Annotated in this window: 56 protein-coding genes (2 of these 56 cut by a window edge); 19 read left to right on the plus strand and 37 right to left on the minus strand. The window is 61.8% G+C overall.

The genetic code is table 11. The annotated features are described in order from the left end of the window. Positions 1-1,129, minus strand: partial view of a DNA repair protein RadA gene (radA, locus tag FHT79_RS19945; RefSeq protein WP_028756957.1) — the 5' portion only. Its footprint begins 272 nt before the window's first position; 1,129 of the gene's 1,401 nt are visible here — the first part of the coding sequence; it begins with the start codon at positions 1,127-1,129; its stop codon lies beyond the left edge, outside the window. Positions 1,130-1,295: 166 nt separating this feature from the next. Here radA and FHT79_RS19950 point away from each other — a divergent pair, with 166 nt between their 5' ends. Continuing rightward, positions 1,296-1,931 (plus strand): LysE family translocator, encoded by a 636-nt coding sequence (locus FHT79_RS19950; RefSeq protein WP_018447409.1) that lies wholly within the window; start codon positions 1,296-1,298, stop codon positions 1,929-1,931. Between the two features lie 10 nt (positions 1,932-1,941). Here the strand turns inward: FHT79_RS19950 and alr are convergent, their stop codons facing one another. Then, a complete protein-coding gene (alr, locus tag FHT79_RS19955) occupies positions 1,942-3,105 on the minus strand; it encodes an alanine racemase (protein ID WP_018241436.1) in 1,164 nt (387 codons plus the stop codon). A 190-nt stretch (positions 3,106-3,295) separates the two neighbouring features. Between alr and FHT79_RS19960 the strand changes: the two genes are divergently transcribed. From FHT79_RS19960 to FHT79_RS19970, 3 genes are all read left to right on the plus strand, one after another. Continuing rightward, on the plus strand, positions 3,296-4,117 hold the full coding sequence (locus FHT79_RS19960) for an AraC family transcriptional regulator (RefSeq protein ID WP_097595052.1): 822 nt from the start codon (positions 3,296-3,298) through the stop codon (positions 4,115-4,117). 67 nt (positions 4,118-4,184) lie between these two features. Continuing rightward, positions 4,185-4,904, plus strand: coding sequence for an AzlC family ABC transporter permease (locus FHT79_RS19965; RefSeq protein WP_097595053.1), 720 nt, complete (start codon positions 4,185-4,187; stop codon positions 4,902-4,904). Continuing rightward, positions 4,901-5,203, plus strand: coding sequence for an AzlD domain-containing protein (locus FHT79_RS19970; RefSeq protein ID WP_028756953.1), 303 nt, complete (start codon positions 4,901-4,903; stop codon positions 5,201-5,203). Before FHT79_RS19965 ends, FHT79_RS19970 begins: the two co-directional genes overlap by 4 nt. Before the next feature lie 24 nt (positions 5,204-5,227). Here the strand turns inward: FHT79_RS19970 and FHT79_RS19975 are convergent, their stop codons facing one another. From FHT79_RS19975 to FHT79_RS20000, 6 genes are all read right to left on the minus strand, one after another. Next, positions 5,228-6,724 (minus strand): replicative DNA helicase, encoded by a 1,497-nt coding sequence (locus FHT79_RS19975; RefSeq protein WP_025393962.1) that lies wholly within the window; start codon positions 6,722-6,724, stop codon positions 5,228-5,230. Between the two features lie 398 nt (positions 6,725-7,122). After that, entirely contained in the window at positions 7,123-7,701 is a 579-nt protein-coding gene (gene rplI, locus FHT79_RS19980; protein WP_028756952.1) for a 50S ribosomal protein L9, read from the minus strand. A 22-nt stretch (positions 7,702-7,723) separates the two neighbouring features. Then, the gene (locus tag FHT79_RS19985; protein ID WP_183903990.1) at positions 7,724-8,710 is read right to left on the minus strand and encodes a DUF2232 domain-containing protein; all 987 of its coding nucleotides are present in this window, start codon (positions 8,708-8,710) and stop codon (positions 7,724-7,726) included. Between the two features lie 157 nt (positions 8,711-8,867). Continuing rightward, a complete protein-coding gene (gene rpsR, locus FHT79_RS19990) occupies positions 8,868-9,116 on the minus strand; it encodes a 30S ribosomal protein S18 (protein ID WP_003547038.1) in 249 nt (82 codons plus the stop codon). Positions 9,117-9,130: 14 nt separating this feature from the next. Beyond that, entirely contained in the window at positions 9,131-9,598 is a 468-nt protein-coding gene (gene rpsF, locus FHT79_RS19995; RefSeq protein ID WP_003547040.1) for a 30S ribosomal protein S6, read from the minus strand. 312 nt (positions 9,599-9,910) lie between these two features. Further along, positions 9,911-10,954 (minus strand): aldo/keto reductase, encoded by a 1,044-nt coding sequence (locus FHT79_RS20000; protein WP_097595054.1) that lies wholly within the window; start codon positions 10,952-10,954, stop codon positions 9,911-9,913. A 201-nt stretch (positions 10,955-11,155) separates the two neighbouring features. Here FHT79_RS20000 and fabD point away from each other — a divergent pair, with 201 nt between their 5' ends. The 7 genes from fabD (at position 11,156) to gmk (ending at position 17,740) form a co-directional block, all read left to right on the plus strand. Then, positions 11,156-12,100 carry an ACP S-malonyltransferase gene (gene fabD / locus FHT79_RS20005; RefSeq protein WP_097595056.1) on the plus strand — a complete coding sequence of 315 codons (945 nt, stop codon included), beginning with the start codon at positions 11,156-11,158 and terminating at the stop codon, positions 12,098-12,100. Between the two features lie 30 nt (positions 12,101-12,130). Further along, positions 12,131-12,868 carry a 3-oxoacyl-[acyl-carrier-protein] reductase gene (gene fabG, locus FHT79_RS20010; protein WP_028756972.1) on the plus strand — a complete coding sequence of 246 codons (738 nt, stop codon included), beginning with the start codon at positions 12,131-12,133 and terminating at the stop codon, positions 12,866-12,868. Positions 12,869-13,154: 286 nt separating this feature from the next. After that, positions 13,155-13,391, plus strand: coding sequence for an acyl carrier protein (locus tag FHT79_RS20015; protein ID WP_003547058.1), 237 nt, complete (start codon positions 13,155-13,157; stop codon positions 13,389-13,391). 93 nt (positions 13,392-13,484) lie between these two features. After that, positions 13,485-14,747, plus strand: coding sequence for a beta-ketoacyl-ACP synthase II (gene fabF / locus FHT79_RS20020; RefSeq protein ID WP_028756973.1), 1,263 nt, complete (start codon positions 13,485-13,487; stop codon positions 14,745-14,747). A 182-nt stretch (positions 14,748-14,929) separates the two neighbouring features. Beyond that, a complete protein-coding gene (mltG, locus tag FHT79_RS20025; protein ID WP_028756974.1) occupies positions 14,930-16,168 on the plus strand; it encodes an endolytic transglycosylase MltG in 1,239 nt (412 codons plus the stop codon). A gap of 18 nt (positions 16,169-16,186) precedes the next feature. Next, positions 16,187-17,074, plus strand: coding sequence for a YicC/YloC family endoribonuclease (locus tag FHT79_RS20030; protein WP_097595058.1), 888 nt, complete (start codon positions 16,187-16,189; stop codon positions 17,072-17,074). Positions 17,075-17,077: 3 nt separating this feature from the next. Then, positions 17,078-17,740 (plus strand): guanylate kinase, encoded by a 663-nt coding sequence (gmk, locus tag FHT79_RS20035; RefSeq protein WP_028756976.1) that lies wholly within the window; start codon positions 17,078-17,080, stop codon positions 17,738-17,740. Positions 17,741-17,866: 126 nt separating this feature from the next. On the opposite strand, the gene rsmA is transcribed toward gmk, so the two are convergent. The 7 genes from rsmA to FHT79_RS20070 all read right to left on the minus strand — a co-directional run bounded on the left by rsmA (position 17,867) and on the right by FHT79_RS20070 (position 26,326). Further along, positions 17,867-18,694, minus strand: coding sequence for a 16S rRNA (adenine(1518)-N(6)/adenine(1519)-N(6))-dimethyltransferase RsmA (gene rsmA, locus FHT79_RS20040; RefSeq protein WP_047616321.1), 828 nt, complete (start codon positions 18,692-18,694; stop codon positions 17,867-17,869). Beyond that, complete coding sequence (gene pdxA / locus FHT79_RS20045) at positions 18,694-19,722, minus strand: 4-hydroxythreonine-4-phosphate dehydrogenase PdxA (protein WP_097595059.1); 1,029 nt, start codon at positions 19,720-19,722, stop codon at positions 18,694-18,696. Before pdxA ends, rsmA begins: the two co-directional genes overlap by 1 nt. Positions 19,723-19,728: 6 nt before the next feature. Further along, entirely contained in the window at positions 19,729-20,676 is a 948-nt protein-coding gene (locus FHT79_RS20050; protein ID WP_097595060.1) for a peptidylprolyl isomerase, read from the minus strand. Between the two features lie 182 nt (positions 20,677-20,858). Next, entirely contained in the window at positions 20,859-23,186 is a 2,328-nt protein-coding gene (locus tag FHT79_RS20055; protein ID WP_028756980.1) for an LPS-assembly protein LptD, read from the minus strand. Then, a complete protein-coding gene (gene lptG, locus FHT79_RS20060) occupies positions 23,186-24,274 on the minus strand; it encodes an LPS export ABC transporter permease LptG (RefSeq protein ID WP_028756981.1) in 1,089 nt (362 codons plus the stop codon). The genes FHT79_RS20055 and lptG overlap by 1 nt, the downstream gene beginning before the upstream one ends. Next, the gene (gene lptF, locus FHT79_RS20065; protein ID WP_097595146.1) at positions 24,271-25,452 is read right to left on the minus strand and encodes an LPS export ABC transporter permease LptF; all 1,182 of its coding nucleotides are present in this window, start codon (positions 25,450-25,452) and stop codon (positions 24,271-24,273) included. The genes lptG and lptF overlap by 4 nt, the downstream gene beginning before the upstream one ends. A gap of 100 nt (positions 25,453-25,552) precedes the next feature. Further along, positions 25,553-26,326 carry a phosphatase PAP2 family protein gene (locus FHT79_RS20070; RefSeq protein WP_097595061.1) on the minus strand — a complete coding sequence of 258 codons (774 nt, stop codon included), beginning with the start codon at positions 26,324-26,326 and terminating at the stop codon, positions 25,553-25,555. Between the two features lie 144 nt (positions 26,327-26,470). On the opposite strand from FHT79_RS20070, the gene FHT79_RS20075 reads away from it, so the two are divergent. Both FHT79_RS20075 and FHT79_RS20080 read left to right on the plus strand, forming a co-directional pair. Further along, the gene (locus tag FHT79_RS20075; protein WP_097595062.1) at positions 26,471-27,961 is read left to right on the plus strand and encodes a leucyl aminopeptidase; all 1,491 of its coding nucleotides are present in this window, start codon (positions 26,471-26,473) and stop codon (positions 27,959-27,961) included. Further along, entirely contained in the window at positions 27,961-28,410 is a 450-nt protein-coding gene (locus tag FHT79_RS20080) for a DNA polymerase III subunit chi (protein ID WP_183903991.1), read from the plus strand. The genes FHT79_RS20075 and FHT79_RS20080 overlap by 1 nt, the downstream gene beginning before the upstream one ends. Positions 28,411-28,476: 66 nt before the next feature. On the opposite strand, the gene FHT79_RS20085 is transcribed toward FHT79_RS20080, so the two are convergent. The 9 genes from FHT79_RS20085 to FHT79_RS20125 form a co-directional block, all read right to left on the minus strand. Beyond that, positions 28,477-28,980: a hypothetical protein gene (locus FHT79_RS20085; protein ID WP_028758449.1), complete on the minus strand. Its 504-nt coding sequence runs from the start codon at positions 28,978-28,980 to the stop codon at positions 28,477-28,479. A gap of 73 nt (positions 28,981-29,053) precedes the next feature. Further along, a complete protein-coding gene (locus FHT79_RS20090) occupies positions 29,054-29,980 on the minus strand; it encodes a Gfo/Idh/MocA family oxidoreductase (RefSeq protein WP_028758450.1) in 927 nt (308 codons plus the stop codon). A gap of 165 nt (positions 29,981-30,145) precedes the next feature. Further along, positions 30,146-32,188, minus strand: a complete 2,043-nt coding sequence (locus tag FHT79_RS20095; protein ID WP_097595063.1) for a prolyl oligopeptidase family serine peptidase — start codon at positions 32,186-32,188, stop codon at positions 30,146-30,148. 54 nt (positions 32,189-32,242) lie between these two features. Continuing rightward, complete coding sequence (locus FHT79_RS20100; RefSeq protein WP_183903992.1) at positions 32,243-33,547, minus strand: LLM class flavin-dependent oxidoreductase; 1,305 nt, start codon at positions 33,545-33,547, stop codon at positions 32,243-32,245. A gap of 14 nt (positions 33,548-33,561) precedes the next feature. After that, a complete protein-coding gene (locus FHT79_RS20105) occupies positions 33,562-34,920 on the minus strand; it encodes an MmgE/PrpD family protein (RefSeq protein ID WP_097595064.1) in 1,359 nt (452 codons plus the stop codon). Positions 34,921-34,929: 9 nt separating this feature from the next. After that, positions 34,930-35,712: an amino acid ABC transporter ATP-binding protein gene (locus FHT79_RS20110; protein WP_047621640.1), complete on the minus strand. Its 783-nt coding sequence runs from the start codon at positions 35,710-35,712 to the stop codon at positions 34,930-34,932. An 11-nt stretch (positions 35,713-35,723) separates the two neighbouring features. Then, a complete protein-coding gene (locus FHT79_RS20115) occupies positions 35,724-36,506 on the minus strand; it encodes an amino acid ABC transporter permease (RefSeq protein WP_047616332.1) in 783 nt (260 codons plus the stop codon). Beyond that, positions 36,503-37,249: an amino acid ABC transporter permease gene (locus tag FHT79_RS20120; protein WP_048338668.1), complete on the minus strand. Its 747-nt coding sequence runs from the start codon at positions 37,247-37,249 to the stop codon at positions 36,503-36,505. Before FHT79_RS20120 ends, FHT79_RS20115 begins: the two co-directional genes overlap by 4 nt. A gap of 24 nt (positions 37,250-37,273) precedes the next feature. Continuing rightward, the gene (locus FHT79_RS20125) at positions 37,274-38,104 is read right to left on the minus strand and encodes a transporter substrate-binding domain-containing protein (RefSeq protein WP_047616335.1); all 831 of its coding nucleotides are present in this window, start codon (positions 38,102-38,104) and stop codon (positions 37,274-37,276) included. A 543-nt stretch (positions 38,105-38,647) separates the two neighbouring features. Between FHT79_RS20125 and FHT79_RS20130 the strand changes: the two genes are divergently transcribed. After that, positions 38,648-39,399, plus strand: a protein-coding gene (locus tag FHT79_RS20130) for an IS5 family transposase (protein WP_097595066.1) whose coding sequence is annotated in 2 segments (ribosomal slippage) — positions 38,648-38,978 and positions 38,978-39,399 — 753 coding nt in all. Because the reading frame shifts where the segments join, the coding sequence is not laid out codon by codon here. 13 nt (positions 39,400-39,412) lie between these two features. Here the strand turns inward: FHT79_RS20130 and FHT79_RS20135 are convergent. From FHT79_RS20135 to FHT79_RS20150, 4 genes are all read right to left on the minus strand, one after another. Further along, complete coding sequence (locus FHT79_RS20135; protein ID WP_048338667.1) at positions 39,413-40,258, minus strand: polysaccharide deacetylase family protein; 846 nt, start codon at positions 40,256-40,258, stop codon at positions 39,413-39,415. Between the two features lie 177 nt (positions 40,259-40,435). Next, the gene (locus FHT79_RS20140) at positions 40,436-42,319 is read right to left on the minus strand and encodes an ABC-F family ATP-binding cassette domain-containing protein (RefSeq protein WP_183903993.1); all 1,884 of its coding nucleotides are present in this window, start codon (positions 42,317-42,319) and stop codon (positions 40,436-40,438) included. Between the two features lie 106 nt (positions 42,320-42,425). Beyond that, positions 42,426-43,475, minus strand: coding sequence for a GGDEF domain-containing protein (locus tag FHT79_RS20145; protein ID WP_097595068.1), 1,050 nt, complete (start codon positions 43,473-43,475; stop codon positions 42,426-42,428). A 140-nt stretch (positions 43,476-43,615) separates the two neighbouring features. Then, positions 43,616-44,125 (minus strand): DinB family protein, encoded by a 510-nt coding sequence (locus tag FHT79_RS20150; RefSeq protein ID WP_097595069.1) that lies wholly within the window; start codon positions 44,123-44,125, stop codon positions 43,616-43,618. Positions 44,126-44,264: 139 nt separating this feature from the next. On the opposite strand from FHT79_RS20150, the gene FHT79_RS20155 reads away from it, so the two are divergent. Both FHT79_RS20155 and ndk read left to right on the plus strand, forming a co-directional pair. Then, positions 44,265-44,954 (plus strand): glutathione S-transferase family protein, encoded by a 690-nt coding sequence (locus tag FHT79_RS20155; protein ID WP_097595070.1) that lies wholly within the window; start codon positions 44,265-44,267, stop codon positions 44,952-44,954. Positions 44,955-45,035: 81 nt separating this feature from the next. Beyond that, positions 45,036-45,458 (plus strand): nucleoside-diphosphate kinase, encoded by a 423-nt coding sequence (ndk, locus tag FHT79_RS20160; RefSeq protein WP_004680549.1) that lies wholly within the window; start codon positions 45,036-45,038, stop codon positions 45,456-45,458. Between the two features lie 88 nt (positions 45,459-45,546). Here ndk and FHT79_RS20165 read toward each other — a convergent pair whose 3' ends face one another. Beyond that, positions 45,547-46,047 carry a hypothetical protein gene (locus FHT79_RS20165; RefSeq protein WP_183903994.1) on the minus strand — a complete coding sequence of 167 codons (501 nt, stop codon included), beginning with the start codon at positions 46,045-46,047 and terminating at the stop codon, positions 45,547-45,549. Continuing rightward, positions 46,044-46,589 carry a CGNR zinc finger domain-containing protein gene (locus FHT79_RS20170; protein ID WP_097595072.1) on the minus strand — a complete coding sequence of 182 codons (546 nt, stop codon included), beginning with the start codon at positions 46,587-46,589 and terminating at the stop codon, positions 46,044-46,046. The genes FHT79_RS20165 and FHT79_RS20170 overlap by 4 nt, the downstream gene beginning before the upstream one ends. A 65-nt stretch (positions 46,590-46,654) precedes the next feature. On the opposite strand from FHT79_RS20170, the gene FHT79_RS20175 reads away from it, so the two are divergent. Further along, positions 46,655-47,551, plus strand: a complete 897-nt coding sequence (locus FHT79_RS20175) for a branched-chain amino acid ABC transporter permease (protein WP_097595073.1) — start codon at positions 46,655-46,657, stop codon at positions 47,549-47,551. Here the strand turns inward: FHT79_RS20175 and FHT79_RS20180 are convergent, their stop codons facing one another. The 5 genes from FHT79_RS20180 to FHT79_RS20200 form a co-directional block, all read right to left on the minus strand. After that, positions 47,552-48,013, minus strand: a complete 462-nt coding sequence (locus FHT79_RS20180) for a molybdenum cofactor biosynthesis protein MoaE (protein ID WP_097595074.1) — start codon at positions 48,011-48,013, stop codon at positions 47,552-47,554. Between the two features lie 150 nt (positions 48,014-48,163). Continuing rightward, positions 48,164-48,418, minus strand: coding sequence for a molybdopterin converting factor subunit 1 (gene moaD / locus FHT79_RS20185; RefSeq protein WP_029872939.1), 255 nt, complete (start codon positions 48,416-48,418; stop codon positions 48,164-48,166). Further along, on the minus strand, positions 48,415-49,005 hold the full coding sequence (gene pgsA / locus FHT79_RS20190) for a CDP-diacylglycerol--glycerol-3-phosphate 3-phosphatidyltransferase (RefSeq protein WP_003574129.1): 591 nt from the start codon (positions 49,003-49,005) through the stop codon (positions 48,415-48,417). Before pgsA ends, moaD begins: the two co-directional genes overlap by 4 nt. Positions 49,006-49,220: 215 nt before the next feature. Then, positions 49,221-51,263, minus strand: coding sequence for an excinuclease ABC subunit UvrC (gene uvrC, locus FHT79_RS20195; protein WP_025570206.1), 2,043 nt, complete (start codon positions 51,261-51,263; stop codon positions 49,221-49,223). Then, the gene (locus tag FHT79_RS20200; protein WP_097595076.1) at positions 51,260-52,027 is read right to left on the minus strand and encodes an SDR family oxidoreductase; all 768 of its coding nucleotides are present in this window, start codon (positions 52,025-52,027) and stop codon (positions 51,260-51,262) included. Before FHT79_RS20200 ends, uvrC begins: the two co-directional genes overlap by 4 nt. Before the next feature lie 365 nt (positions 52,028-52,392). On the opposite strand from FHT79_RS20200, the gene FHT79_RS20205 reads away from it, so the two are divergent. Continuing rightward, positions 52,393-53,028, plus strand: coding sequence for an outer membrane protein (locus FHT79_RS20205; RefSeq protein WP_025570209.1), 636 nt, complete (start codon positions 52,393-52,395; stop codon positions 53,026-53,028). Between the two features lie 98 nt (positions 53,029-53,126). Here the strand turns inward: FHT79_RS20205 and FHT79_RS20210 are convergent, their stop codons facing one another. Both FHT79_RS20210 and FHT79_RS20215 read right to left on the minus strand, forming a co-directional pair. After that, positions 53,127-53,723: a glutathione S-transferase gene (locus tag FHT79_RS20210; protein ID WP_047616355.1), complete on the minus strand. Its 597-nt coding sequence runs from the start codon at positions 53,721-53,723 to the stop codon at positions 53,127-53,129. Positions 53,724-53,876: 153 nt separating this feature from the next. Then, positions 53,877-54,749 carry a 23S rRNA (adenine(2030)-N(6))-methyltransferase RlmJ gene (locus tag FHT79_RS20215; protein ID WP_047616356.1) on the minus strand — a complete coding sequence of 291 codons (873 nt, stop codon included), beginning with the start codon at positions 54,747-54,749 and terminating at the stop codon, positions 53,877-53,879. Positions 54,750-54,765: 16 nt separating this feature from the next. On the opposite strand from FHT79_RS20215, the gene FHT79_RS20220 reads away from it, so the two are divergent. Beyond that, positions 54,766-55,815: the beginning of a molybdopterin oxidoreductase family protein gene (locus FHT79_RS20220; protein ID WP_097595077.1), read on the plus strand. It continues 1,155 nt past the right edge of the window; only the first 1,050 of its 2,205 coding nucleotides appear in the window; the start codon lies at positions 54,766-54,768; its stop codon lies off the right edge, out of view.

Consider the following 55,815-nt stretch of genomic DNA (forward strand, 5'->3'; position numbering starts at 1 on the left):
GCGCCGAAGCGACGGCCAGATCGGCGGCCGGTTCGGTGATGCGGTAACCGCCGGCGACGTTGAGGTAGACGTCGTGCTGGCCGAGCCGGACGCCGCAATGGGCTTCGAGCACGGCCAGGATCATCGACAGCCTGGCCGAATCCCAGCCGACCACGGCGCGCCGCGGCGTGCCGAGTGAGGTCGGCGCCACCAGCGCCTGCACCTCGACGAGCACCGGACGTGTGCCCTCCATGCCGGCAAAGACGGCAGCGCCCGGCGATTTCTCGTTGCGCTCGCCGAGGAAGAGTTCCGAGGGGTTGGCGACTTCGCGCAAGCCCTTGTCGGACATTTCGAAGACGCCGATCTCGTCGGTCGGTCCGAAGCGGTTCTTGACCGTGCGCAGGATGCGGTAGTGATGGCCGCGATCGCCTTCGAAATAGAGCACGGCATCGACCATGTGCTCGACGACGCGCGGGCCGGCGATCTGCCCGTCCTTGGTCACATGCCCGACGAGCACCATGGCGGCCCCCGTCTGCTTGGCGAAACGGATCATCGCCTGCACGCCGGTGCGCACCTGCGTCACCGTTCCCGGCGCGGATTCGGCCAGTTCGCTCCACAGCGTCTGGATGGAATCGATGATGACGAGGTCCGGCCGCTTGCCCTCGGCGAGGGTCGCCAGAATATCCTCGACATTGGTTTCGGCGGCCAGCATCACGTCGGTATCGGCCGCCGCGAGGCGTTGCGCCCGCAGCCGGACCTGCGCCACGGCTTCTTCGCCGGAGACGTAGATGATCTTGTGGCCGCGCCGTGCAAGGGCGGCGGCCGCCTGCATCAGTAGCGTCGATTTGCCGATGCCGGGATCGCCGCCGATCAGCACCGCCGAGCCGCGCACGAAGCCGCCGCCAAGCGCCCGATCGAGCTCCGACATGGCGGTGTGGATGCGCGGCGCCTCCTCGATCTCGCCGGATAGCGCCGTCAGGGCCACCGGGCGGCCCTTTTTCGGCGTCTTGCCCGGACCGGAGCCGATCCCGCCCATCGGGTCCTCTTCGACGATGGTGTTCCACTCGCCGCAGTTTTCGCATTTGCCGGCCCAGCGGTTATGAACCGTGCCGCAATTCTGGCAGATGAATTGTGTCCTGGCCTTCGCCATCGATTACTCTTTCAGTCCGGATTCCCGAGGCAAGCAGACGCGCCGCTTCATCGAATCATTGTCGTGCTTGAGATAATGGCTATCGCGACGGATCAAAACTAATGATTTCCCCATCAGCGCGCGCCGTGCCTATCCTTTGTTCTCTGCTTATCCGGAACGGTGGAAGATGTTCGATTATTCGCTCGCGCACTGGCTTGCATTTCTGTCGGCTGCGGTTTTGCTCAACCTCTCGCCCGGCCCCGACATCGCCTTCATCCTCGGTCACACGATGAGAGGCGGAAAACGTGCCGGTTTTTCCGCGTTGTTCGGCGTCTGGTCTGGCGCCTGCCTGCACGTGCTGATGGCGGCACTCGGTCTTTCCGCCGTGCTTGCCGCTTCCGCCGCTGCCTTCTCGACGGTCAAATGGATCGGCGCCGCCTATCTCGTCTGGCTGGGCATCCAGGCGTTGCGCGCCGGCGGCGGCAATGGACTGATAAAGGCTGCCGGTGAAGAAATGCCGGTCGCAAGGATCTACCGGCAGGGAATCCTGGTGTCGCTGCTCAATCCGAAGGTGGCGATCTTCTTCCTGGCCTTCCTGCCGCAATTCGTCGTCGAAGGGGCAGGACCGGCATGGGCCCAACTCCTGCTGCATGGCGGGCTCATCATTGTCGTCGCTGCCTTCATCGAGCCGCCGCTCGTCCTTCTCGGCGGGCGCCTTGCCGATGCGCTCAGGCATAATCAGAAAGTCGGGCTATGGCTCGATCGCAGCCTCGGCGCGCTTTTCGTGGCGCTCGGCGTCCGCCTTGCGCTCAGCAGCCGTTGACGGGCGAACTCTACTCCTCGGCGACATAGCGCCGCTCATGGCGGAGCCCCATGCTGGTCAGGATCTCGTATCCGATCGTGCCTGCTGCCCGCGCCACGTCGTCGACTGGCATATTCTTGCCGAACAGCTCGACATAATCCCCGGCGCGCACGGCATTGTCAGGCAGGTCGGTGATATCGAAGATCGTCAGGTCCATGGTGATCCGGCCGGCAACCGGCACCTTGTGTCCGGCGATAAAGCCTTGCCCGCCTTGCGGCACCGCTTGGCGCAGCGGCACGCCGCCGCTCGACTGGCTGCGCATATAGCCGTCGGCATAACCGGCCGAGGCGATCGCCAGCCGGCTTTTGCGGTTGAGCTGCAGCGCCCGCCCATAGCTGACGGTCTCGCCGGCCTCGACATTTCGCACCTGGATGATGCGCGCTTCCGCGGTTGCCACCGGCCGCATCGGGTTCGTCATGCCGCAGACCGCTTCGCCGCCATAAAGCGCAATGCCGGGGCGGGTCAGGTCGAAGTGATAATCCTCGCCGAGAAAGATGCCGGCCGAGGCCGCAAGACTTGAATCGATGCCTTCATAGGCGGCGCTAACCCTGTGGAATGATTCGAGCTGCCGCCGGTTCATCGCATGGCTGGGATCGTCGCCGCAGGCGAGATGGCTCATGACAAGCACCGGCGCGAAACTCGCCGGCCGCGAAACATCGTCGACGAGCGCGATCGCATCGTCGATATGTAGTCCGAGCCGATTGAAACCGGTATCGACATGCAGCGCGCAGGGGTAGTCGCCGTAATCGGCCAGCACCGCCATCCAGAAGGCGAGTTGCTCGTCGGAAGAAATCACCGGCACCAGATCATTGTCGAAGAAGCGCCGCTCGGTGCCCGGCCAGATGCCGGAGAGCACGAAGATGCGCGCCTCCGGCGCATAGAGGCGAAGGGTGACGCCCTCGTCGACGGTCGCGACGAAGAAGTCGCGGGCGCCTGCCATATAGAGCGCTTCGCCGGCATCCTCGATGCCCATGCCATAGGCATCCGCCTTGACGACGGCCGAGGCGCGCGCTGCACCGGAGCGGCGCGCCATATCGCGCCAGTTCTCCGTAAGCGCGGTCAAGTCGACGGTCAGCCGCAGGCCTGCGGAAGCGAAAAGATCGTCGTCGTCGAAGGGAATGGGAAAATCTGTCATGAATCGCCGTGAAGAAATGAAGGGAAAATCACCTCACCCAGTTTAGTGAGCATTGTGGCCAAGGGAAAGCGCGGGCGGTCACATACCATCCTTTGCCGCCTGTACGATCACTTTTGTTCAAGACGCATGGCGGCTTCGGCGCTAATCTACCCGCATGCAGAACGTATCCCAGAAAGAGGCGGCGGAGGCTATGCCGCTCGCCAACGTGGAATCGGCCCGCTTTTGGCGGGACAGCCGCTTCCGCGACATGGAGTGTCTGAGCGCCACCTTCCTCACTCATGAATATGCGCCGCATGCGCACGATACATTCAGCATCGGCGCGATTGAAAGCGGCAGCCAGATCGCCACGCTGAGCGGCAGGCGGGAGGAAACCGGCCCGGGCGACCTTTATCTTATCGATCCGGGCGTCATTCATGACGGTGCTCCCGGCGGCGAGGGCTACCGCTACCGCATGATTTATCCGGACATGAAATTATTCATCGATATTCTGGAGGATGTGACGTGTAAGGCCTTTCACGCGACACCGTCTTTTTCCGGCGGGCTTCCACGCGATCCACAACTCGCCAATGCTTTTCACGCCGCCCACCGCACGCTCGAAAGGGGCGCAGGTGCATTGGAGTCCGATGAAAGCATGTTCTCTGTGCTGGCGGCGATCTTTGCGCGCCACGGCAGCACAGTCGTCGTGCCTGTCGATACGCAGGAGCGAAGCGCCGTCGCCCGCGCCCGCGAATACCTCATCGAGAATTTCGGCAGCGACGTCGGCCTCGAGGAACTGGCCGGGGTGGCAGGGTTGAGCCGCGCTCACCTCATCCGCGCCTTCCGCAAGGAATACCACATCACGCCACATGCCTTCCTGACGGACCGGCGCGTGCAGGTGGCCCGCAGGCTGCTGCGGCAGGGGCGCATGCCCGCCGATATCGCGCTCGAGTGCGGTTTTGCCGATCAGGCGCATTTCACCCGGCACTTCAAGGCGCGGACAGGCGTAACACCCGGTCAATTCCGTACTGGCTGATCACTTTCGTTCAATACGGCTGTGTCGGGCTGGGCTACTGCTCCGCGATCTCAATCAGGAGGTTGCCATGTTGCAGCAAAGCCGGCCATCCAGCGAATTTCTTACCGGCGAATTTCTTGCCGGAATGCGCGCCATCTTTCCGCTTGTCGTCGCCGTTGCTCCGATCGGTCTGGTTTTCGGCGCGATTTCGGCCACCAAGGGTCTTTCGGTGTTGGAAACGACGCTGATGAGTGCGCTGGTCTTCGCCGGCGGCTCGCAGTTCGTGGCAATGGATATATGGGCGCATCCGGCAAGCTGGGTCGGCGTCGGCTTCGCAACACTGCTGGTCAATATCCGCCATGTTCTGATGAGCGCGTCGCTCGGTATGAAGATGCAGTCCTTCTCCACCATCAAGCGCTATGCCGCCATGCTGTTTCTCGCTGACGAACTCTGGGCCATGGCGGAGTTCCGCGCCGGCAGCACACGGCTGACGCCCGTCTGGTATGCCGGCATCGTCGCGCCCTTCTATGTCGCCTGGGTCGGCTCTTCGCTCGCAGGCGCATTGCTCGGCGTCTTTCTGGGCGATCCGGCGGTCATCGGTCTCGATTTCGCCTTTCCGGCTGTCTTTGTCGTGCTGGTCATGGGCTTCTGGAAGGGACTGGAAACGGGCGCAATTCTGGCCGCGAGCGGAATTGCAGCCGTCGCCGTCCATCATTTCGTGCCGGGCGTCTGGTATATCGCAGCCGGCGCTTTGGCCGGACTGGTGATGGCTTTCTGGAAGGGTGGGGTCCAGGAGCAGGCCGCATGACGCTTGATATCAATACCCTGCTTGCCATCCTCGCGATGGCATTCGCGACGATTTTCACGCGCATCAGCGGTCTCGTCCTCATCCGTCACGTGCAGCTGGACGAGCGTTGGAAAACGGCGATTGAGGCGATCCCGCCTGCGGTCCTGATGGCCGTGATCGCTCCGACCGCCTTTGCGACCGGCTGGGCGGAGACACTGGCATGTGCCGCAACGGCGCTGGCCGCCCGCCGCCTGCCGATGCTTGCCAGCGTCGTCGGCGGCGTTGTGACGGTGGCCTTGTTGCGGGCCACAGGTTTCTAGGGGAAATTGACCCGGAAAACCGCGTCAATGTTCCTCGTACTGTGTGAAGGAGGGATCGGCGAGATCGGCGAAGCGGGTGAATTCCGACTGGAAGGCGAGCTTCACCGTGCCTGTCGGCCCGTGGCGCTGCTTGGCGATGATGACGTCGGCCGTACCTTTTACCTTGTCGAACAGCGCTTCCCATTCCGGATATTTCGGATCGTGGATGTCGCGCGGCTCCGAATTTTTGACGTAGTATTCCTCGCGGAACACGAACAACACGACGTCGGCGTCCTGCTCGATCGAGCCGGATTCGCGAAGGTCGGAAAGCTGCGGGCGCTTGTCGTCGCGGCTTTCGACCTGACGCGAGAGCTGCGACAGCGCGATGATCGGAACGTTGAGCTCCTTGCCGAGCGCCTTCAGGCCGGTGGTGATCTGGGTGATTTCCTGGACGCGGTTGTCGCTGGATTTGCCCGAGCCGGTCATCAGCTGGATGTAGTCGACCACAAGCACGTCGAGGCCGCGCTGGCGCTTGAGGCGGCGGGCGCGCGCCGAAAGCTGGGCGATCGAAATACCGCCGGTCTGGTCGATATAGAGCGGCACTTTCTGCATCATCATCGAGCAGGCGACGAGCTTTTCAAAATCGGCATCATTGATGTCGCCGCGGCGGATCTTCGAGGAGGAGACTTCCGTCTGCTCGGAGATGATACGGGTGGCGAGCTGTTCGGACGACATTTCGAGCGAATAGAAGCCGACGACGCCGCCGTTCTTCGCCTTCATGCTGCCGTCCGACTGGACTTCGCCTTCGTAGGCGGCGGCGATGTTATAGGCGATATTGGTGGCAAGCGAGGTCTTGCCCATGCCGGGACGTCCGGCCAGCACGATCAAGTCCGAACGCTGCAGGCCACCCATCTTGGAATCCAGCGAATGGATGCCGGTGGAAATGCCGGAAAGCCCGCCATCGCGTTCCTTGGCGACGGCCGCCATGTCGATCGCCAGCGCAACGGCATCGTTGAAGGCCTGGAATCCGCCGTCGTAGCGGCCGTTTTCCGCCAGTTCGAAGAGGCGGCGTTCGGTATCTTCGATCTGCGACTGCGGCGGCATGTCGAGCGGCGCGTCATAGGCGATGTTGACGACGTCCTCGCCGATGGTGATCAGCGCCCGGCGCAGCGCCAGGTCGTAGATCGCCCGGCCGTAATCCTCGGCATTGATGACGGTGACGGCGTTGCTGACGAGGCTCGCCAGATATTGCGAAACCGTCATGTCGCCGACCTTCTCGTCGGCCTTCAGAAAGGTCTTGATCGTCACCGGATTGGCGATCTTGCCCATGCGGATGATATCGCCGGCAACCTCGAAGATCTTCCGATGCAGCGGTTCATAGAGATGGATAGGCTTCAGGAAGTCCGACACCCGGTAATAGGCGTCGTTGTTCATCAGGATCGCGCCCAGAAGCGCCTGCTCGGCTTCGATATTGTTGGGTGCTTCGCGATAATGCTGCTCCGACGGAGCAACGGCTGCAATCTTTCGAGCGGCGTCGTTCATCATCATCCGTTCTGTCTTTTTCCAGCTCCGGATTTGCAATTCCGGACGCGAAAATCAAGAGGCTGCGAAAGGAGCGGGGGCTCTCTTCGCCTAAATCCTGAACGCTGTGCACGTTGTTCGACTTCTCCACAGTCTTGGGCGACACAAAGGAGAAATACTGGCAGTGTCACCCGCACGACACGGTCTGGCGCCGACTCAGCCCATCCGTTTCGGAGAAGGGTATTTTAGCGTGGCGCGATAAGGCGCGCAGCAAAAACATCCGGGAAATCCCCTTAAAAAAGCGACCCCGATCGGCTGCGCCTGTCGAAGGGGTGGAAAACGGTCTGTCGAAGGTGTGTAAACGAAAAAGCCCGGCGCGATGGCCGGGCTTTCCCTCTCGTGGATCGCTCCGACGAAAATTATGCTTCGTCTTCGTCGACGCCGTCGGCTTCCGGATCGAAGAAGTCTTCCGGACGCAGTGCGTCTTCGTCGACACCGTAGATCGCGTCGACCGAGGTGAGTTCTTCGCCCTTGGCCTGGCGCTCTGCCTCTTCGGCAGAACGGGCAACGTTGAGCTCGACGTGGATTTCGACTTCGGCATGCAGCTGCAGCTCGACCTTGTGCAGGCCGATCGACTTGATCGGCGTGTTGAGGTGAACCTGGTTGCGGCCGATGTTGAAGCCTTCGGCGGCGAGGATCTCGACGACGTCACGGGCGGCGACCGAACCGTAGAGCTGGCCGGTTTCGCCGGCGGAACGCACGACGATGAAGGACTTGCCGTCGAGAACGTCGGCGACCTTCTGGGCTTCCGACTTGCGCTCGAGGTTGCGGGCTTCGAGCGTCGCACGCTCGGCTTCGAAGCGGGTCTTGTTGGCGGCGTTGGCGCGCAGCGCCTTGCCGAGCGGCAGCAGGTAGTTGCGGGCAAAGCCGTCGCGAACCTTGACGGTTTCGCCCATCTGGCCGAGCTTGGAGATGCGTTCGAGAAGAATGACTTCCATTTTCTTTTTCCTTTCTAGTGTCTCAGATTTTCGTATCGGGTTGTTTGGGGGCATCAGCATCTTTCGTCGGGGTCAGCGCGATCGCCTTGCGCGTATCGCTGAGACCAAGGACGAGGATGAGGAGAGCTGGCAGCAGCATGAGCATCGAAGCCAGGTAGCTAAGGATGAGGGCCGGCATGCGCCAGTCCTTGCCGCGCGTGCGGAAATGCAGCGAGGCGAAACCGGAGAGCATGAAACCGGCGCCGAAGGTGCCGATCACGGTCGCGCCGACCAGCGCCGGAACGCCGCCGAAGAAGCAGGCGGCAAGCCCGGCCAGGAAGATGAAGATCGAGTTGCGGTTCATGCGCAGCGACGAGGGAATGTCCTCGCGCGGGCGAAGGCCGCGGCCGGAGGCTGAGACGATGCGCACCGCAAAATAACAGGCGGCAAACAGCATGGAGACCCACATGCCGCCCTGCAAAGCCGGCAGCATCAGCAGGATCAGCGATTTGGTCTGCGCGGTCGCCGCCGGATCGGGCATGAATTCCGGCTGCTGCTGCTTGAGCGAGGTGATCAGCAGGTCGACGATCGGATCGGTGATCTCAGGCCCGTAGCCGATGATCACGCCGATGACGATGACGGCGAGCGTCACCAGGCCGCAGAGATGCAGCAGGATATCGGAGAGCGGATACCAGGCAAGCAGGTGGTCGGGGCCACCGAGTTCGGAGGCGGGACGCGCGAGATTGGCGAGATGGCTCAGCCAGCCGGCCGGCAGAAGCGTCACCAGCGTCATGATCAGCGCGAAGGAAGGCGAGATCAAGATCGCGCCGAGTGCGGCAGCGGTGGTGACGGCCGAGATCGCCGCGGCATTGCCCCATCCGAGCCCGACGATCAGAATCGGCAGCGCTGAAGCCGTGTAGAGAAGCGCGCTGAAAAACGACGGCTGCATGCTCGCGCCCAGCACCAGCAGGGCGGCGGTCAATCCGGCGAGTGCGCCGATCAGCAGCGTTCTAATGTTTAGTCGTTTCAAGGTCGCTGTCCTGCTTCATCAAGCAGTTAGAGGATGTTGCTGAATCGAATTCAGAAACATCTCAACATGGGTTTTAAGAGTTCCGATCCGCGCCCATCGCAGAAGGGAGAAGGGAAGGCACGAATGCCTTCCCTCAGGAGTTGGTCACGTCAGCCGATCAGGCGACGACGTAGGGCAGCAGGCCGAGGAAACGGGCGCGCTTGATCGCCTGGGCGAGTTCGCGCTGCTTCTTCTGGGAAACCGCCGTGATGCGGGACGGAACGATCTTGCCGCGCTCGGAAATGTAGCGCTGCAGCAGACGTACGTCCTTGTAGTCGATCCGCGGCGCGTTGGCGCCGGAGAACGGGCAGGTCTTGCGGCGGCGATGGAACGGGCGGCGGACCGGAGCGGAGGAAGTTTCAGACATATCTCGGATCTCCCTTATACACGGTCTTCGCGCGGACGGCGCGGACGGTCGTCACGGTCGCCGAAGCCACCTTCACGCGGCGGACGCGGGCCACGGTCGCGATCACCGAAGCCGCCTTCACGCGGGCCACGGCCGCCTTCACGCGGACGGTCGTCACGGTCGCGCTTCTGCATCATGGCAGACGGACCTTCTTCATGCTTCTCGACGGCGATCGTCATGTAGCGAAGAACGTCTTCGCTGATGCGCATCTGACGTTCCATTTCCTGGACGGCAGCAGCCGGTGCATCGATGTCCATCAGGGCGTAGTGCGCCTTGCGGTTCTTCTTGATGCGGTAGGTGAGGGACTTGAGGCCCCAATTCTCGATACGCCCGACTTTACCGCCGTTTGCTTCGATCACGCCCTTGTACTGTTCTACGAGGGCATCGACCTGCTGAGCGGAAATATCCTGCCGGGCAAGGAATACATGTTCATAAAGAGCCATGACAGCTTTGCCTTTCTTGCGTTTGGTTCAACCCGATATTCGGCGGCTAAGCCTCAACGACTGCTCCTGATTGGGCGGGCCCAGGCAAGAAAGCGTTTTCCGAGACGGTCGAGAGCGGAGACACGGGAGGCTGGAACGCTTCCGTTCCGAACGATTTCCTATGGAAACCGGCCCTCCGTTCAGCCACCAGCCAGAAGACCGGGTTAACGAACAGGGCGGCTTATACGGATTTTTCGGGCAAAGGCAAGTGCAATCGGACCCGACGCAAACCGATGGTCGGCGTCGGGGGGGGGGGGCGTTACGGCAAGATGATCAAAGCGTCAGCGGATACTGGCGGTGCACCTTGGCGATCTCCGCCAGGACTTCGTGAGAGAGCGTCAGTTCGGCCGCGCCGATATCGATCTTCAGCTGCTCCATCGAGGTTGCGCCGATGATGACCGAGGCCATGAACGGCCTCGATCGGCAAAAGGCGAGCGCCATGGCCGCCGGGTCGAGGCCGTAGGTTGCGGCGATCTGCAGATAGGCTTTGGTCGCCGGTTCCTGCAACGGCTGCAGGCGGCCGCCGATATCGGGGTTGATCGAACCGCGCGAACCCTTCGGCCTGCCGCCATCTACATATTTGCCGGACAGGATGCCGCCGGCAAGCGGCGAATAGGCGAGCAGCCCGACATCCTCGTGATGTGAGAGTTCGGCGAGGTCGAGATCGAAATGACGGTAGAGCAGGTTATATTCGTTCTGGACGCTAGCAACGCGCGGCAGGCTCTTCTGTTCGGAAAGCGTCAGATATTTCTGTATGCCCCAGGTGGTTTCGTTGGAAAGGCCGATCGCGCGGATCTTGCCTTCCTGCACCAGCGCGCCGAGCGTTTCCAGGATGTCGAGCATGTTGGCGACGGCCTTGTCGCGATCCTGGTTGAAGGGATTGTAGCTCCAGTTCTGGCGGAAATGGAAATGGCCGCGGTTCGGCCAGTGGACCTGGTAGAGATCGACGTAATCGGTCTTCAGCCGCGCCAGGCTGGCCTCGAGCGCCAGTCGGATATTCTTTGCATCGGCGCCTTCGCCGCCGCGAATATAGTCGCGGCCGCGGCCTGCAACCTTGGTGGCGAGCACGATATCCCCGCGTTTGCCGGTCTTCTCGAACCAGCTGCCGATATAGTCTTCGGTCCAACCCTGCGTTTCGGCCGAAACCGGCGTGGTCGGATAAAGCTCGGCCGTGTCGAAGAAATTGACGCCTTTTTCGACGGCGTAGTCCATCTGCGCATGCGCGTCGGCTTCGCTGTTCTGCGAACCCCAGGTCATCGTGCCAAGGCAGATCTCTGAAACGGAAATCTCGGTGCGGCCTAGTGAATTGTACTTCATGGAAAAACCTTGGAAGAGAGGTGAAAGCCTTGGGAGGGTCCGCGCAAATCTAGGCTGGATTTGGCGGAGCGCAAGATCAAAAACCGGGCTTTTGCGCGCGTGCGAAAGGCTTTGCGGAGAAGGGGCCGCCACTTGACTCTGCCGGAAAGAATGTCAATTGGAGGCAAAACAGCCTCAAGGGGCGCAATCAGGGACATGAAAATGACCATCGCTTTCACTTTTCCCGGCCAGGGCAGTCAGGCCGTCGGCATGGGCAAGGATCTCGCCGAGAATTTTGCCGAAGCCCGCGCCGTCTTCGACGAGGTCGACGAGGCACTCGGTGAAAAGCTTTCGGACGTCATGTTCAATGGTCCCGAGGATACGTTGACCTTGACGGCGAACGCCCAGCCGGCGCTGATGGCCGTCTCGATCGCCGTCGTCCGCGTTCTCGAAGCCAAGGGGCTGGATCTGAAGTCCAAGGTCGCCTATGTCGCCGGCCACTCGCTCGGCGAATATTCGGCACTTTGCGCCGCCGGCACCTTCTCGCTCGCCGATACTGCGCGGCTTTTGCGCATCCGCGGCAATGCCATGCAGGCGGCCGTCCCCGTCGGCGTCGGCGCCATGGCCGCGATCATCGGCCTCGAACACGCCGACGTCGTTGCCGTCTGCGAGGCAGCGGCTGCCGTCGGCGCCTGTCAGATCGCCAACGACAATGGCGGCGGCCAGATCGTCATCTCGGGTGAGAAGGCAGCCGTCGAAAAGGCCGCCGGCCTTGCGACCGACAAGGGCGCCAAGCGCGCCATCCTGCTGCCGGTCTCCGCTCCCTTCCATTCGACGCTGATGGCGCCGGCCGCCGACGCCATGCGCGAAGCACTGGCAACGGTTTCGAAATCCGATCCGGTCGTGCCCCTCATTGCCAATGTGCGTGCCGCCCCCGTGACCGGCGCCGACGAGATCGCCGGCCTCCTGGTCGAGCAGGTCACCGGCCAGGTCCGCTGGCGCGAGACGGTGGAATGGTTCGCCGGAAATGGCGTCACGACGCTTTATGAACTCGGTTCCGGCAAGGTGCTGACCGGCCTTGCCCGTCGCATCGACAAGACGATCAACGGCATCTCCGTCAACGGTCCGGCGGATATCGACGCGGCCGTCGCCGCCCTCATGGCCTGATTGGTATCTCCAGATATAAGGAACGTTTCCATGTTCGATCTTTCCGGCCGCAAGGCTCTCGTCACCGGCGCATCGGGCGGTATCGGCGAGGAAATCGCCCGCCTTCTTCATAAGCAGGGCGCTATCGTCGGCCTCCACGGCACCCGCGTCGAGAAGCTGGAAGCGCTGGCCGCCGAACTCGGCGAGCGCGTCAAGATCTTCCCGGCCAACCTCTCCGACCGCGATGAGGTCAAGGCGCTCGGGCAGAAGGCCGAGGCCGACCTCGAAGGCGTCGACATTCTCGTCAACAATGCCGGCATCACCCGCGACGGCTTGTTCGTGCGCATGAGCGACGAGGACTGGGACAGCGTGCTCGAAGTCAACCTGACGTCGACCTTCCGCCTGACGCGCGAATTGACGCATCCGATGATGCGTCGCCGCTATGGCCGCATCATCAACATCACATCGGTCGTCGGCGTCACCGGCAATCCGGGCCAGGCCAATTACTGCGCCTCCAAGGCTGGCATGATCGGCTTCACCAAGTCGCTGGCGCAGGAAATTGCCACCCGCAACGTGACGGTCAACTGCGTGGCGCCCGGTTTTATCGAGAGCGCCATGACCGGCAAGCTGAACGACAAGCAGAAGGAAGCGATCATGGGAGCGATCCCGATGAAACGCATGGGTACGGGCGGCGAGGTCGCTTCGGCGGTCGCTTATCTTGCCTCCTCCGAGGCTGCTTACATGACGGGCCAGACGCTGCACGTAAACGGCGGCATGGCGATGATCTGAAACGACAAACTGTTGGCATGGGTATAATTCCGCCAATAGCATGTTGAGCAATCACGAACCGTTGATTTTCTGGCTTTGCGGCAGACATAAAGCATGTTAAGCGGGCCATGACTGTGAACAGTCGTCCCGAGAAAGCAGACGGACCGGCGGGCTTTTTGCAAGCCTGGGACATCTCTGAAGCCGGGTAAACGAGTTTGCCGAGGATGTCTGAAAACATCGCAGGCTGAAACAGGGTAAGGGTGCCGCAATGGCATTCCGATCAGGACATAAGGTCGAGGAAACCGACATGAGCGATATCGCAGAACGCGTAAAGAAAATTGTTATTGATCATCTTGGCGTCGATGCCGACAAGGTCGTCGAGAGCGCCAGCTTTATCGACGATCTGGGCGCTGACTCGCTCGACACGGTCGAACTTGTCATGGCTTTCGAAGAAGAATTCGGCGTTGAAATTCCTGACGACGCTGCCGACTCGATCCTGACGGTCGGCGATGCCGTGAAGTTTATTGAGAAGGCCCAGGCCTGATCCTGTGCATTTGAGAAAGGGCGGGCCTGGAGTCCGCCCTTTTCTTTTCGGCATATTTCTCCATAGAACATAAGAGACGGGGGGAAGCACGCGATGAGACGTGTCGTCATCACCGGTACCGGCATGGTATCACCCTTGGGATGCGGAACAGAGGTGACGTGGTCCCGGCTGCTTGCCGGCCAGAACGGCGCCCGCCTCGTCACCGAATTCGAAGTCGACGACCTTCCCGCCAAGATCGCCTGCCGTATCCCTGTCGGTGACGGCACCGACGGCACATTCAATGTCGATCAGTGGATGGAGCCGAAAGAACAGCGAAAGGTCGATCCCTTCATCATCTTCGGCATGGCCGCCGCCGACATGGCGCTTGCCGATGCCGGCTGGCACCCCGAGACCGATGAGGACCAGATCGCCACCGGCGTGCTGATCGGCTCCGGCATCGGCGGCATCGAAGGCATCGTCGAGGCGGGTTACACCCTGCGCGACAAGGGCCCGCGCCGCATTTCTCCCTTCTTCATTCCCGGCCGCCTGATCAACCTCGTCTCCGGCCAGGTCTCGATCCGCCACAAGCTGCGCGGCCCCAATCATTCGGTCGTCACCGCCTGCTCGACGGGCGCGCATGCGATCGGCGATGCCGCTCGGCTGATCGCGCTGGGTGACGCCGACGTCATGGTCGCCGGCGGCACGGAATCCCCGGTCAGCCGCATTTCGCTTGCCGGCTTCGCCGCCTGCAAGGCGCTGTCGACCCAGCACAATGACGACCCGCAAAAGGCTTCGCGCCCCTACGACCGCGACCGCGACGGCTTCGTCATGGGCGAGGGCGCCGGCATCGTCGTGCTCGAGGAACTGGAACACGCCAAGGCGCGCGGCGCCAGGATCTACGCCGAAGTCGTCGGCTACGGCCTGTCGGGCGATGCCTATCACATCACCGCGCCGTCCGAGGACGGCGAGGGCGCCGGCCGTTGCATGGCGATGGCGCTGAAGAGGGCCGGGCTGACGCCGGCCGATATCGATTACATCAACGCCCACGGTACTTCCACCATGGCCGATACGATCGAACTCGGCGCCGTCGAACGGCTGGTCGGCAATGCGGCGTCGAAGATCTCGATGTCCTCGACCAAGTCGGCGACAGGGCACCTTCTCGGTGCTGCCGGCGCCATCGAGGCGATCTTCACCACGCTCGCCATCCGCGACAATATCGCGCCGCCGACGCTCAATCTCGACAATCCCGAACGTGAGACGGCGATCGATCTTGTGCCGCACAAGGCGCGCGAGCGAGAAATCAATGTGGCGCTGTCCAATTCGTTCGGATTCGGCGGCACGAACGCGTCGCTCGTGCTGCGCCGCTACGCACAATAAGGGCCTCTACGCGGCGTAACGGGGGTCCCTTGCGCCGCAGGCCGGCCGTTCCCTACGTTGCGTAGCGGGACGTGCGGGAGCATAACGACCGGCAGCGGCGCCGTTGAACGGCGGCAGAACCTGCTTTTGCCGCATTGCTTCGCGAAATAGCGAAGTGAGGGTCAAGTTTTAGAGGATTGCCGGTGAGCGATACGACGAACCAGAGCAACGATACCCCGCAGGGCGAGAACGACCGGCAGGCACAGAAGGGACCGATCATCCCGAAGTCGCCGAGCGAAGCCCTGCGTCCGGAGCGCGTCCCGGAGCCGCCGAAGCGCTCCAAGAAAGCCCGCGGACAGGTGGTTCTTTTCCTCAACTTCATCATGACCATGGCGGTTCTGGTCTGCGTCGTCGCCGTCATCGGCTTCTACTACGCCACATCGACCTATCGAAACCCCGGTCCGCTGCAGACCAACACCAATTTCATCGTCCGCAACGGCGCTGGTCTGGCCGAAATCGCCTCGAACCTCGAGCGCAATGCGATCATCAGCGATGCCCGCATCTTCCGCTATCTCACGGCAACGCATCTTTCTGCCGGTGAGAGCCTGAAAGCGGGTGAATACGAGATCAAGGCGAGGGCTTCCATGAGCGATATCATGGAGCTTCTGAAATCGGGCAAGTCCATTCTCTATTCCGTTTCCTTCCCGGAGGGCCTGACGGTCCGCCAGATGTTTGACCGCATGCTGCAGGATACTGTGCTGGAAGGCGACTTGCCGGCCGCGCTGCCGACCGAGGGCAGCCTGCGTCCGGATACCTACAAATTCTCGCGCGGCACCAAACGCTCGGAAATCATCGACCAGATGGCGGCTGCGCAGCAGAAGCTCGTCGATCAGATCTGGGACAAGCGCGACTCCTCGCTGCCGCTGCGATCCAAGGAGGAGTTCGTGACGCTCGCCTCGATCGTCGAAAAGGAAACCGGCGTTCCCGACGAGCGTGCGCATGTCGCCTCCGTTTTCCTGAACCGGCTCGGCAAGGGCATGCGCCTGCAATCCGATCCGACGATCATCTACGGTCTCTTCGGCGGCGAGGGTAAACCGGCCGACCGGCCGATCTACCAGTCGGACCTGAAGCGGGACACGCCATACAATACCTATGTCATCAAGGGGCTGCCGCCGACGCCGATCGCCAATCCCGGCAAGGATGCGCTCGAAGCCGTCGCCAATCCCTGGAAGACGCAGGATCTCTATTTCGTTGCCGACGGCACCGGCGGCCATGTCTTTGCCGCCACGCTCGAGGAGCACAACGCCAACGTCAAGCGCTGGCGCAAGCTCGAAGCCGACAAGGGTTCGGATCCGAACATCGCAGTTGACGGCCAGCCGGAAGAGCAGCCGGCGGATAGTGGCGCGACCGTCGTGCCGCCGAAGAAAAAGAAGATCAACTGATACCTTCGGGAGGTTCGCATGGCTTTGCAGTCCATGACCGGTTTTGCGCGGCGCGAGGGAACGAGCGGCCGCTGGCGCTGGGCATGGGAACTGCGCTCGGTCAACGGCAAGGGCCTTGATCTGCGCCTCCGCCTGCCGCCCGGTCTCGAACGCATGGAGGCGGAGGTCCGCCGCCTCGCCGGCGAAAGCTTCAGCCGCGGCAACCTGCAGGCATCCCTATCCGTCACCGCCGACGAGAACCGCTTCGAGGCGGTGCTGAACAGGGAGGCGCTCGCCGCCGTGCTGGCCATGCGCGAGCAATTGGACGGGGTGATCGATCCGTCGCCGCTGAAGCTCGATACGCTGCTTCTGGTGCGCGGCATCGTGGAATTCCGCGAAGGCGAGGATGGCGAGGAGGCGCTTGCCGCCCGTGACGCCGATATCGCTGCCGGCCTGTTGGCCGCGCTTGCCGATCTTAGGGCGATGCGCGAACAGGAAGGGGCGGCGCTGACCCGCATTCTTCTCGACCATGTCGCGACGATCGAAGGCCTGGCATGGACGATCGAGGCCGATCCGTCGCGCTCGCCGCAGGAGATCGCTGCGCGGCTTGCCGGACAGGTCGCCTTGCTGATGGATGGCATGGCCGCGCTCGACCGCGACAGGCTGCATGCCGAAGCCGCGCTGCTGGCGACCAAGGCGGATCTGCGCGAGGAAATCGATCGTCTGAAGGCCCATATCGCCGCCGCGCGCGATCTTCTGGTGAAAGGTGGCCCTGCCGGGCGCCGGTTGGACTTCCTTGCACAGGAATTTAACCGCGAATCGAATACCATCTGTTCGAAGTCGAATGCCTCGGCAGTGACCGCTGCCGGCATCGAGCTGAAAGTCGTGATCGACCAGTTCCGCGAGCAGGTCCAGAATTTGGAGTAAGACATGAAACCGGCGAAAACTTCGCCCGTGCAGATCGCCCGCCGCGGTCTGATGCTTGTCATTTCGTCGCCATCGGGCGCCGGCAAGTCCACCATCGCGCGCACGCTGCTGGGGATCGACAAGAATATCGGCCTTTCCGTCAGCGTTACCACGCGCCCGCGCCGCCCGAGCGAGGTTGAGGGCGTGCATTACCACTTCAAGAGTGTGCGTGAGTTCGAGCGGCTGCGTGACAGCGATGCGCTGCTCGAATGGGCCGAGGTGCACGGCAATTTCTATGGCACGCCGCGCGAGCCGGTGGAGCAGGCCATGGCCGAAGGCCGCGACATGCTCTTCGATATCGACTGGCAGGGCGCCCAGCAATTGCAGGAGAAGATGTCGGCCGACGTCGTCTCGATCTTTGTGCTGCCGCCGACCATGACCGAACTGCAGTCGCGGCTGCATCGCCGCGCCGAGGATTCCGAAGAGGTCATCCAGACGCGCCTCGCCAACAGCCGCGCCGAGATCGCCCACTGGCGCGAATATGACTATGTCATCGTAAACGACGACCTCGACACCGCCTTCGACGCGGTTCAGTCGATCGTCAAGGCCGAACGCCTGCGCCGCGACCGCCGCCATGGCATGTTCGACTTCGTCCGCGGACTGCTGGAAGAAACGCCGTCGCTTTAGAGCAATTCCAGCAAAAGTGCACGGCGGTTTTGCGTCCGGAATTGCGTGAAAACAAAGAGATAGAGCATTTTCGTGATTCGAAGAAAAAATGGAAATGCTCTAGAACGGCTGGCTTTTCGCCGAGCTTTAGAGGCTGTTCGCCAACAGGCAGAACTCTTCGACGGAAAGGGTCTCGGCTCGCCGCGCCGGATCGATCCCGGCCTTGATGAGCAGGCGCTCACCGCCGAGCGGTTTCAGGCTTTGGCGCAGCATCTTGCGGCGCTGCCCGAAGGCGGCCTGCGTCACCTTTTCCAGATCGGCGACAGCGCAGGGGATGGGATTTTCGCGGGGTGTGAGATGCACGACCGTCGACGTCACCTTCGGCGGCGGTGTGAAGGCTTGCGGCGGCACGTCGAAAGCCATGCGGGCCTCTGTCCGCCAGCCGCAGAGCACGCCGAGACGGCCGTAGTGATCATCGTCTTCGCCAGCGACGATACGCTCGCCGACTTCCTTCTGAAACATCAGCGTCAGCGACTGCCAGAACGGCGGCCAGGCTTTCGGCAGCAGCCAATTGACCAAAAGCTGCGTGCCGACGTTGTAGGGCAGGTTGGCGATGATCTTGATCGGGCCTTCCGGCGCCAATGTCTCGAAATCCGTCTTCAGCGCGTCGCCTTCGATCACCTCGAGCCGGCCGGGATAATGATCGGCGATCTCGGCGAGCGCCGGCAGGCAGCGTGTATCCCGCTCGATGGCGATAACCTTCCTGGCGCCGAGCGCCAGGATCGCGCGGGTCAACCCGCCGGGGCCGGGGCCGACCTCGATGACGGTTGCCTCGTCAAGCGTCCCCGCCGTGCGGGCGATCTTCTGGGTGAGGTTGAGATCGAGCAGGAAGTTCTGCCCGAGCGCCTTGCGCGCATCGAGGCCGTGGCGTTGGATGACGTCACGAAGCGGTGGCAGACCGTCGAGTGCAGCCATCAGCGGCGGCTTTCGGCGCTGCGGCCAAGCTGGGCGGCGAGCTTCAGCGCGGCAATGAGGCTCTGCTCGCGCGCCAGTCCCTTGCCGGCGATGCCGAAAGCGGTGCCGTGATCCGGCGAGGTGCGCACGAAGGGAAGCCCGAGCGTCACGTTGACGCTGTCGTCGAAACCGAGTGCCTTGGCCGGGATCAGCGCCTGATCGTGATACATGCAGACGGCGACATCGTAACGCGCCCGCGCCTCGTCATGGAACATCGTATCGGCGGGCAGGGGGCCGATCGCATCGATGCCCTCGTCGCGCAGGCGCTCGATCGCCGGACGGATGATGTCCTCGTCCTCCCGGCCCATCGTCCCGCCTTCGCCCGCATGCGGGTTGAGGCCGGCAACGGCGAGCCGCGGCGCCTCGATGCCGAAGCGGTGCCTGAGGTCTTCATGGGCGACGCGGCAGGTTTCCACGATCAGTTCGCCGGTCAGCGCCTGCGGCACGTCCCGGACCGGAATGTGGATGGTGACGGGAATGGCCCGCAGTTTCGGACCGGACAGCATCATGACAGGCGTCACCGGCCGGCCCGTCGCCCTGGCGGCGAGATCGGCGAGAAATTCGGTATGGCCGGGAAACCGGAAACCCGCCTCGTAGAGCACGGCCTTGGCGATCGGGTTGGTCACGACCGCGAGCGCCTCGCCGCTGATGACGAGCGACACGGCTTTCTCGATCGATGCGATCGTGCCCTTCGCCGTAGCCGCATGCGGCTCGCCGGCCACCACTTCGATGCCGGCCGGGACGGTCATGACCGGCAGCGCGTCGGCAAATAGGCCGGCAGCCTCGCTGGCCGTGTGCGTCTCGCGGATCGAAACCGCCAGATTGAGCTGGCGGGCTCTCAGCGCCAGGACATCAGGATCGCCGATCAGGAAGAAAGGCGGCAGCCCAAGTTCGCGCCGCCGCAGCCACGCCATCAGCGTAATATCCGGCCCGATGCCGGCGGGGTCGCCCTGGCTCAGCGCAAGCGGTCGCGAAAACGGTGTCGCCATCGTCGGTCAGCGGTAGGCGATCTGCGCCTTTTTGCGCAGTTCATCCAGGTATTTCTTGCTGTTTTCGTTTTCCGGGCCGGCATCTTTTTTACCGGCCTTGGACTTGTCGAGATCTTCCTGGCGGAAGACCATTTCGGCGGCCTGATCGTCGGAGACCTGGCGCTGGCTGCAGATCGCCAGATATTCGACGCCCTTGTCGGTGACGCGGGTGCCCGTCGTATTGCCCTTGGCCTGCTCGACCAGCGGTTTCCAATCCGGCGGGATCTCGGGGGCGAGCATGCGGCCGAGATCGCGCACAGACACGTCGCGCATCGTCGCGGCAAAGACCTTTGCCTGATCACAGCCCGGAAATTTCGAGCGCGACGCCTCGGCCTCGCCCTTACGCTTGCCGGTGATCGCGCCGCGCTTGGCTTCAGGAATGACGAAGATGATCTGCTGCAGCATATATTCCGTCGTCACCGGCTTCTGTTTGTTGTTCTGCATCATGCGCGAGACGAGATCATAGTTCGACAGCCGCGAGGTCGAGCCGTAGCGCGCGTTGACGACGCGCGGCCAGCTCATCTGTACGGCGATGAAAGCCTTGAAATGATCGACGCCGACGCCGGCGCGATCGAGGATCTGCGACATTTGCTCGACGGAAAGCTTGTTGCCGCTCGAAAAGCGCGCGAAAGACGCATCGACGTCCTGCTGCGAAACCGACATATGGACGCGGGAGACCTCCTGCCGCTTGAGCGTCTCGTCGACCAATTGCTCCTGCGCAGTCTTCGCATCGGCCTTCGTGTGCTGCAGGCGCAGGAAGGCCTGGCGCTTGGCGACATCGCCGCTGGTGATGGCGGTGCCGTTGACCACGGCCTTGACTTCGCTTGCCGCAAGCGCGGGACCGGCGAGGCTTGTCAGCAATGCAAGCGCCGCCCCGGCGAGGAACGTGGTTATGGCTTTTTTCGCGTCAATCATCTGTTGACCTCCCAATAGCGCCGCGAGACGTGTTCGCGGCGTCCTTACCACAGTGCGAGACATGCAGAAATCGCTCCCGTCACGGCGCGAAACCCCTATGCCTCAGATATCGACTGGCGGCAATGTCCTGCACAGGCTTACGGCGAAAGAATGGCTTCAGGCGATGTTTGCGCCGCCTGCCGTCACTCCAGGCTGTCGGTGCCGATCTTGATGTCGCCGAGCGTGCGGAAGGTCAGCCGTGCGCCGATCGTCCAGTCGCTTGCCGTCTCGTCGTCGGAATCCCTGCTGTCGGTGTAGGCGATCGTGAAAATCGTGCACTCGTCGTCATAGGAGAGACCAAGCGTCCGGCGGCTGATCACATCATTATTCAGATCCCAGGCGATGCCGCCGAAAATCGCCCAGTAATCCTTGAACTTGATTCTGCTGCTGGTCTGGATCTCGTCATTGTCTTCGTCGAAGCCATATTCCGGCTGGGCGCTGAGATGGGTGAAGGTCACCTGCGTCGAGAAGGTGTCGTTCTGGTAAGCCGTCGTCAGGTCGCCGCGGCGGAAATCGAAATCCTTCTCGTCGAGGCGGTAGGAGGCGGTCACTGAAAGGCCGAACGGTGTCTCGACGCCGCCGAGGCCGACATAGTCGGAACGCGTGGTTTCAAGGCCGGAATCCGCGCCGACATTGACGAGATCATCGGTCGCAAATGAATTCTGACCGGCGATCTGGTAGGACTGGCCAAAAATGCCGTGCAGCTTGTAGCCGCTGTCGAACGTACCGGTGTACTGGACGCCGACATTGGCGCGGGTCCCGCCTTCGACGCGGTCGTAGCCCGAGAATTTGTCGCGGTCGAACAGTGAGGTGGCGTCGAAGACGAAGCTTTGCGCATCCTCGTTCGGCAGGCGGCCTGCCAGCTGCTCGTCGGGGCGGGCATAGATCTGTGCGATCGGCTCGAGAATATGCGTGCTGTTATCCGTCGTCATCAGGATCGGATAACGCATCTCCAGCCCGGCCGTGAACATCGAACGGGTGGCGGAATTGCCGTCGACATAGTTGCCGGTGTAGCCCGTGGGATCGTCCATGTTCAGCGCGAAGGCGTCGCCGCGCGCAGCCAGCAGCGGCGTGATCACCAGGCCGGTCGGCGTGACGTAGGTGCGCTTCCACTGCAGCTCGGCAGTCAGCCGCGAGGTCTGGCCCTTCAGGCCGCGGAAGCGGTCGAAGCCGTCGACGGTATAGAAGTCGTCATGGGTGCGCGAAATATTCGTCAGGTTGACATCGGCCGAAAGCTCGCCGCCGGCAAGCGGCTGCGGCGCCACATAGTGATAGTCCATCGCGGGATAGACGATCGCCTGCTTTTTCTCGGCCGTGTTCGTCCGGTCGGCATCCTGGACGTCGAAATAGAACGCCCGCATATCGAAATAATTGCGTTTTCCAAGCCCCGTCAGATAGATCTGGTTGGTCCGATCCGTGCTGCTCAGACCGCGCAGCTTGTAGGTGCGTGAAAAATTGTTGTCGCTCTGCATCATGACGTCCCAGCCGAACGTCCAGCGTGGATTGATGCGGAATTCGGCCTTCGACGCCACCATGCCACGCTGGCCGGCTTCGGCATCGCTGGTGCCGGAGCTGAAATTGTCCGGCTTTGCCTGGTCGATGCCGGCGACGCGCAGGATATGCGTGCCATTTTCGAAGCGCTGGCGGAATTCGCCTTCGACGAGGAAGCCCTGGGCCGTGTAGCCGGTGGCTGTGACCGTCGCGTCCATGCTCGGCGAGATCACGTAATAATAGGGAACGGAAAGCCCGAAGCCGAGATTCTGCGACAGGCTCATTGTCGGGAAGAGAAAGCCGGACTTGCGCTTCACCGTATTGTCGGGAACTTCCATGACCGGCACGAAGGCGATCGGATAACCGAGCAGCTCGAAGCGCGCGCGCTCCAGGCGGATCGTGTGCGTCACGCCGTTCTGGATCACGCGCTTGGCCTTGACCTGCCAGAAGGGCGCGCGTTTCGGATCTTCGGCGCAGGGAAGGCAGGCCGTGTAGACACCCTTGTTCAGAATCATCTGCGTGCCGCCGACACGCTCGCCGCTCTCGGCGACGATACGCGTATTGTCAGCCGTTTCGATGCGCAGTTCGTTCAGGAACCCGTCCGCGAAATTGTCGGTCACGTCAAGGTTGTCGGCATAGATGCGGTTGCCGTCGGGGCTGACCAGCTCGACATTGCCGAGCGCCATCATCCGGCCGGTCTTCTGATTGTACTCGACCTTCTGTGCGACCATTTTGTAGCCGCCATAATTGATCTGAACGCCGCCGACCGCCGACACCAACTGGGCGTCGCGATTGTAGAGGAGTTCGTTGGCCGAAAGCAGAAGCTTCGCCCCTTCAGGAATCTTATTCTTTATCGTTTGTTCGGGCGCGCTGGCCTGGCCGTAAGAGGCCGGGGCGCTGCCGAAATAGGAAGATACAGTCGCGCCGACAAGCAGGGCAACCAGCTGTTTACTAAAATACTTGCGGTCGCCTGCCGCCACTAGCCGTCCTCCTGATGAAGCAGAATAGTCGCACCCAAGGCCAGCGCGACGACCACCGGTATCCACGTCGCCACGAAGGGAGGCACGACTCCACTGCTTCCGAATGCCTTTACAAGCACGGTGATGACATAAAGCATGAAGCCCGAGAGGATGCCACCCAGAATCACGGAGCGAGATTGGTTGAACCGGCTAAATTTTAGGGACACTGTTGCAGCAATGAGAGTCATGGCCACCAGCAGCAATGGCTGGGACAACAGGGAGTTGAATTGCGTCTCCAACGCCTTGGTTGAAATACCGAAGGATTTGGCAGCCGCAATCCGGTTGGAAAGGTCAAAGAAACCAATTGTTTCCGGCGCTGTCAGCCGCTCCTGGACGAAATCCTGTTTCAGATTGGTGCGAAGTTGAACCGAAGCTTTACGCAGGGGGATTTCGCCAGGCTTACGCTCGACGACGTTGTTAAGTTGCCAGTAACCATCTTCCAATTTTGCCGTGGCGGCATCCTGTCTCAGAATGACCTGACCACCTGAATCGAAATGGATCAGCACGGCGTCGATCAGCTTGGTTCCGTTCTCCTGAACCGTCTGAGCGCCGATGATGACATCGTCTCGGCCACTGATCTGGCGCAGCCACGGAATCTGCGGCGCCTTGCGCAGGACCGCGTTCTCGCCGCGCCAGTCGGATTCGACCAGCAGCGCCTGGCGCTGTCCCCAGGCCGCGAGCGGATTGAGCGCCGTCATCGTCAGCAGGCCGAGCGCCAGCGAGCCGGCGATGAAGGGGAACATGAACTGCCAGACCGAAATGCCGGCTGCGCGCGTGACGACCAGCTCATATTTGCGGTTGAGCCCGATCAGCACCGTCATGCCGACGAACAGCGCGATGAACGGCACGGTCTGCTGCAGGATGAGCGGCAGGCGCACGGCGGTCATCAGGATGCCGCCGCTGATCGTGTAGCCGGGCAGGCCGGACATGCGGCCCGCCGTCTCGCTGAAATCGAGCAGGAAAGAAATCGCCGAGACGCCGATCAGGAACCAGCCCGTCGTCGCCAGGTAGCGGCGAAAGAAATAACGCGACAATGTCCCGAACATCATTGGGCAGTGTCCCCGCCGGTCCTGCCGGTGGCGGCAAGCAGTCTTTCCTGCGTTCGTCTCCAGAAGGACGACATCCGGTCCCGAACGAACGACGGCATGACCAGTCGTTTGTGCAGGCCGAGGAAGACGATCGAGATGATGCTGCTGACGATCGGGATGGCGTAGAGGACGGCAATATATTCAGGGTCGGTGTCGATCTGATTGGCCGCGTAGAAGGCCGCCCATCGCATCGCGAAGGCATAGGCAAGCGCGCTCACCATCGGATGCAGCCGCGCTTCGCGGTGCGAGCGCGCGTCGCCGGCGATCGCCAGCGAAAACAGGGCAAAGACGACCGGCAGGATCCAGTCCGTCAACCGGCGGTGCAGTTCGGCGCGATAGCTCTGCGGCCGGATCGTATAGTCCTTGTCGGCCGGATCCGGGTTGAACAGGAACCACAGATCACGGTCGCTGGCGCGCAGGGTCGCCTGGCCGCGATTCTCGGTCATGTCGGAGAGGTCGAAGGAATAAGAATCGAAATTGATCACCGAGACATTGCCATCGGGCGTTTTGCGGTGCACTTCGCCCTCATGCATGATCAGCGTCGTGCCCGTATCGTCGACGGCGCCTTCCTTCGCATAATAGATCAGTTCGTAGGCCGGATCGCGCTCGTCGGCGACGAACAGGCCTTTCAGCATGCGGCCGGCCATCCGCTTCGAGATCTGCACATAAAGGCCTTCATCGAGCTTGCGGAAGGTCTTTTCTTCGATCACCGAAGACAGCAGGTCGGCATAGGTCTCGGCGATCATCTGGCGCACGACGGTCTTTGCACGCGGCTCGACGACGTTGTCGACGAAGAAGGAAAAGACGCTGATGACGGCGGCAAGCAGCAGGATCGGGCGGATCAGCACACTGCGCCGCGCCCCGGCCGCGTCGATGACGGTGAGCTCGGAATCGTTGTTCATCGTCGTCAGCGTCTGGGTGACCGCGATGACGAGTGCGAAGGGCAGCACGACGGGAATGATCGACGGCAGAATCATCGTCGCGAGCTTGGCGAACGAGCCGATCGACTGGCCGCTGTCGGTGACCAGGTTGATGCGCTGCAGAACCTGTGTCGTCCAAATGATCGCCAGAACGGGCAGGAGCGCCACGAGAAACATCTGGCCGACGCGCCGCAATATGTATGTCTCGAGTAGTTTCATGCCTGCCCTTGAAAGCACCTGCACGCCCAAACGGCTTTGCAGGAGAATCCCTCTACGCTCTTTGTCGCGCTTTTGCGACAAGCTGGTGTCAAAAATTCATTCAAATTTCAGAATTTTTTTGATGCTGTTGCGACTCAGTTAACGCCAGCAGTGCGGCGAAGACGACCAGCGAGGAAAGCCATCCGAGAACGACGTCGGAGAGGTAGTGCGCGCCGAAGGATAGCCGCATCGCCGGCGTGAGGATGGAGATCGCCGCCACCGGCGGCACCAGCGCGTAACGCAGGGATTTCGGAACGAAGATCAGAAGGCAGAAGAGCCAGCCGGCGCTTGCTGCCTCGCCTGATATGAACGAGCAATTCGAAACGCATTTTCCGGCAAGCGAACCCGCCTCGGCGAAATGCAGCGCACCGCCGAAAATATCCGTCTGTATCGGCCGCGGCCGGCCCCAATGTTCTTTCAGCACGACATTGACGAGCAGCACCGGTCCGATCAGCAGCGTTCCGAGTGCGACCTTGAGCTTGCGGGCCCGATCTGCGTTGAAGGTCGCGCCATGCTGCTGGTAGCATTCGATGATTTTCCACACCATCACGATCGCGACGACATAGGGCAGGCGGAAAAAGATGGTGCGTAGCAGATCGAAGGTCGCGACGTCGCGATAGGGAAAGCCGCCGCAGATGCTCCCGGCGGCGGCAGTCGCATCGCAATCTGTGGCCACGAAAAAAAGCTGGGAAAAATAGATGTCTATTCCGGGGAATGCGCGGAAGACGGCAAGCAGCGCCCACCACGTCCAGAACAGCAGCATGAACGCGCCGAAAGTCGTTTTCGGCAGGCGGATTGCGAGCCCCCGCCATCGATTTTTCGAAAAAACTGTCAACGCGAATATCTACGAAACTGACGAAAACATGAGGGCCGTGATGGCCGCGGGCGACCATAACAATTGTCGCAAGCCATTGACAGACCCGCCAAACGCGAAATTATCCGCCAGGGACGGATTTCAAAGAATCCCAGCGGAGAAGACATGTCAGCAAAGTTGGAAATTTCATTCGCAAAGTCGGCAAAGCTCAATGGCGGCCTGTCGATCCTGTTGAAGACCGTGGAGGCCGACAGCGCTGCCGGCGCCGAAACGGTCGACCCGGCAGGCGTGATCGTCAAGGCTGCCAGGATCGCCCGATTCTCCGCGAAATCCATGAGCGCTCTCGATATCGTCGCCCCCGAAGGCGCGCCCGTCGAGCGCATCGTCGTCATCGGGCTTGGCAAGGCCGCCGAACTCACCGCCCATGACTGGCTGAAGGCCGGCGGTGCCGCGGCATCGAGAATCAAGAATACCGACAAGGCCGCTGTCTTCATCGACGTGCCTGGGCTCGAGACGAGCGCGCGGGCCGCCGCCGACTTCGCGCTCGGCATGCTGCTGCGCGCCTATAGCTTCGATACCTACAAGACAAAGAAGGGCGACGAGGAGGAGAAGCCGGCGAAATCTGTCAAGGTGACGATCGTCACCGCCGATGCGGCTGGTGCCAAGAAGGCGTTTTCCGATTCCGAAGCGGTTGCCGGCGGCGTCAATCTGGCCCGTGACCTCGTCAACGAACCGCCGAATGTGCTCGGGCCCGTCGAGTTCGCCGCCAAGGCGAGAGAGCTGGAAAAGCTCGGCGTCGAAGTGGAAATCCTGACCGAGAAGGAGATGCGCCGTCTCGGCATGGGCGCCCTTCTCGGCGTCGCCCAGGGCTCCGTGCGCCCGCCGCGCCTGGCGGTCATGCAGTGGAAGGGCGGCAAGGCCAAGGATCGTCCCGTCGCCTTCGTCGGCAAAGGCGTGGTCTTCGATACCGGCGGCATTTCGATCAAGCCGGCCGCCGGCATGGAGGACATGAAGGGTGATATGGGCGGGGCGGCAGCCGTCACCGGCCTCATGCATGTGCTCGCCTCGCGCAAGGCCGCCGTCAACGCCGTCGGTATCATCGGCCTGGTCGAGAACATGCCCGACGGCAACGCCCAGCGTCCGGGCGACATCGTCACCTCGATGTCCGGCCAGACGATCGAGGTGATCAACACCGATGCCGAGGGCCGCCTCGTGCTCTGCGATGCGCTCTGGTACTGCAACGATCGTTTCAAGCCGCAGTTCATGATCAATCTCGCCACGCTGACCGGCGCGATCGTCGTGGCGCTCGGCAACGTGCATGCCGGGCTGTTCTCCAATGACGACCAGCTTTCCGCCCGGCTGACGGCAGCCGGCCTTTCGAGCAATGAGAAGCTCTGGCGCATGCCGCTCGGCCGGGACTACGACAAGCTGATCGACAGCAAGTTCGCCGACATGAAGAATACCGGCGGCCGGCAGGCCGGCTCGATCACGGCGGCGCATTTCCTCAAGCGCTTCGTGCAGGACACGCCCTGGGCGCATCTCGACATTGCCGGCACGGCGATGGGCTCGCCGCAGGACGAGATCAACCAGTCCTGGGGTTCCGGTTTCGGTGTGCGCCTGCTCGATGAGCTCGTCCGCGCCCATTATGAATCCTGATGACGGACGTTCTCTTCTATCATCTGACCGAAAGCCGGCTGGAGGACGCGCTTCCGCCGCTCATCGACAAAAGCGTCGAGCGCGGCTGGCGCGTTGCCGTCCAGACGCATGAGCCGGCGCGGCGCGATGCTCTCGATCAGCATCTTTGGACGTTCCGCGAGGAGAGCTTCCTGCCGCACGGCACCGACGAGGCCGATTTCGCCGAAAGCCAGCCGGTGCTTTTGACGGTGACGTCAGACAATGCCAATGCGGCGACCGTGCGTTTCATCGTCGACGGCGCCGAGCCGCCGCCGGCCGATGCCTATGAGCGCATCGTCTTCATGTTCGACGGTCATGACCAGGAGCAACTGGAAGCCGCCCGTGCGCAATGGAAGAAGCTGAAAGGTGAGGGGCATAACCTCACCTATTGGCAGCAGACGCCGGAGGGGCGGTGGGAGAAGAAGGCCTGACGCTGTAAGATTTTGAATTGCTGTACGAAGTCTTCCGACGTCGTTCTCAGCGGCCGTCGGAAGCCGTTATCCTTTCGACCCTTTGTCCTCGTCGAGGTTCGTCAGGATGTTGAGGGGGACGATCCCTCCCGCATCTTCCGACGGATTGAGCGCCTCCACTGCCAAAACCCGCTTTCCGCTCGGACTGACAAAAGCGAATGCCCACGCGCTGTCGGCAAAAGTGCTGACCGGCATTTCCGCCCAGCCGGCTTGATGGACAAGGCGTTCGGCATAATAGGCCTTGATGCTTTGCGGGCTGGTGGTGCTGGCGAGATTGCGCGCCAGGACACGCACGGATTTCTCTCCGAACCGCCCTTCCAGTTGGTCCAGTACCTTTTTGGTGGCCTGCCAATCCTGGGCCTGGGTCGCAGATCCGAAGGAATATTCCTCGGATCGGGAAACGCCCGGTGCATCAGGAGGCATGACGACCTGTTCGCCCGAACATGCTGCAAGGCCGAGAAGCGGCACCACAAGGATGCCAATCTTCAACACGCGGAAAAATCGGCCCTTGCGGCGGATTTTGTTGCTCATGAGCGGCTGCCCCCGAACACTATTGCACATAGGCCGGCAAATCTTGCCGGTTTCTATGACGTTATTGCGACCCTCAGTCGTGGAATGCGTCGACGAACTTCCGCTTGCCGAGCATGAAGGCGTCGGCGACGTGGCGCAGCGGCGCGAGGTCGACATCCGATCTGCCGGCTTTGACGATTTCGGCGAAGCGACGGTAGAGCGAAGGATATTCCTGCTCCGGTTCGGCGAATGTCAGCGCACCGTTGATGGAAAGCTTGGCGCCGCCCTCGGAAAGCACCATCTGGCCGGCGGCCGTCTCCGCGACGATGTCCCAGCTCTGCTTGCCGGTCTGGCGCCAGTCGAATTCGGCATGAACCGGCAGGCCGTCGGCATTGCGGAAGTGGATGTCGGCCGCGATCGGCGCATCGCGATTCTCGGGAAACTCGAGAACGGCCTCGGTGATGAAGATCGGCCGCGGCAGGATATGGGTGACGATCGACAGCGCATTGATGCCGGGATCGAAGACGCCGAGGCCGCCGGCCTGCCAGATCCAATCCTGGTTCGGATGCCAGTGGCGGACATCCTCCTTCCAGATCACATGCACGCTTTCAATCGTCGTCGAGGCAAGAAACGCCTTCGCGGCCTCGACGCCCGGCGCATAGCGGGAATGCCAGCTGGCAAAGAGCGACGCGCCCTGCTTGCTCGCAAGCGCCTCGAGATCGGCCACTTCGCTGAGCGTGGCGCCGGGCGGCTTTTCCAGGAAGACATGCTTGCCGGCGACAAGTGCCTTGTAGGCTGCCTCATAGCGATATTGCGGCGGCATGCAGAGCGAAACCGCATCGATCGACGGCTCGGCGTCGAGCATCGCCTCGATCGTGGTGTAGCTCGTGACGCCTTCGACCGTGCCGTGGCGGCTCGCCGTGGCGACGAGCTTAAAATCCGGGTTCTTGGCGATAGAGGGAAGATGCTGGTCGCGGACGATCTTGCCGACGCCGACGATGGCGAGGTTGATAGGGGACATGGTGTTTCGCTCGAGCCTGTTAAAAAGTATGATTTATTGAGCCTGTTTGTAGCAGAAAGAGGCGCGCCGACAAGCTCTCCTCCTCCAATTCTGTTGTATCCTAATACATGTTGCCCGGAAGTGTGCAGCGGTTCCGGGATAACGACATGTATAAAACAAAGAGCTTTAGCGCATGATAGTTTGGCGAAGGAAGCTGTAACCCATCGCCGCGCGGGTGGCGCGCTCTTCGGAATTGCCGTCGCCACCATGCCCGCCGGAGCCGAATTCATGGAAGAGCGGCCGGTGTCCCGCTTCCTCCAGCCGCGCGGCAAAGCGGCGCGCATGCGAGGGATGCACGCGGTCGTCATTGGCGGAGCTTTCGATATAGATCGGCGGATAGCTGACCTCGGTCGCCGGCCCGACATTGTGCAGCGGCGAATAACCGAGCATGAAATCCCGGTCCGCCGGCGTCTCCGGATCGCCGTATTCGTCCATCCAGGCTTGTCCTGCGCTGAACAGGTGGAAGCGTGTCATGTCGAGGACCGGCACCTGGCACCAGACGGCGCCGAAATCCTCCGGGTAGCGCGTCAGCATCACGCCGGTCAGCAGGCCGCCATTGCTGCCGCCCTGGCAGGCGATCCGCGACGGCACGGTGTAGCCGCGGGCGACGAGATCGCGGGCGATGGCGACGAAATCGGCAAAGGCCCTGTCTCGCCCCTGCCGCTTGGCGCTGCGATACCAGTCGGGTCCGAATTCGCCGCCGCCGCGGATATAGGCCTGCACATAGGCGCCGCCTTGCTCCAGCCAGCGTCCCGTCACGCCGGAATAGTTCGGCGACAGCGAAACATCGAAGCCGCCATAGCCGTAAAGCAGCACCGGCAGCGCGCCTTTGGTCCACTGCTTCGGCAGGATCAGCCGGTAGGCAACCTTCGTCCCGTCCTCGGAAACAGCCTCCAGCAGTTCGGATGACATATCGGCCGCATCGAAATAGCTTGGCGCCGCGGCGACGAAAATCGGTTCGGCCTCTCTGCTGCGATCCGACAGCTCGAGCCGATAACAGGCCGGAGGCTGCAGGAAGCCTTGGCCGACGATGCAGAGCGTATCGTCTCCGAGATGCAGATCGGCATGCAGCGGCCTGAAATGGGCCGTCTGCATGTCCGCCGGCAGCGCGATTTCGCGCTGTTCGGCATCGGGCCTTGTCAGGTCCAGCACCATGAGACGCGGACGCAGCCGATCGGAGATGATGAAGACGCACCACTCCCGCATCAGCATCATTTGCGAGATGGACTGGCCCTCGGCAGGCTGAAACAGAATCCGCTCCGGCCCGAGCAGAGCCGTCTCCGAGTTGGGGTTGAAGCGTTGCAGCACGAGGCTGCCGGACGCAACGCGCTCATCGGTCTTTGCCCGCCAAAGGCAATGATCGTGATTGAACTGGAAATCGGCCTCCTGAGGCAGATCGATGCGCCGCTGCGTGCCGTCATTGGCGATCAGGAACGCGCTGGCGACGCCGATCTCATGGGCGGCGACGAAAATGTCGATCAATCCGGCATCGGCCGAAGCGCCTGACAGGGCCGGGTCGATGACGAGATTGAAGCCGTAGACGTCCTCGTCGGCGGCTTCGACCATGACGGCGGCCTCTTCCGGCCGCTGCCCGCGCTTCAATCGCCGCCCGACCCGCGGCCATCCCGAACGGGTCGCCGAAAATCGGTCGATGGAGCCGAAATAGCAGATCTCGTCACGGCTCAGCCAATTGGCATGCGATCGCGCGGCTGGCGTATCGAAGCCGCCCTCGACGATCTGCTTGCTCTCGGCGTCGAATTCGAGCAGCCGGAGAAGATCGGAGCCGCCGTCCGAAAGTGTGAGCAGCACCCGCGTCGGCTCCCATGGGCAGGTGACGGCGCCGCGCCAGTTCCAGCGCTTGCCTTCGCTCACGCAGAAGGCATCGAGATCGAAGACCGGTTCCCAGCCGGCATCGGGCAAGGGTTGCTGATTGGCCGGCAGGCGGAGCCAGACGCCGAGCGGATTGTCCTTGCTCTGCCGGAAATCGAACAGCCACTCGCCTCGGCGCATCGGGACGATCAGCCTGTCCTGCCGTTCGATCAGCGCCTGGATCGCGTCGCGATCTTGGGCGAATTCCGGTGTTCTCAGTGCCTTGTCGGAAAGCCCGTTATGCTCGTCGATGAATTGGCGGGTACGCGGATCGTCGTCCGTTTCGAGATGAAGGTTCATGTTCGACCTGCCTGATTCCGTTGACGTCGTATGTCTAGCCAATATTTCGCACAGTTAGGGCGAAATTAGTGCCGGCCGCGCAAGGCCGAGATGCTCGCGCAGTGTCGAACCATCATATTGGGTGCGGAACAGGCCGCGTTCCTGCAGGATCGGCACGACCATCTGCGTGAAGTCTTCGAGCCCTTCGAGAAGAAACGGCGGCATGACGTTGAAGCCGTCGGCGGCGCGGCTTTCAAACCATTGCTGCATCCGGTCGGCGATCTCGACCGGCGTGCCAAGCACGATATGGTGGCCGCGGCCGGCGGCAACGCGCAGCGCCAACTGACGGATGGTCAGGTTCTCGCGCCTTGCAAGCGCGGTCAGCAATTCGGCACGGCTGCGCAACTGGTCGGAGATCGGAAGGTCCGGCAGAGGGCCATCGACATCGTAATCGGCAAGGCTGTGGCCGATGCGTTCTTCCAGAAGCGGCATGGCGCTTTTGATGTCAGTCCACTTGTCGAGTTCTGCAAGTTTGTCCGCGGCTTCCCTGGCGGTGCGGCCAATCACCGGCAGGAAGCCCGGCATGATGGCGACCTCGTCCGGCTGACGTCCGAGGCGCGCGACGCGCTCCTTGACGCTCTTGTAGAAGGCCTGCGCCTCTTCGAGGCTCTGCTGCGCGGTGAACACCACGTCGGCGGTGCGGGCGGCAAGATCCTGGCCGGGGCCGGATGAGCCGGCCTGGATCAGGATCGGATGGCCCTGCGGTGCGCGCGGAATGTTCAGCGGCCCCTTGACTGAGAAATACTTGCCCTTGTGATCGAGCACATGGAGCTTGGCAGGGTCGGCATAGACGCCGCTCTGCTCGTCCTTGACGAAGGCGTCGTCATCCCAGCTGTCCCACAGTCCGCGCACGACGTCGACGAATTCCTCGGCCACGGCGTAACGCTCATCGTGCTCCGGGTGCGCCTTGGAGAAATTGTTCGCCGTGCGGGCATAGGATGTCGTGACCACGTTCCAGGCGGCCCGGCCGTGGCTCAGGTGGTCGATCGAGGCGAAGGCGCGGGCAGTGTGATAGGGCTCGCCATAGGTCGTGGATGCGGTTGCCGCGAGGCCGATCTTGTCTGTCACCACGGCGAGCGCCGAAAGCAGCGTCAGAGGCTCGAAACGCGCGATCGTCGAGGGATGAGCATCGATGCCGCTGGTCAATCCGTCGGCCAGAAAGACCATGTCGAATTTCGCTGCTTCGGCGATCTGGGACACGCGTCTCAGCAAGTCGAAATTCTCGCTTCCCGCCTCGGCGTGAGGATGACGCCAGCCGGATACGTGGTGGCCCGCCCCTTGCAGAAACAGGCCCAGGTGGATTTCTCTTTTGCGAGTCATGACAATATCCTTCGTCATTCTGGATTTTGGGCGGCATCCTGGTTGAGCAGCGCCAGAAGTTGGCGAAGGTCGGCCGTGCTGCTCATTGTCCGGACGAGCGACGGGACATCCGCGAAGGCGGGATTGCGCGCAGTTGCGTCGCGAAATTTTTCGGCCGGATCGCTCAGCCCCGGCAGGCCGTCGAAGCGGCGCTGTATCGCGCTGCCGTCGCGAAGCACGATATCGACGATCACGAAGCGGGTGCGTGGATCGCTCGACATGCGGGGCGCAGTCTCGTCGTGGCGGCGGCCGGCGCGCCGGGCAAGGTCCATCAGGCGCGGCAAGACAGGCCGCTCGTCGAAATGGTCGAGCCGCAGAGCCCCGTCGATGAGGGCGGCGGCGAACACGTATTCGGGACTGAAGCGCGCCTCGATCCCATTGCCGGGCTTGCTCACCACCAGGGCGGCATCGGCGCCGGGCGGGTAGGTGAAGGTGATATGCTCGATCGCATCAGCCTCCAGGCCTTCCCGGTTGAGGCCGATGCCGAGAGACGCGACCGGATGGCTGGCGGTGCAGCAGGGATAGGCCTTCAGCGTCAGCCCGGGCGTCACGATCTGCCATGGCGAACCCCAGTTCTCGGTCACGGCGGACGGGCGTTCCGCGCCGAAGGCATAGACCGAATGGAAGCCGACCGGATTGTCGAGGAAATCCGGCGCGCCGCCGAAACCCGCCGCGGCCATCCTCGCCGACAGGAGCCCGGATCGCGCCGCCATGCCGGCGTGGAAAGGTTTGGCGTCCGTGCCGAACTGCAGCCGCAGGCCGGACGATTGCGTTGCCGCAAGGCCCAGCGCGACGGCGGTCTCGTCGATGGAGGCGCGGGTTAGATGGGCGATTGCCGCCGCCGCGCCGATCGTCCCGAGCGTCGCCGTGGCATGGAAACCGTTCTCGTAGTGCTTCGAGCCGAGTGACAAACCCAGCCGCGCCATGGCTTCGAGCCCGACGACATAGGAGGCGATCAGCGCATCTGCGGAAAACTCGCGCTCGGCGGCGAACGCCAGCAGGGCCGGGATGATCACGGTCGTCGGATGGCCGCGCACGCTTGCATGCACGTCGTCATAATCGAGCACATGGCCGGCATGACCGTTGACGAGCGCCGCGACCAGCGGATCGGTTCGGCGCGAGCTGCCGAGCAGGATCGCTTCGCCCGGCAGGTTGGCGCCGACGGTATCTGCCAGAATGCCGGTCGTGCGGTCGCCGGCGCCTGCGATCGCACAGGCGAGAAAATCGATGATCGCCGTGCGCGCCGCGTCCAATGCCAGGGGATCTTTCGATGGATCCGAGGAGATGATCGCCTGGGCGAATGCCGAAGTCAGGGGCGCGAATGTGCTCGTCATGAAAAAATCCTAGATGCCTTCGCGCACTGGCCCGCGCCCTCCGGCGAGACCGCCGACGAATTGGCGGATACGGGGATTGTCGAAGGTATGGAAAATCTGTTCAGGCGAGCCTTGGTCGACGATGCGCCCGTTCTCGGTGAAGACGACGATGTCGCTGATCTCCTCGGCGAACCGCATTTCGTGGGTCACGAGGATGCTGGTCATGCCGTCGCGGATGAGGTCGCGGATCACCCACAGCACTTCGCCCACCGTCTCGGGGTCAAGCGCCGAGGTGACTTCGTCGAACAGCACCAGTTCCGGCTTCATCGCCAGCGCGCGGGCGATCGCGACGCGCTGCTGCTGACCACCGGAAAGCTGGCCGGGATAGGCACCGGCTTTTTCCGAAAGCCTGACCTTGTCGAGCAGTTCGCGTGCGAGTTTTTCCGCTTCGCGCCGCTCGACGCCGAGGATGCGGGTCGGGGCCAGCACGATATTGTCCAGCACGCTCAGGTGGGGAAAGAGATTGTACTGCTGGAAGACGATGCCGATACGCTTGCGCAGAGCGATGCGTTCGCTCTCCTTGGCCAGTTGATCGACGCGGGTACCGTCGACCGTGATGCGGCCGCGCTGCGGCGCCACCAATGCGTTGATGCAGCGCAGGATCGTCGACTTTCCCGAACCGGACGGGCCGATAATGGAAACCGCATTGCCCTTGTTGACGGTGAGGTCTATGCCCTTCAGCACCTCCGTCTGGCCGAAGGACAGGTGCACGTCTTCCAGTCGCACGATCGTTTCGTCGGTTTTTGCGTTCATCATTCAAATCCTCAGGCCGTCTTGAAACGCCGCTCGAGGCGTCTGGTCAGGCGGGCGATCGGGTAGCAAAGCGTGAAGAAGGCGGCCATCACCACGATATAGGCGATGATCGTGAAATCGAGGCGGCGCACGGATGTGCTGGCATCGGTTGCGGCATGCAATAGTTCGTGCACGCCAACCAGCGAGGCGAGCGACGTGCCCATGGTAATGGAGGCCAATATGTTCATCCATGGCGGCAGCGAGCGCCGCAGGCATTGCGGCAGGATGATCCAGCGCAAGGCCTGGCCGCGCGAAAAACCGAGCCCCTTTGCCGCTTCCCATTGCGTGGTCGGGATCGAAAGGACGGCGCCGCGGGTGATCTCGGCCACATAGGCGCTGGCCGGTATGGCAAGGCCGATCACCGCCTTCAGCCAATCCGGGAAGGGCAGATAGTTGCCGGCCACCACGATTTCGAAGGGAAAGATGTAAGTCGTCGCGAAGATCAGCACGAGATGCGGGGCATTGCGGAAGACTTGCACATAAGCGACAATGGGGTAGCGCACCAGCTTGAAGGGAACCAGTTCCAGTATGCCGAACACGGCTCCGACGGTCGTTCCAAGCGTCATCGCGCACAGGCTGATGATGACGTTCATCATGAAGCCCGAGCCGAGATAGGGAAGCCACGTCACCAGTTCGCGCCCCAGCGTCAGGTCGGTCAGCGACCAGAGGACGATAACAAGCGGGAGTGCCGTAAAGCCGATATTGCGCAGCAGGCGACCATTCCTGCGCTGCTCGGAAAGTACCGCAGTCGTCATAGGCCATACCCCGGAATGGCGAGCTTGCGCTCCACCCACAGGCCGATGCGGGCAACGGCAAGGTTGATGATGCTGAAGAACAGCAGAATGACGATCATCAGTGACACCACGTTGTCGCGCTGCGTCCAGACCATGATCGAGGCATAGGTAATCTCGCTGACTGCAATCGCATTGCCCACCGTCGTCAACTTCACGAGATTGATGAGATTGTTGACGATCGCGGGCAGCGATGCCCTCAATGCCAGGGGAACTTCGACGTAACGCAGGATCTGCAGCGCGCTGAAGCCGATGCCGCGCGCCGCTTCCACCGTGGCCGACGGCACCGCCTCGATACCTGCGCGGATCGCCTCGGCATGCAAGGCGGCGATGTGCAGTCCGACCACCGCCACCACCCAAAAGAAGGGTGTCAGCGGATTGTTCTGCGTCCCGCCGACCAGGTTCGATACGAATGTATTGAGAACGAGGAAGCTGAACATCAACTGTACCAGCGTCGGCGTGTTTCGGGTGATTTCCACGAAAGCGCGGACCGGCGTCGATAGCCAGGGCTTGCCGGATGTCAGGCAGGCGGCAAACAGCAGCCCGGCAATCAGGCTGACGGGGATCAAGAGGGCAATCAGATAGAGCGTGGTGATGAAACCATCACGCCATATCTGCGCCTCGTACCCCGTCGCCAGGAACTCGTAGTTAAGGCCAAGCCTGTTCGTCAGGTTGACGAACAGGCTGGTCATGCTGGTGTCCTGCATGTCGATCCGCCAGTGTAACCTGTCTTACTTGCCAGCCGACAGGGTCTTGCGCTCTTGTTCGAGATAGTCGGTATTGCGGAGCCGGTTTGCCTTCGCAAATTCCAGGAGCTTTCCTGACGTATGGAGCTGCCGGATCGACTTATCGAGTGCCTCGGCCGTCTCCTTTTCGCCTTTTCGCACCCAGATCACCGAGTCGGAAGGGAGCAGTTCGGTCGGGAAGAGAATAGTGTAGTCCTTCCACTCCTCGGGCCGGTCCTCCAGCAGAAGGCCGACGGTTGCGCCGACATGGACGGCGGCGACACAATTGCCGCCCTGCAGCGCCAGCAGCGATTCCGGCTGGCTCGGCAAGCCCTTTACCTCGGCGCCGTATTGTTCGATGAGCGGCTGCGTGAAGTTCGACCCTTGCGAAACGCAGACCGGCTTTCCCTTGAGATCTGCCCAGTCCTTCAGGCCGCTGTCCTTGCGTCCGACGGCAGCACCGCCGCTGCGATCATACGGCGTCGCCACCCAATCAAGAACTTTAGCGCGGTCCTCGGTATATTGCATGTTCGCAATCAGGATATCGACCTTGCCCTGCTGGAGAAATTGCACCCGGTTCGGGGGCGTGACGGTGACTGTTTCCAGCTTGACGCCAAGATCGTCCGCGAGCGCTTTTGCAATATCGAGATTGTATCCCTTCTGCGTTTGCGATGTCGGATCGATATAGCCGAAGGGCGCCCCCGAGAGGATGACGCCAACGGTAAGGGTGCCGCGGGCTTTGATGCGGTCGAGCGTGGCATCCGCCGATGCCTGCGTTGCCGCCAGCAAGGCAATCGACATGGCGAGGAGCGCCTTCGGGAGAAATTTGCGTGACATGTTTGAGCTCCGTCTTGGGAAGGTGGAGGGACCGGTTCAGGTCTTCGAGCAATTGCAGCGCTCTTTGGCTCGACTGCTATGGCGTGGATGTGCGCCACTTCGAGGTGAGGCCGAAAGGCTGGTGATGAGATGGACGTCGGCTTCCCGCGCAATATTGGCCATGCTTCTCCGCGCTGATAGAAAAGGACGCTGACCGCATCGCTTTCCTGCGCGAATCGGCAACTGGACGGCTTTGAAAGGCATAGGGAACCGATGAGAGAGAAGGAACGTTCTGTCTCAGAGAAAATCATCATTGTGATGGATTTTGTAGATTTTATTTTCTGAAATAGGCGCGTTCGTTGAAAAATCTTGTGCACGAGAGGGTTGCTGATCGGCAACCTTCCCGCCCGGTAATGGCATCAAAAAACGGATTTTGCTCGGCCGAACTCCTGCCGTCTTGCGGCTAATCCCGACTGTGCAACCCGCCTTAGGCTCCAAACCCAATCAAACCATTGATCGAATTGAATCCATGTGATTCACTGCGTCGACGATGGGAGTTTGATGATGGCTAGCGAATTCTGGCTTGATGATCAGCAGTGGGCAGTGATCGCCCCTCTGCTTCCGGCAAACCAACCCGGCGCTCATCGAACTGATGACCGCCGGGTGATCAGCGGGATCATCCATGTCCTGCGATCAGGTTGCCGATGGCAGGATTGTCCAGCCTGCTACGGGCCTTCAACAACCGTCTACAATCGCTTCCATCGCTGGTCTGCCAAAGGAATATGGCGGCGGCTGTTTGAAGCCCTGGTGCAAACAACCGATCGGGATCTTCATATGATCGACAGCACCACCGCCAAAGCCCACCGGTCGGCCGCCGGCGGAAAAGGGGGGCGGATGCCGAGGCAATCGGCCGCTCGCAAGGCGGCAGATCGACAAAAATCCATGCTGTTGTCGATGGTTGCGGCCGTCCAATTGCGCTGCGAATAACGCCTGGGCAGCGCGGCGACGCACCCGTTGCCGTTCCACTGCTCACGCCCTTGCCGGCCAGCCGCCTGTGTGCCGCAGACACCGCTTACGACAGCGACACGTTACGCGATTTCCTCATCACGCGCGGCACCGAGCCAGTCATTCCCAACAACCCGACTCGAAAGCACAGGCAGCCTTTCAACCCAGTCGCCTACAAGCGCAGAAATATTATCGAACGCACCTTCTGCCGACTGAAGGACTGGAGACGCATCGCAACGCGATACGACAAGCTCATGATCAACTTCGCTGCATCTTGCTACATTGCAGCTCTCATCATTTGGTGGACCTGATTGAGTCTGGAGCCTAGCGGATCGTCACGAAATCGGCCGAGGCAAGGACGTTGTTCGGCATCGGCGTCTTCTTGAATTTCAGCGTCACGACCTTGTAGCCTTCGGTTTCGAGTTCCGAAAGCAAGGTTGGTAGCATTGTCGCCGTGCGTTTGTGGATGTCATGCATCAGGATGATGCCGCGGCCGCGCTTGTGCAGCAGGTCCATCGTCCGCTGCGTCACGGAGACCGGCGTCGTGTTGAAATAGTCCTTGCTGTCGATGTCGACATCCATCACCACCATGTCGCGCAGGGCGATCGCGGCGCGCAGCCTGTGGCTCTCAGCCAGATAGGGGAAGCGGAAGAAGGAGACATCCGTCCCCGTCGCCTTGGTCACCGCCAATTCGCCCTTGATCACCTCGGCCATCGCCGCGTCGAAATCCAGCGAACTCAAATTGGCGTGGTCATAGGTGTGACTGCCGATCGTGTTGCCGTCCTCGGCGACCTTGCGGGCGAGCGCCGGATGCATCTCGGCCATTTCGCCGACCATCATGAAGGCGCCCTTGACACCGAACTGGTCGAGGATCGCCAGCACCTTGTCCGTCCGGCCAGGGATCGGACCGTCGTCGAAACTCAGGATCACTTCTTTGTCCTGCAGCTTGAGATCGGCGAGCGAGGAAACCTCCAGCGTCCGCCCGGCCAGATGGTGCCAGCCGGTCATGCGCGGCGGCGCATCGTCGCCGGTATAGGCAAGCTTCCGCTCCTCGGGTGCGATCACCGAGGAGGTCTTGATCGATGTGTCCGGCGCGGATTGTCTGGTGGTGCTGCAGGCAGAAAGGGTGGCCGTGAGGGCCATGCAGGACAGAACAAAAAAACGATACATGGAAAGGGCTCAACAAATCGGTAACGAATGTTGAGACAACCTTTCGAATTATGGTTAACGATCGGTTGATGCAGGCGGGAATTGTGCCGATGCGCGGCACTTCGCCACGCTTTCGCCAGAGCATGATGCCGAAAAGTGTGCGCGTTTTCGGACGGCATCCTGTTCTAAGGCCTGTGGCTATCCCGCCATCGCTTCTTCGTATTCGGCCGAAAGCATCAGCCAGTCTTCCTCGGCGGCAGCCAGTTTTGCTGCCGCTTCGCCGCGCTGTTTTGCCTTCTCGGCGGCCTTGGCCGGTGTCTTTTCATAAAGGGCCGGATCTGCAAGTTCCGCGTCAAGCGCCTGAATCTGTTTCTCCAGCTTCGCCGTCAAGGATTCGATTTCGTTGATCTTTTTCTTGAGTGGCGTCAGCGAGGCGCGACGTTCGGCATTGAGCTTGCGTTGGTCGGCCTTCGACGTCGCCTCTTCAGCTAGCTGCGGCTTTTCTTCTTTTTTTTTACCGGAAGTGACGATGAGGTCGCGATACTCGTCCATATCGCCTTCGAAGGCCGTCACTGTACCGCCGTTGACCAGCCACAGCCGGTCGACCGTCGCCTCGATCAGATGGCGATCGTGCGAGATCAGGATGACGGCGCCTTCGTAATCGTTCAGCGCCTCGATCAGCGCGCGGCGGCTGTCGATGTCGAGGTGGTTGGTCGGCTCGTCGAGGATCAGCAGATTGGGCGCATGGAAAGCGGCAAGCCCCATCAGCAACCGGGCTTTTTCGCCACCGGAAAGATCCTTGGCGGCTGTCGCCATCTTCTCGGTCGCAAGCCCCATCTGGGCGACGCGGGCGCGCACCTTGGCCTCAGGCGCACCGGGCATCAGCCGGCGCACATGTTCCACCGGCGACTGCTCGGGAATGAGGTCGTCGAGCTGGTGCTGCGCGAAGAAGCCGATCTTCAGGCTCGGCGCCAGCTTCACTTCGCCGCTCTCGGGTGCAAGTCTTCCTGAGATGAATTTGGCGAAGGTCGATTTGCCGTTGCCGTTCGAGCCGAGCAGGGCGATGCGATCGTCATTGTCGATGCGCAGATTGAGGTTCTTCAGGATTGGATTGCCGGGCTCGTAGCCGACGGCGCCGCTCTGGATCGCGACGATCGGCGAGGCCGGCTGCTTTTCCGGTTCGGGAAAGGTGATCGGCTGGACATGATCCTCAATTACCGCGGCAACCGTTCCCATGCGCTCGAGCGCCTTGACGCGTGACTGCGCCTGGCGGGCCTTGGAGGCCTTGGCCTTGAAGCGATCGATGAAGCTCTGCAGATGTTTGCGCGCGGCGTCGTTCTTGGCCTTGGCCTTGGTCTGCAGCTCGTCGGCTTCGGCCTTCTGCCGCTCGAACTGGTCGTAGCCGCCGCGATAGAAGGTCAGCTTCTTCTGGTCGAGATGGACGATCGCATTGACCGCATTGTTCAGGAGGTCGCGATCGTGGCTGATGATGACGACGGTGTGCGGATAGCGGCGGACATAATCTTCCAGCCACAGCGTGCCTTCGAGGTCGAGATAGTTGGTCGGCTCGTCGAGCAGCAGCAGATCCGGCTCGGAAAACAGCACGGCGGCAAGGGCGACGCGCATGCGCCAGCCGCCGGAGAAGGAGGAGGCGGGGCGGGCCTGCGCCGCCTGGTCGAAACCGAGGCCGGCAAGAATGCTCGCCGCGCGCGCCTCGGCCGAATGCGCGTCGATATCGACGAGACGCATCTGGATTTCGGCGATGCGGTGCGGATCGGTCGCCGTCTCCGCCTCGGTCACGAGGGCCGTGCGTTCCTTGTCGGCGGCAAGCACGATTTCGATCAGCGTGTCTTCGGTCGCCGGCGCTTCCTGCGCCACCTGGCCGATGCGTGCGGCCTTCGGGATCGACACCGATCCTGTCTCCGAGCCGAGATCGCCGGTGATGACGCGAAACAGCGTGGACTTGCCGGCGCCATTGCGCCCGACGAGCCCCGCCTTCGTGCCCGAAGGCAACGAAATGCTGGCATTGTCGAGAAGCAGGCGCCCGGCAATGCGGGCGGAAATGTCAGTGAGCGTGATCATGGCCGGGGTTTTGGCTGAAAGCGCTCGTCAAGGCAAGAGCGCTTTACCGCGCCAAGCTCGCTTGGCGCCGACAAGCCTGCTTGGCCGCCGCAAGAGGCTTGTCCGCTCAGCGCCCGAAAGCTTGCACCGGCTGGCGAGGATTCGACTGCGCGGCAAGAAGCGCCACACGGGCGTTGGCCTGCAACTGTCCCGGTGTTGCCGCGTCAGCACTGAGCGCCACGCCGATTGAGACGGTGAGCCGGCCGGGGTCGGCCTTGTCGGATGTCGCGAAGACGAGATTGTCCTCCACGGAGGCGCGCAGGCGGTCGGCGATAGCAATCGCATCCTGCATGCCGACATTGGAAAACAGGAGGGCGAATTCGTCGGCCTCGGTGCGGGCGACGAAATCGTTCTTCTTGATACATTTGCGAAAGAGCCCGGCGAACTTCTTCAGGAGTTTGTTGCCGGCGTGCGTGCCGTATTTGCCGTTGAGATCAGAGAAATTGTCGATATCGACCATGATCAGCGCGCTGCCGGCGGCACCCTCTTCGCGCTCATAAAGATCGGATATCGTCCGGTTGAGTGCTACGCGGTTCGGCAGTCCGGTGAGCTTGTCGGTAATCGCAGCCGATTGCATGGCAGAGATGCCGCGCTCCAGTGTTTCTAGCGCCTTGATGTCGTCCTGCAGCTTCGCGCCGATTTCCATTTCGGCTGAAAGAACGGTTGCAAGCGAGGCAGTCAGATAATCCACCTCGCTGAGGAAGGCGGCAAGGCTCCGGTCGTCGTTACTGGAAATGGATTTCAGAATCGTCCCGCAGGCGCGCGCAAAGGCGTTCTTGTGCTTCAGCCCTTCGGCAAGCCGTTCCGCCGCCTCGCGCAGCATCCGGCTCGCCTCGTTCCGTGATGTTTCGCCCGCCAATCCGCAATGGCCGATGAGCCGGTATTTCAGGCCGAGTTCATCGAGCATGGGCTGTTGCGGATGCGGTCCGAGCGCTGCGATATCCTGCGCAAGGCCCGGATTGAGTCCGATGATCGCCTCATGGAAGAGTTCGTAGTTGCGCGGCAGGGCGGCAACGTTCAGGCGCGCCATATGCTGGGCGATCTTCTGAATGTCCGCCATGGGGGCCACGCGAGCAGCTTCGCGCGGCACCAGTGTTTTTGCGCTTGCGTTCTGCATGATGTTCCCTCGCGGCCAAGCTCTTTTCTTAACTTCCGCTATACCCGCAAGCTTTTAAGAGAAGCTGAATATTCAACTGGAAGTCCGGATTCGCGGCGGAACTGGCAAAGTCGGTTAATACCGTCTTGATGGCGAACGCCTCACATCCACTCACGGCCCTCGTTGCGCAGGAAGTAGATGAGATCCAGCATGAGGCTCGGCTTGCCAAGCGCCGTCAGCGTCATGTGGCACTGGCCACGATGATGGGTCTGGTGGTTGAAGAAATGCGCGAGCGCTGCCGACAGAGCTTGGGTAATCTCGACCGGCTGTACCACCGTGACATAAGTGAAGTCGCCGGCGAGGGTTTTCTCGTCCAGCATGCCCGTCCAGGCAATGATCCGCTCATCCTCTGCCCTGCGGGCGGCGACCAGCGCATCCAGATCCTCGAACAGCACGGCATCGAGTGTCGTCGGCGCTTCGCCGGCGCCGGTGAAGCGCTTCATCCAAATCCGATCGGCGACGAGCAGATGATTGAGCGTGCGATGCAGCGAGCCGAAGAACGCGCCGCGATTGCTGCGGAAGTCTGCATCGCTGAGTTCGGCCGCGGCCGCGTAGACTTGCGTGTTGGCCCAGCGATTATAGGCGGCGAACATCCTGTAATGTCTGAGCATTCACTCCCTCCCGGATTGGTCGCTGCAGTCTAGCCCGGTTTCCCCGAAATCGCAGTGATATGCCCATGAAATTTCCTGATTTGATCGCCGGTGCTTTCTGTCGTGGAATGGATGCAGCCGTGATCTCGAAAGGACTGTCATGACCAGAGCCCTCTATTCCCTCTGCGGTGCCGACGAACGGCGCTTCTTTTCGCCCCATTGCTGGAAGGCGGTGATGGCGCTCGCCCATAAGAGGCTCGATTTCGAGGAGATTCCGACGACCTACGCCCGCATCCGCGCGATCGGCGGCGGCGTGTCGCCGACCGTGCCGGTGCTCGACGACAACGGCCGGCTGATCCCCGACAGTTTCGACATCGCCCTCTATCTGGAGGAGGCCTATCCCGAGCGGCCGTCGCTGTTTGGCGGCGAGGGCGGCAAGGCGCTGTCGCGCATGGTCGAAGGCTATTCGCAGATGATCATCCATCCGGCGATCATGCGCATTGCCCTTCTCGATATCCACGCGAACCTCGACGAGGGCGACAAGGCCTATTTCCGCGAAAGCCGTGAGGTCAGGCTGGGCAAGCCGCTGGAAGTGGTTGCCGCCGATGGCGAAGCGGAGAAGGCTTCCTTCGGCGCCAAGCTGGAGCCGCTCCGCCACATGCTGAAGTTCCAGCCCTTCATCGGCGGGCAGACGCCGCTGTTTGCCGACTATATCGTCTTCGGCGCGCTGCAATGGCTGCGTGTCTCCGCCGGTCTCGCCATGCTGGCCGCCGCCGATCCGGTCATGGGCTGGTTCGAACGCTGCCTCGATCTTCACCAAAGCCGCGGCAGGACTGTGACAGCGGCGTGAAATTGCCGCCGACCCCTTGTTTTCGGGCGTTGGGGCGGGTAAAGACCGCCCACTTTTCCCGAGAAAACAGAGGATTTGACTATGGCGATTGAACGCACCTTCTCGATGATCAAGCCGGATGCAACCAAGCGCAACCTGACGGGCGCCATCACCAAGATGCTCGAAGATGCCGGTCTGCGCGTCGTCGCTTCCAAGCGCGTCTGGATGAGCCGTCGCGAAGCCGAAGGCTTCTACGCCGTTCACAAGGACCGTCCCTTCTTCGGCGAACTGGTCGAAGGCATGACCTCCGGCCCGACCGTTGTCCAGGTGCTGGAAGGCGAAGGCGCGATCCTCAAGAACCGCGAGATCATGGGCGCGACCAACCCGGCAAACGCTGACGAAGGCACGATCCGCAAGGTTCACGCCCTGTCGATCGGCGAAAACTCCGTTCACGGCTCGGATGCTCCGGAAACGGCCGCCCAGGAAATCAAGTACTGGTTCTCCGACACCGAAATCGTCGGCTGAGGCCTTACGTCGGCATTCGTGCCGAACACCTTGAATTGACTCTTGAAAGCCGGGGCTCTGCTCCGGCTTTTTCTATGTGCCCTTGTTTCTATGCCGGGCATTTGTCGGTATTGGAGAAATCGACGCTGCCGTCAGGCTTGAAGACCTCAGGGTTCTTTTCATAAAGCGCGCCGATAACGAGCGGTTTGCTCGGCAGCACTGTCTGGTCGAGGTCGGAACGGAACTGCGTTTTCAATTCCTGCAGCACCTTGCCGTCCTTGTCGACCAGCCGGACACTCACGGAATAGGGGCGGTCCTTGCGCACGCAGTGCAGGTTCTCGCTCTGCAGCGCGATCTTGTCGTCGATCGGGTAGATCTTCTGATTCAGTACCAGCGGATCGCCACCTTGAGGATTTTCGAATTCGGCGATGATCACCGAACCGTCGGGAATGGGTCCTGTCTTCTTCAGCGTCAGCAGGTAGGTGGCGCTCGCCACCCGATAGTTGAAGACGAAGAGATGGCCGGTGACCTCGACCAGGTTTTCCGCCTGGCGCTGGCAGGCGGACAGCAGCCCGACAGTGACCGCCATCACGATCCAATAATTCCTCATGGCGTCTCCTCCTTCTTGCGGCGATAGTGCCGATTGGCCTTGGCGCGGTTGCCGCAGACCGCCATGTCGCACCAGGCCCGACTCCGGTTCTTGCTGCGATCGATGAACAGCCAGCCGCAATTTCCGCAGATCTTCATCCGCTCCGGATCCGGCATGGCGATCAGCCGTAGCACCGAATGGGCAGTAGCCGAGGCCAGGCTGCCGGGGCTTGGGTCGCGCAATGTCTTGGCCAAGGCTTCCAACAGTCCGGCCAGCAGTTGGTCGTTGCCGCCATCGAGTATACGCTTGCGGAAATAGAGGTCGATCTCTTCCCGCAGCGCGATGAAATCCGCCTCGTTTTCCGCCGCCACCGGCGCGATGTCGCCGAAGAGGGCGCGTTCGGCGCAGAATTCGGCGGCCGCGCGCGGAAAACTCCGCATCTGATCGCTGACTGCGAAGCGATCGATCCGCCGCGCAGCATCGTGGCGCAGAATGACGCTGTTGGCGACATCGAGCGCCAGTGCGCCGCCGGCAAAGCGGTGAGGGGTCCAGGAAAAGCTCATATTGAAATTATAACTGGCAAAATAGGTTTTACCAGTTATAATTTTGCGGACGCGGAGTGTCTGGAATGGCCTATCTTCTGCAGCAGCTGGCGAATGCGGTTCCGCTCGCTGCCCTCTATGCCGCGCTCGCCTTCGGTTATGCCGTGGCCTTCGGCGTGACGAAGCGGGCCGACATCACCTATGGGGCGATCTTTGCCTTCGCCGGCCAGATTCTGCTGCTCTTCACCGAACTCGCCTATGTCAGGTTCTGGCTGGTGCTGCCGGCGGCTCTTGCCATCGGCGCCGGCGCTTCCATCGTCTATTCGCTGGCGGCGGGCCTCTGGATCGGCCGCTCGATCATGCTGCCGCTGGTCAGCAAATCGCCGAATACGGTCATCGTCGCCGCCCTCGGCATGATGATCGTGCTGATGGAGACAGCCCGGCTTGCCGCCAATAGCCACGGCATCTGGCTGCCGCCGTTCCTGAACGACACGGTCGTCTTCTGGAGCGACGGCCTGTTCAAGGTGACGCTCACCTATATCCAGTTGATCGACAGCGCGCTGATGTGCGCCATCGTCGCGGTGGGTGCGCTGATCCTCAGGCGCACGGCTTGGGGCCGCGTCTGGCGCGCCGTCACCGACGATCCCTTGGCCGCCGAACTCTGCGGCACCAGCGCCGATCGCGTCTTTCTCGTCGCCTATGCGGCCGCGGCCCTCGTCGCCACCCTCTGCGGCATCCTCGCCACCTTCTATTACGGCTCGATGGATTTTGGCGCCGGCCTGATGTTCGGGCTGAAGGTGCTGCTGATCGCTGCCGTCGGCGGCTACTCCGATCCGCTGCGCTCGGCGGGTGGCGCCGCCGGGCTTGCCGTCGTCGAAACCTTGTGGGGCGCCTACGGCCCCTTCGTCTGGCGGGATCTCGTCATCTTCTCGCTGCTCGTCCTGCTCCTGGTCATGAGCCGCAGGGAGCGCGTCGTCCTCTGATCATTTCCACTTGTCGCGCGCCGTATCGTCGGCGTCTTTCGCCGCGACCCAGTTGCCCGTAGCGCCATCCTTGCCATGTTCCTTCTTCCAGAAGGGGGCTGCGGTCTTCAGGAAATCCATGACGAAACTGGCGCCGTCGAACGCCGCCTGCCGGTGCGGTGCGGCTGCGACGACCAGCACGATATTCTCGCCGGCCGCGATCTTGCCGTAGCGGTGGATGGCGGTCAGGCCGAGAAGTCCGAAACGCGTTATGGCAAGATCGCCAATGCGCCGCATTTCCGCTTCCGCCATGCCGGGATAATGTTCGAGTTCGAGGGCAGCCAGCGTGCCGCCTTCATCGCGACAGAGGCCCGAAAACGTGACGACGGCGCCGATGCCGGCTTTGCCCTTGGAAAGGCGATCGACCTCGGCCTGCAGGTCGAAGTCTTCGTGTTGGACGCGGATGGTGGGGATGACAGTCACAGCGAATTCCTCCGCTGCTTTGGTGTGATTTCGCGGGGCTGAAAGCTTGATTGTTTGAGGTAATCCGTGCTTCCAGCCAATCTCCCTCCCTGTGGGGGAGATGTCCGGCAGGACAGAGGGGGGTAGCGACACGGCACCACCATCACCGCTTCATCCCCCCGTCATCGGCGGAAATATACCGATCTCTTTCGCCCCTGATATCGGCTCGTCATGCTCGACATGCTCCATGTCGAGCGCCACGCGGATCACCTCGGGATATTGAAGTGCGGTCTCATATTCTTCGCCGAGCGTCTTCAAATGATTCAGAAGATCGGCGACGGTGACGACGGAGGAGGGGAGGTCGATCTCCTCCTCGCCCTTGCCGATGCGCTCGCGCACCCATGCGAAATAGACAAGCCGCGTCATTCCTCGTCATCCACGATATGTTTCAGCCCGGCGCGGAAATAATCATAGCCGGTATAGATGGTCAGCAATGCGGCGATCCACAGCAGCGCAATGCCGGTCTGCGTCGTATAGGGGAAGATCTCGTCACCGGCCGGGCCGGCGAGCAGGAAGGCGATGGCGACGAGCTGCAGCGTCGTCTTCCATTTGGCGATCCGTGTCACCGGTACGCTGACCTTCAGCGCCGCCAGATATTCGCGCAGTCCCGACACCAGGATCTCGCGGCAAAGAATGGTGATCGCCGCCCAGATCGACCAGCCGGCAATCGTCTGGTCGGCCGCGACCAGCAGCAGGATCGAGGCGACCAGCAGCTTGTCGGCGATCGGATCGAGCATGCGGCCGATATTCGACGTCTGGTTCCAGATGCGTGCGAGATAGCCGTCGAGGAAATCGGTGAGCGAGGCGATGACGAAGATCCATAGCGCCACCCAGCGCGCCGTGTTGCTGATCGACAGCCTGCCCTCGATGAAGAAGCAGAGAACGATCAGCGGCACGGCGAGGATGCGGCCGTAGGTCAGAAGATTGGGAATGCTGTACGCACGCGATGCCATGGGATCGTTTCTCTGAATTGATGCGCCGTTACAGCGCCGCGCGTCTTTCTGAGGCGCGCAAAGGACGCTGTAACATTTTGAACCTGCGCATCGTGCTTTCCGAAAATCGAGTCCGATTTTCGGGCCGATGCGGTAGATGACGGCTTTGGCCGCGGACCGTCAACATTCTTTCTGTCTTTTCACCGCCTTTGCGTGGAATTTGCGACGGAGGCCGGTTATTTCGCGGCGTCGTCGTGGAAATGATTATAGACCTGCTTGGCGACCGCTTCGGATATGCCTTCCACCGCCATCAGGTCGGACAGGGCGGCGCGCGAAACCGCCTTCGCCGTCCCGAAATGCTGGAGCAGCGCCCGTTTGCGCGATGGGCCGATGCCGCCGATCTCGTCGAGCGGGTTCTTGATCATTTCCTTCTTACGCCGCGCCCGGTGTGAGCCGATCGCGAAACGATGCGCTTCGTCGCGCAGGCGCTGGATGAAGTAGAGCACCGGATCGCGCGGCGGCAGCGTGAAGCTCTCGCGCCCCGGCGGAAAGAAACGTTCGCGCCCGGCGTCGCGGTCGACGCCCTTGGCGATGCCGATCGCCGTGACGCTGTCGGTGATGCCGAGTTCGGCAAGGATGGCGCGCACCGCCGTCATCTGCCCCTGGCCGCCGTCGATCAGGATCACATCGGGCCAGGTGGGGAAGGGCATGTCGGCGGCGTCGGGTGTGGCCGCCTGCACCGTCCGGTCTGGAATGCCTTCCTCCTTGATCAGCCGCGAGAAACGCCGTGTCATCACCTCCTTCATCATGCCGAAGTCGTCTCCGGGCGTGATGTCGGTCGATTTGATGTTGAACTTGCGGTACTGGTTCTTGACGAAGCCTTCCGGCCCCGCGACCACCATGCCGCCGACGGCATTGGTGCCCATGATATGCGAGTTGTCGTAAATCTCGATGCGCTGCGGCGCATAGGAAAGCCCGAACGTTTCCTTGAAACCCTCGAGCAGCCGCGACTGCGACGCCGTTTCGGCGAGCTTTCTCCCATGCGCCTCGCGTGCATTGCCGACGACATGATCGACCAGATCGCGCTTCTCGCCGCGCTGCGGCACGAGGATGGAAACCTTGTGGCCGGCCTTTTCGCTGAGTGCGGCAGCGAGCAGCTCCAACTCTTCGACCGTTTCCGACAGCATGATCTGCTTCGGCACCGGCTTGTCGTCGTAGAACTGCGCCATGAAGGAGTTCAGCACTTCGGCGCTCGAAAGCTGCGGATCGGCCTTCGGGAAATAGGCGCGATTGCCCCAGTTCTGTCCGGTGCGGAAGAAGAACACCTGGATGCAGGAAACGCCGCCCTCATGGTGGATGGCGAAAACATCAGCCTCTTCGACGCCGGCCGGATTGATGCCCTGGTGGCTCTGCACATGCGAAAGTGCCGCCAGGCGATCACGATAGATCGCCGCCCGCTCGAAATCGAGGTCCTCGGCCGCCTGGTTCATGGCCTCGGCCATATGCGACTTCACCTTCTGGCTCTTGCCGGACAGGAAGTCCTTCGCCTCCTGCACCAGTTCGCCATAACCCTCGTCGCTGACCTCATGCGTGCAGGGCCCGGAACAGCGCTTGATCTGGTAGAGCAGGCAGGGTCGCGTCCGCGTTTCGAAGACGCTGTCGGTGCAGGTGCGAATCAGGAAGGCGCGCTGCAGCGAATTGATCGTCCGCCCGACAGCGCCGGCTGAAGCGAAAGGTCCGAAATAGTCGCCCTTTCGCGCTCTCGCACCGCGATGCTTGAAAATCGCAGGCGCCCGGTGGTCGCCGGTGATGAGGATGTAGGGGAAGGACTTGTCGTCGCGCAGCAATACGTTAAAGCGCGGCCGCAAGCGTTTGATCAGATTCGCTTCCAGAAGCAGCGCTTCGGTTTCCGTGCGCGTCGTCACGAATTCCATGTTCGCCGTCTGGCGTACCATCTGGGCGATGCGGTTGGAATGCACGCGGCCGACGGCGTAATTGCCGACGCGCTTCTTCAGACTGCGCGCCTTGCCGACATAAAGTACGTCGCCCTCGGCATTGAACATGCGGTAGACGCCCGGGCTGTTCGGCAGCCGCTTGACGAATTCACCGATCAGTTCCGCGCCGATGAGCCCGGTTTCATTGAGGCTGCCGGCGTTCCAGTCGACGGCTGCGGCAAGCGGGGCGGCGGCGGAAACATCGCCTTCCACCTCGATATCGTCTTCGCTCTCATCCGTCTCGTCGTAGAGAACGCCGCCATCCGGCAGCTTTCGTCCGTTCATTCCGTAATCTCCGCCACATCGGGCGTCTGCCAGGCGAGGTGCTGGCCGCCGTCGAGGGCAATCATCTGGCCGGTGATCGAGGGCGTGTCGTAAAGGAAGCGAATCGTTTGTCCGAATTCCTTCAGCGCCGGCCCTCGCTGCAAGATAAGGGCAGAGATCTGCGCTTGGAAGTCCTCCATCGCCTGCCGCTCGCTCGGCATCGAGGGGCCGGGGCCGATGGCATTGACGCGGATGCGTGGCGCCAATGCCTGTGCAAGCGTCTGCGTCGCCGTCCACAGAGCGGATTTGGAGAGGGTATAGGAATAGAAGCTGGGCCTCAGCGCCCAAACCCGCTGGTCGATGATATTGACGATCAGCCCCGCTGCCGCAGCGGGCATCTGCTGCGCGAAGGCCGCCGCAAGGATAGAGGGCGCACGTACATGCAGGTCGAAGTGCAATGCCCAGGTGGCGGCATTGAAACTACGCGCTGAATCATGCTGGAAGACCGACGCATTGTTGACGAGCAGATCGAGCGGCCCGAGTGCTTCCGACGCCTTCGCGACCAACGCGCCGGTTTCGCCGATATCGCTCAGGTCGGCCTGCAAGGCGGCTGCCCGATATCCCTTCCGCCGCAATTCCGCCACCAGCTCTTCGGCTTCACCAATGGAGCCGTTCGCGTGGATCGCGACGGAAAAGCCATTTGCAGCAAGGTCTTCGGCGATTGCCCGTCCTATTCTCTTAGCTGACCCTGTTATAAGGGCCGTGCGAAGTCTTTCGTCGTTCAAAATCTTGCTTTCTGATCCCGCGAGTCTGCCTGCAGACTATATAGGGGCCGGCGGAGATTATATAAATAGGCCGTTGCGGTTGCGTCCCCGAGCGAGATATTCTATGTATTATTTAAGAATGCGATTTACTAAAATAAGTATTTTAAGTTTAACTCTTCGGTAGGGTTAATGAAGTGTATGTTGCGTCAAAGCAACATCGAATTTCAGCCATGCGGCTGCCACAATGATATCACAATTTGGCTCTTTCAAATCCGCATTTGAGTTCCAATTTCAGTCTCGATCCGGAAGGGACATCTGGCAATATCCCGCCAATGCTTCACTGATAGACAGATGACAAGCGGCGCGGGACTGAAAGGAGACTAAGTATGCGTGTACTCATTGCTGGCCTCATGGCCTCCGTTTTTGCAATTGCGGGCGTCTCGGCAGCTCAGGCGGCCGATGCCGTCGACCAGGTTCCGGAAGCGCCGGTTGCCCAGGACGCTCCGGTCAAGCCGGCAGGAAACTGGGAAGGCTTCTACCTCGGCGGCGCCGGCACCTACAACATGGGTGACTTCGGTTCCGACCGCCACACCTATGGTTTCGGCGGCCAGGTCTTCACCGGCTACAACTGGCAGGCGGGCCAGATCGTCTACGGCGTTGAATCCGACCTCGGCTACAGCGGCGACGACGTCTCCTCGGGCGGCGTCAAGAACAAGTATGGCTGGAACGGCTCCGTCCGTGGCCGCGTCGGCTACGACATGAACCCCTTCCTGCTCTACGGCACGGCCGGTCTGGCGATCGGCGACGTCAAGGTTTCCGACGACACCTCGGACGAAAGCAAGACGAACTTCGGCTATACGGTCGGCGCCGGCGTCGAAGCCTTCGTGACCAACAACATCACGACGCGCCTGGAATATCGTTACACCGACTACCAGAGCAAGGACTACGACCTCGACTCCGGCAGCTTCTCGCGCGGTTACGACGAGAACAGCGTCAAGCTCGGTATCGGCGTCAAGTTCTAAGCCGGACAAACCGTTCAAGAATGAAAAGCCGGGCTCATCGCCCGGCTTTTTGCTGTCCGCTTGTTGGTCCGGTCGTTCAGCCGTGCGCTTGAGCACACTCAGCCCTGGGACTTGAGCTCGTTATGGGCAGGGAATTTCTTGCCGAACTGCCGCAGCCAGTCGGTGAGCGGCGCATGATCGGCCTCCCACTGGTCCTTGAAGCGCAGTTCAAGATAATCGAGCGTCGCGGCCAGCGCGAAATGCCCGCCGCTGAGCTTCTTGCCGAGCTTCGGCGGATTGGCGCTCAGATGCGCGAGCCCGCTCGTCGCCTTCTTCCATTGCCGGTCGATCCACGGCTGGTGAACTTTTTCCTCGTCGCGGAAGCGCCGCTCATAGACGATCGCCAGCAGGCAGTCGCAGATGCCGTCGCAGAGCGCCTCGAGGATTTCCGCATCCGTGCGCTTGCCCTTCTTGGAGGGGTAGAGCCCACCCTTCGTCAGCCGGTCGAAATAATGCATGATCGCCACGCTGTCATAGATCGAGAGCCCGTCATCGGTCAGAAGCGTCGGAATCTTGCCGAGCGGATTGTTATCCACCAGGATCGCCGGTCCGGTATTGGTGTCGACCCGGATGGCGTTCAACTCCAGCTCCAGAAAATGCGCGGCCATCCGCACCTTGTTGGAATAGGGCGAGGCGGGCGAACAAAGGAGCTTCATGGGACACCTGATGAGATTGTGGATTGCGGCGCGGACTATCCGCGAAGCTAGCGCATAACCCCGAAAATCGAAATCGATTTTCGGAAAGGATTATGCGCAAATTCAAAGTGCTACGGCGTCTTTGCGCGTCTGAAAAGACGCGCGGTGCTGTAGTTAGCTATCGTCCTTTATGGCCTTGTTCTCGCCGCGCAGCCAGAAGGCGCGGTGCGAGGCAAAACGGTCCTGCGCCAGATGGTCCTTCAATGCGGGCAGCAATTGGTGCAGCTCGTCCTTCAGCGTGAAGGGCGGGTTGACGATGACGAGGCCTGAGCCCGTCAATCCGGTAGTGCCGCGGTCGCTGCGAACCACGAGTTCGGCGCAGAGCATTTTCGGGATGTCGAGCGCCTGCAGCCTCTCGTGGAATTCCTTGATCGGCGCGCCCTTCTTCAGTGGATACCACAGGCAATAGGTGCCGCCGGGAAAACGCCGGTAGGCCTTTTCCAACCCTTCGGCCAGACGCTGATATTCATCCTCTTCCTCGAAGGGCGGATCGACGAGCACGATGCCGCGCTTCTCCTTCGGCGGCAGATGCGCGCCGAGCGCCAGCCAACCGTCGAGCTCGGTGATGCGGGCATGGTGATCGCCCTCGAACAGCCGATGCAGCCTGATAAAGTCCTCCGGGTGCAGTTCCATGGCCGACAGCCGGTCCTGCGGGCGGAACAGCATGCGCGCAAGTTTCGGCGATCCAGGATAGAAGCGGATGCCGCCCTCTGGGTTGAGTTCGCGGATTGCCCAGAGGTAGGGCTCGAGCAGTTCGGAAACCTGAGGTCCGAGCTCGGCCTCCATCAGCTTGCCGATGCCCTCGAGCCATTCGCCGGTTTTCTGCGTTTCCTCGGAGGAGAGGTCGTAGAGGCCGATGCCGGCATGCGTGTCGAGCACGCGGAACGCCCCATCCTTCTTCTGCATGTAGCGGATCAGCCGCGCCAGCACGGCATGTTTCAGCACATCGGCAAAGTTGCCCGCGTGGTAGATATGGCGGTAGTTCATTTTCGCTGATGTCCGTATGAATTCGCGTCATGGCGAGCTTTTGTGGCTTTTGGCCGTGCAGGCCTTGGAATATACAAATGCCATGAACATTGCGACCCCCATCCACGCCAAATCAGAAAAGCCGGACAACAGGGTGGGTCACACCGCCTGTCCGCATGACTGTCCCTCCACCTGCGCGCTGGAGGTCGATATATCAGAGGATGGCCGCATCGGCCGCGTGCGCGGCGCCAATGACCATTCCTACACGTCGGGCGTCATCTGCGCCAAGGTCGCCCGTTATGCCGAGCGGCTCTACCATCCCGACCGCCTGATGTATCCCTTGCGCCGCGCCGGCGCCAAGGGGGCAGGGCAGTGGCAGCAGATTTCCTGGGACGATGCGCTGGATGAAATCGCCGAAGCCTTTGTGAAGGCCGAGGCGAGGGACGGCAGCGAGGCGATCTGGCCCTATTTCTACGCTGGCACCATGGGCTGGGTGCAGCGCGATTCGATCGATCGTCTGCGTCATGCCAAGCGTTACTCCGGCTTCTTCTCCTCGATCTGCACCAACCCCGCCTGGACCGGCTTCACCATGGCGACCGGCACGCTGCGTGGTCCCGATCCGCGCGAGATGGGCCGCACCGATTGCGTCGTCATCTGGGGCACCAACGCGGTCTCGACGCAGGTCAATGTGATGACCCACGCCATCAAGTCGCGCAAGGAGCGCGGCGCCAAGATCGTCGTCATCGACATTTACGACAATCCGACGATGAAGCAGGCCGACATGGCGTTGATCGTCAGGCCGGGTACCGATGCAGCACTCGCCTGCGCTGTCATGCACATCGCCTTCCGCGACGGCCATGCCGACCGTGATTATATGGCGCGGTATGCCGACGATCCCGAGGGTCTCGAAGCGCATCTGAAAACCAGGACGCCGCAATGGGCCGCCGCCATCACCGGTCTTTCGGTCGAGGAAATCGAAGCCTTCGCCAGCCTCGTCGGCACCACGAAGAAGACCTTCTTCCGCCTGGGCTATGGCTTCACCCGCCAGCGCAACGGCGCGGTCGCCATGCATGCGGCCGCCTCGATC

This window comes from Rhizobium sp. BK212 (assembly GCF_014197475.1).
In the GTDB taxonomy this organism is placed as follows: Bacteria; Pseudomonadota; Alphaproteobacteria; order Rhizobiales; family Rhizobiaceae; genus Rhizobium; species Rhizobium anhuiense.

Bases quoted from the DNA above. Each gene is read 5' to 3' on its own strand.
- FHT79_RS19950 (WP_018447409.1), top strand. From the start codon at position 1,296: ATGTTCGATTATTCGCTCGCGCACTGGCTTGCATTTCTGTCGGCTGCG.
- alr (WP_018241436.1), bottom strand. From the start codon at position 3,105: ATGACAGATTTTCCCATTCCCTTCGACGACGACGATCTTTTCGCTTCC.
- FHT79_RS19960 (WP_097595052.1), top strand. From the start codon at position 3,296: ATGCCGCTCGCCAACGTGGAATCGGCCCGCTTTTGGCGGGACAGCCGC.
- FHT79_RS19965 (WP_097595053.1), top strand. From the start codon at position 4,185: ATGTTGCAGCAAAGCCGGCCATCCAGCGAATTTCTTACCGGCGAATTT.
- FHT79_RS19970 (WP_028756953.1), top strand. From the start codon at position 4,901: ATGACGCTTGATATCAATACCCTGCTTGCCATCCTCGCGATGGCATTC.
- FHT79_RS19975 (WP_025393962.1), bottom strand. From the start codon at position 6,724: ATGAACGACGCCGCTCGAAAGATTGCAGCCGTTGCTCCGTCGGAGCAG.
- rplI (WP_028756952.1), bottom strand. From the start codon at position 7,701: ATGGAAGTCATTCTTCTCGAACGCATCTCCAAGCTCGGCCAGATGGGC.
- rpsR (WP_003547038.1), bottom strand. From the start codon at position 9,116: ATGTCTGAAACTTCCTCCGCTCCGGTCCGCCGCCCGTTCCATCGCCGC.
- rpsF (WP_003547040.1), bottom strand. From the start codon at position 9,598: ATGGCTCTTTATGAACATGTATTCCTTGCCCGGCAGGATATTTCCGCT.
- FHT79_RS20000 (WP_097595054.1), bottom strand. From the start codon at position 10,954: ATGAAGTACAATTCACTAGGCCGCACCGAGATTTCCGTTTCAGAGATC.
- fabD (WP_097595056.1), top strand. From the start codon at position 11,156: ATGACCATCGCTTTCACTTTTCCCGGCCAGGGCAGTCAGGCCGTCGGC.
- fabG (WP_028756972.1), top strand. From the start codon at position 12,131: ATGTTCGATCTTTCCGGCCGCAAGGCTCTCGTCACCGGCGCATCGGGC.
- FHT79_RS20015 (WP_003547058.1), top strand. From the start codon at position 13,155: ATGAGCGATATCGCAGAACGCGTAAAGAAAATTGTTATTGATCATCTT.
- fabF (WP_028756973.1), top strand. From the start codon at position 13,485: ATGAGACGTGTCGTCATCACCGGTACCGGCATGGTATCACCCTTGGGA.
- FHT79_RS20030 (WP_097595058.1), top strand. From the start codon at position 16,187: ATGGCTTTGCAGTCCATGACCGGTTTTGCGCGGCGCGAGGGAACGAGC.
- gmk (WP_028756976.1), top strand. From the start codon at position 17,078: ATGAAACCGGCGAAAACTTCGCCCGTGCAGATCGCCCGCCGCGGTCTG.
- rsmA (WP_047616321.1), bottom strand. From the start codon at position 18,694: ATGGCTGCACTCGACGGTCTGCCACCGCTTCGTGACGTCATCCAACGC.
- pdxA (WP_097595059.1), bottom strand. From the start codon at position 19,722: ATGGCGACACCGTTTTCGCGACCGCTTGCGCTGAGCCAGGGCGACCCC.
- FHT79_RS20050 (WP_097595060.1), bottom strand. From the start codon at position 20,676: ATGATTGACGCGAAAAAAGCCATAACCACGTTCCTCGCCGGGGCGGCG.
- lptG (WP_028756981.1), bottom strand. From the start codon at position 24,274: ATGATGTTCGGGACATTGTCGCGTTATTTCTTTCGCCGCTACCTGGCG.
- lptF (WP_097595146.1), bottom strand. From the start codon at position 25,452: ATGAAACTACTCGAGACATACATATTGCGGCGCGTCGGCCAGATGTTT.
- FHT79_RS20075 (WP_097595062.1), top strand. From the start codon at position 26,471: ATGTCAGCAAAGTTGGAAATTTCATTCGCAAAGTCGGCAAAGCTCAAT.
- FHT79_RS20080 (WP_183903991.1), top strand. From the start codon at position 27,961: ATGACGGACGTTCTCTTCTATCATCTGACCGAAAGCCGGCTGGAGGAC.
- FHT79_RS20085 (WP_028758449.1), bottom strand. From the start codon at position 28,980: ATGAGCAACAAAATCCGCCGCAAGGGCCGATTTTTCCGCGTGTTGAAG.
- FHT79_RS20090 (WP_028758450.1), bottom strand. From the start codon at position 29,980: ATGTCCCCTATCAACCTCGCCATCGTCGGCGTCGGCAAGATCGTCCGC.
- FHT79_RS20095 (WP_097595063.1), bottom strand. From the start codon at position 32,188: ATGAACCTTCATCTCGAAACGGACGACGATCCGCGTACCCGCCAATTC.
- FHT79_RS20100 (WP_183903992.1), bottom strand. From the start codon at position 33,547: ATGACTCGCAAAAGAGAAATCCACCTGGGCCTGTTTCTGCAAGGGGCG.
- FHT79_RS20105 (WP_097595064.1), bottom strand. From the start codon at position 34,920: ATGACGAGCACATTCGCGCCCCTGACTTCGGCATTCGCCCAGGCGATC.
- FHT79_RS20110 (WP_047621640.1), bottom strand. From the start codon at position 35,712: ATGAACGCAAAAACCGACGAAACGATCGTGCGACTGGAAGACGTGCAC.
- FHT79_RS20115 (WP_047616332.1), bottom strand. From the start codon at position 36,506: ATGACGACTGCGGTACTTTCCGAGCAGCGCAGGAATGGTCGCCTGCTG.
- FHT79_RS20120 (WP_048338668.1), bottom strand. From the start codon at position 37,249: ATGCAGGACACCAGCATGACCAGCCTGTTCGTCAACCTGACGAACAGG.
- FHT79_RS20125 (WP_047616335.1), bottom strand. From the start codon at position 38,104: ATGTCACGCAAATTTCTCCCGAAGGCGCTCCTCGCCATGTCGATTGCC.
- FHT79_RS20135 (WP_048338667.1), bottom strand. From the start codon at position 40,258: ATGTATCGTTTTTTTGTTCTGTCCTGCATGGCCCTCACGGCCACCCTT.
- FHT79_RS20140 (WP_183903993.1), bottom strand. From the start codon at position 42,319: ATGATCACGCTCACTGACATTTCCGCCCGCATTGCCGGGCGCCTGCTT.
- FHT79_RS20145 (WP_097595068.1), bottom strand. From the start codon at position 43,475: ATGCAGAACGCAAGCGCAAAAACACTGGTGCCGCGCGAAGCTGCTCGC.
- FHT79_RS20150 (WP_097595069.1), bottom strand. From the start codon at position 44,125: ATGCTCAGACATTACAGGATGTTCGCCGCCTATAATCGCTGGGCCAAC.
- FHT79_RS20155 (WP_097595070.1), top strand. From the start codon at position 44,265: ATGACCAGAGCCCTCTATTCCCTCTGCGGTGCCGACGAACGGCGCTTC.
- ndk (WP_004680549.1), top strand. From the start codon at position 45,036: ATGGCGATTGAACGCACCTTCTCGATGATCAAGCCGGATGCAACCAAG.
- FHT79_RS20165 (WP_183903994.1), bottom strand. From the start codon at position 46,047: ATGAGGAATTATTGGATCGTGATGGCGGTCACTGTCGGGCTGCTGTCC.
- FHT79_RS20170 (WP_097595072.1), bottom strand. From the start codon at position 46,589: ATGAGCTTTTCCTGGACCCCTCACCGCTTTGCCGGCGGCGCACTGGCG.
- FHT79_RS20175 (WP_097595073.1), top strand. From the start codon at position 46,655: ATGGCCTATCTTCTGCAGCAGCTGGCGAATGCGGTTCCGCTCGCTGCC.
- moaD (WP_029872939.1), bottom strand. From the start codon at position 48,418: ATGACGCGGCTTGTCTATTTCGCATGGGTGCGCGAGCGCATCGGCAAG.
- pgsA (WP_003574129.1), bottom strand. From the start codon at position 49,005: ATGGCATCGCGTGCGTACAGCATTCCCAATCTTCTGACCTACGGCCGC.
- uvrC (WP_025570206.1), bottom strand. From the start codon at position 51,263: ATGAACGGACGAAAGCTGCCGGATGGCGGCGTTCTCTACGACGAGACG.
- FHT79_RS20205 (WP_025570209.1), top strand. From the start codon at position 52,393: ATGCGTGTACTCATTGCTGGCCTCATGGCCTCCGTTTTTGCAATTGCG.
- FHT79_RS20210 (WP_047616355.1), bottom strand. From the start codon at position 53,723: ATGAAGCTCCTTTGTTCGCCCGCCTCGCCCTATTCCAACAAGGTGCGG.
- FHT79_RS20215 (WP_047616356.1), bottom strand. From the start codon at position 54,749: ATGAACTACCGCCATATCTACCACGCGGGCAACTTTGCCGATGTGCTG.